We start from the raw sequence: 46,910 nt of genomic DNA on the forward strand, positions 1-46,910 counted from the left end.
TCCCAGGCCCGCGACTACAACTACCTCAACGACCTGTCGAAGCTCCACACGCCCAACGGCGGGTTCGTCTGGATGCTCGGCGTCAACACCGCCGACGCGGACATGCCGTCCCCGCTCGACCTGGCCGCCGGCTCGTACGGCGAGTTCTTCGACTTCGCCGCGCCCGCCGACGCGCAGGCCGCCCGCGACGCGGTGGCCGCGCTCTACGACGGCGTGGACGGGTCCAACGTGTCGGTGGGCACCTTCGAGCTGCCCGGCGGCAAGCAGATGCCCGCCGACGCCGAGCTGACGGCGTGGTGGCTGGGCGGTGAGAACGCCGACCCCAAGGTGGACCCCTCGAAGGTGCGCGCCTTCAGCTGGGACGGCTCGTCGCTGACCGAGCTCGCGGTGACCGTGGGCGAGGAGCCCACCGGCGCGCTCGGCGGCGCGAAGCTGGCGCAGGTGTCGCCGGAGCCGGGGCGGGCCCTGGTGCTGGTGGACACCACCTCGCTGACCGAGAAGTCCCAGGCCAAGGCGGGTGTGTATTCTGTTACTGCAAATCTTTATATTCCTTCATATGCCAATCAGGTTCTTCCTGGCGTGCAGGTATATATGCAGTGCCCGACTATGCCTCCGACCGTACCCGTTTCCCGCAGCGCAACGCTAACTATCGCTGAGGACGGGACGAAAACCGTTCATATCGAGCTTAGCAATGAGCCGGCAGATGTTTTCACCTTGCAACAGATTAGCGGCGCTCCTGGCGAAACCGAAATAGTGAGCGCACCTCGAATCAAGGAAGACCACCTGTTTGGCACGGACAAGAAAACGCAATCTCAGGTGTATGGTCGAATCGGCTCGCTGGATGTCAAGCTGCTCAACGATAGCGGTGATTATTCCTTTACCGGCTATCAAGAGTTCCCGACCATTCTGGGCAACTACATGAACATGGAGGTGCGACTGTCCGTTGACTTCTCCAGCGCGGTGCGTAAATACGTTGCTCCTTCCGATGGATCTCAGGCTGTTACGAAGACGCTTACGGATGTTGGTACCGGGTTGAAAGCAACGGTTTCCACTTCTGAAAAAGACGTTGCTCAGAAGCTGCAATCTGGTGCGCAGCTTGTTGTTGAAAAGCGTTCTGATGGCGAAACGTATGAGAATGCGCTGTCCGATTTCGAAGCCATGCATACGGGCGAAGTGTCCCTGGAGTACTTCACGTACAAAATCATTGACAAGACTGGTGCCGAGATTGCGCTTGACGGTAATACGGAAGTATCCGTTGCGTTGCCAACGTCTAATTCGGGAATTTGCGATGTCTATAAAGTAAATGAAGGCAGCTATGACCAGTTGGTGAGTAATACGGCTGCGGATAACGGGTTCTTCTCGTTGGTCGGCATGCCATCTTCGGGTTCGTTTGCCGTAATCGACAAGACCAAAGCAAGCAAGTGGACTTCGAAGACCGTGGCTAATGCCGAACTTGGCATTAGCTGGACCGAGTCGCTTACCGATGCTCAATCCAAATATGACTCCACGGACGGTGGTCCTTATGCCGCTATGGCAACCAGGTTCGTAAAAGTTGGCGGCAGCAAAGTTTCTGATGCCGCAACGCTCAACAACGCTCTTGCTGCAATTAAAAAGCTGACTGGTACCTTTACCGACGCGGCGGTACTCAGTGGTTTCTATTGCTCTCCGATCTCGATTGAAGAGCAGCAAGTCCAGGATGCTTGGGTCCAGGACGAAAGCAAAGACTCTATTTCCGTGCCGCGCGCGAGCAACGATGGCGTTACTGCGGATACGAAGGCGTTTTTGATTAGCATATCTGGAAAGAACGTGAGTGCGGTTCCTTTGGGAACGGCCATTTCCGATGATGCGGTTTCGATTGATGTGCTTCCGTCTTCAATGACAAAGTCCGAAGCATATGCCCGTTATGTCGCTTTGCACAACGGCGTGATTGAAAACGATTCGTATGCAGATTATCCGACGTCGTTTATCGTTCTTGCTAATGGTGCAGAAGTGGGACAAGAAAGCAAGACGTTTGCTGACGAATCCGTTGCCGACGTTGCGGTTACCGTTGCGTCCAGTAGAGCGGAAGTTGTTGATAAGTTTGATTCTGCTCGTGCAACGTTTACCGAATATGGGGAAAGCGATGCTGCTGCGAAAGCTATTCGCGATGCATTTGATTCCCAGCTTTCGTGCGACCCCGTGTTTCGCGCATACGCCGTTTCGGTGATTGATGCTGACGGCGATGCATTGCCGGTTGCGTCCGATGATACGCTTTCACTGAACATCTCAAACGCTTTCGAACAGTCTGAACTTTACGTTTGGAATGGTGAAAAGCTTAGCAAATTGGATAGCAATTCAAACGGTTCGGCTTTGACGGCTTCCATTCCTTCGTTTGGCACCTATGTGCTTGTTGACAAGTCCACGATGGGCGAACGCGAATATCATGCAACGATTTCCGATTCCGAAACGGGTGCTACGCTTGATATCGTGACGACGCATTCGGCATTTGGCAAAGCGATTACTCAAGATGGCGTGACGTTAAAGGCGTCGAAAGCAGCCGAGGATAGCGACGAGCATTCGTTTGCCGAATCTCACCTTGATAAGGAATATGAGCAGGTTCCCGATTTTGGTGTGTATTCCTTTGGCATCTATGGACCGGATGGCCAGAAAATCAGCTACGAGTCCTGGAAACTCAAGCAATCGCATTTAACGCTGCCTTCCAAGATCGTAAAGCCAGCCCTGTTCTTTATATCGGAAAGCTATGGTGGCGAACTTAGCTGGGTTAGCAACAACGTTGTAAATATGCCTATCGCTACCTCCGATGGCAACAGCGTTGCTATTGATATGGGCTCTACCAGTATGGGCCTCTATCGATTCGTTATTGCCGATGAAGACGGCGTTGCGGCAAGAGAATGGATTACTCGGAATTACGAGGACCCGGCAACGGGGCTAAAGGTTTCCATTAAGTCTCGCGAAGCTTCCGTGTCGCCGTTTTTGAAGGATGAAGGGTCGCACATTGAAGTGACCAAATACTCCGCTGGTGATGCTCAGTACGATGCCTTCTTGGAAATCATGAAGAAGGAGTGCTATAAAACAGTCGACTTCGAGGGCTTTTCGCTTCAGCTGAAGGACTCGCAAGGCAACACGGCTGTTTCAAATGACTCCGAAAATACGGTAATAACGATTAACCATTTGTCTACGCCCTCTACCTGGTGGTGGAATGCTAGCGATTATCCGACTTCGTTTACGGGCGCTAACGATGTGGCTGTTTTCAACGGACCGGATGACATCGAGAGCGTGGCATATTTGAGGAGCCCGCAAACAGGTTCGTTCTCCATGGTTGCGGATGACGTAAGCTCGGATGGAAAACGCCTGCATGGCGTCATTCAAAATTGCGTGCTGTCCGGCTTTGGCGATTTTTATACCGTGAACGAAAACATGCGCTATCTGAAATGGACGGATATCGATGTTCCTACGGTGAATGATTTGGTCTATACGGGCAAGCAGCAGACAGGTGTGCGCAAGGGCTCTCGCATTGACATTACTTACTATGATGTTATCGATGGCGTGTCGCGAGCTACCGATGCCGGAACGTATACGTGCACGGTTTCACTGCAACATCCGAATTTGAGATGGGCTGGTTGCGAGGGTGATGAGGCAACTTCCGACAAGAAGATAACGTGGAAGATCGTGGAGGCTGGCGACGTTAGCACGCTGACCCAGCCTATCGCCGAGGCGCAGGCTCTGCTTGACGGCACCACGGTTTCCGCTGATGGCAAGGATGTTTCGTCCAACGCCCAGTGGGTTTCCCAAGCTGACCACGATGCGCTTGCTTCTGCCATTGCCGATGCTCAGGCGCTTGCCAGCAGCACGAAGGCAGTTAGCAAAACAGCGGTAGAGGACCAGGCAGCAGCCCTGGCCGCTGCCGTGACGGCGTTCAAAGCCGCGCAAAAAGCAGGCCTGAAAGACGCCGGCACCGCGTACACGGTTACGGCTAACTTGAGCATGCCGGGTGAGTACAACCCGGTGCTTGCAAACGTAACGGTGTATGTGAACAACCCGAATAACCCGTTTGCGGACAAGGCGGGTAATAGTCCCGTTTTGGACGGCAATGATCCGGTTGGTGTTGAGGCTTCGGCTCCGACTACGCCGGTTGCGAACAACGCTACTATTACGGTTGCTCCCGACGGCACCAAGACGCTGACGCTGAAACTTCCAAACCCGGTGTTCACGTTGCAAGAGCTTGGTACGTGCGACCAGCTTCCCAATGTGACAGTTGACCGCGTTTCGCCTGTTGACAAGAGCGTGTGGGATTACGGTAAGTACGACACGCGTGTTGGTAGCATAACGGTGCAACTGCCCGAGGGTGCCGATTCCGGCCAGCAGCAGTTCGTGTTCAAAGGCAGCAAGCTGTACGCGGTGCCCATTAACACCGACATTGCTCCTGATGTCAGCAAGGATGCGCTGATTCTGGACATCGATTACTCGTCGGCCAAGGCTGATGCCGTGGTTGATCGTTCGGCGTTGACTTCTGCGGTGACCGATGCCGAGCAGCTTGCTGCTGGCGTGGCTGTTTCCGCAGACGGCTCCGATGTATCGACCGAGGGCACGTGGGTGACTGAGGAAGCTATGGCGGCGTTCAAGGACGCTATTGCTCAGGCTTCTGCGGTGATCGATGCCAACTTGGTGTCCAATCAAATGGTGGCCGATGCTGCTGATGCCTTGCGGGCTGCGGCTGACGCGTTCCGCGCTTCCATGAAGCCGGGCACCAAGGACGAGCGCGTGAAGGTTGAGAAGCCTGTTGCGGCTTCCGGCTTAGAGTACACGGGTGCCGAGCAGGCGGGCGTTGCGGTAGCGAATGCGGAGGCCGAGAAGGGCTTCACGCTTTCCGGCGCCGCGGCTACCAATGCTGGTTCCTACACGGCGGTTGCCACGCTGAAGGCGGGCTTTGTGTGGGACGACGGCTCCACCGACCCGGTGGAGATTCCCTGGTCCATTGCCAAGGCGACTTTGACGGCCACGTATGTGGGAGAAACGGTATCGGTTGGCACTGCGCCGCAGCTGGGCGTGGAGGTTACGGGCTTCGTTGGCGGCGAGACGGCTGTTTCCGCTGCGGGCTATGAAGCCCCGACGGTTTCCGCACCTGCAACGCTTGAGGCTGGCAAAACCTACGACTTGACGCCTGCTGGCGGCAAGGCGGACAACTACAACTTCGTGTACGTGGGCGGCAAGCTTACGGTTGAGGCTGCGTCCACGGGCACGCTGAAGCCGGGCACGTACGCCATCACCGCGAACCTGAGCATGCCGGGCGATTACAACCCGGTTATCCCGGGCGCTACGGTGTACGCCAACAACCCGAACAACCCGTTCGCCGACAAGGCAGGCAATGAGCCTGTTTTGGACGGCAACAACCCGGTGGGCGTGGCGAGCACCACGCCTACCACCCCGCTGACGAAGAACGCCACGTTGGTGGTTGCGGCCGATGGCTCCAAGACGCTTGAGCTTGACGTGCTGAACCCCGTGTTCACCACGCAGGAGCTGGGCACGTGTGCCGAGCTGCCGAAGGTTGACGTGACGCGCAAGGCTCCGGCCGACGCATTGGTGTGGAGCTACGGCAAGTACGATACGCGCATCAGCCACGTGTCGGTGCCGCTGACTGACGACATGGTAACGGGCGTGAAGTCCTATGCCTTCACAGGCAGCAAGCTGTATGCGGTGCCGTTGGATATGGATATTGCGCCTACCGGCGCGGTGGCGCTGCAGCTGACGGTGAACTACTCCAGCTTGCCGGCTTCGGCGCTGCCCGATGGCGTTGACCCGGTGCCCGATCCGGACCCGGAGCCCACGCCCGATCCTGCGCCCACGCCGGACCCGACGCCGACGCCTTCGCCGAGCCCCAGCCCCACGCCGGGCGGCTCCACCACGGTGGGCACCACGACGAGCGGTCACTTCGCTGCTGGTACGTACACGGTTTCGGCTAACCTGTGGTTCGACAAGGCCACCACGGGCCTGCCGTTGAACCCGCACCTGACCAACGGCGGCTTCCCGCCCTCGACGCCGGTGAGCAACAGCGCCACCATGACGGTGGACGCTTCCGGCCATGCGTGGGTGAGCGCCCCGGTGGTTATCCAGGACAAGGTGATGACCGTCAACAACGTGTGGGGCAGCGGTGTGAGCTACGACGGTTCCACGGTGACCATTGACCTGGGCACGCCCACGGCCGATCAGACGCAGTTCGCCGGCACGTGCACTTCCAGCGTGACCATAGGCTGGCTGGCTCGGACCATCGCCGCCGGCATCTTCAACGGCGTGTGGGATCACACGTGGACCACGAACTGGGAGGTCGACCTGGTGGCAGGTTCGCTGCCCGCAAGCGGCGGCGGCGAGCTGCCGGCCGCGGCGCAGGCCATTTTGAATGGCGAGAACGGCGTGGCTGCTTCTGGCGACGCTGCGGCTGCTGCGCTGGCGGCGGCCGAGGACGGTGCGGCCAAGAGCGGTGACGCTGCCAAGAGCGGCAAGACCGCCGACGGCAAGTCGTCCGGGTCCGCGAAGTCCGGCGTGGCCGGCGCGGTCGAGGACCTGGCCGACGCGGCCTCGTCCAATCCCGCGGTCGCGATCGCGCTGGGTTGCATCGCCGTGTTGGCTGTTGCTGGCGCGGCAGGCGGCGCGTACGCCTACCGCCGCAAGAAGCGCGCAGCTGCGGCTGCCGGCGATGCGGCAAGTGACGCCGCAAGCAAGTAACGGCTGCTGCTAAGCAGCGGCTAGCAAGCCCGCCGCCACCGGCGGCGGGCGAGCAACTGGGACAGCGCACGGGGTGCGCTGTCCCAGTTGCCGACGCGCCTCGCAGGTTCGAAAGAGCCCGCGGGGCGCTTTCGCGTTTAGGGGAGCGAGCACGATGAGTCAATGGCTCTGGAAGGTTTTGACTCACTAACACTGAGACCTGTGGCTAAGGGAATGCTGCTGCGGGCCTCTTTGCGTTTTTCGCCCTTCCGCCACTTGCCGAAGCCTTGCTTGCTGGATAATAGCTTTGGAGCAACAAATCATCGCTGGTGTTGAATCGGGACTGTAGGCTGCATCTTAGCCTGAATTTCCCTTTGCAAACTTTTCGTGAAGTTGTCTATAGGTAACATAGGTCACTGACAAATTCGCCTCGTTTAACTAAACTTGTTAGCCGTGTATAAAAGCGGCTTTGACAGGGCATTATGATTAGCGGTAATTAATCCGGGCGCATACATTGGCTGGCTTACTACGTGTTGCTTCCGTCAAAGCCTTTCCGTGTGAAAGGCGGACATATATGGCTAACTTCTTGATGACGCGGCGCAGCTTCACGGCGCTTGCGGGCGTGGCGGCGCTTTCGGCGTTGGGACTGGGCGGATGCTCGTCGGGCGAAGGCGCGAAGGGCGGCGTAGCTGCGGGCGGCAGCGATGCAAACGATGGCGTTACGTTCTCCACGTACATCGAAGCGCGCGAGCTTATGGGCAGCGCCGATGCGTGCGACGTGCGCGTGGGGCTTATCATGGGACCGCCGTCTATGGGCTTGTCGCAGTTCATCGTGGCTGCTCAAGCGGGCAAGACGTTCAACAACTTCACGTTCGAGCCCAACGGCGTGGACTACGTGGGCCTGTCTGCCCTGTTCAATAAGGGCGACTACGACATTTGCACGCTTCCCAGTAACATCGGACCCATCTTGTACAACAACGCCGAGCTGAAAAACCGCTACGAGGTCATCAGCGTGAACAACCTGGGCGTGTTGTACGTCATGACCAACGACGAATCGGTGTCCACGCTCGACGACCTGCGCTGCCGCACCGTATACAGCTACGGCGAGGGTGGCACGCCGGAGTACACCATTGAGGCGCTGTTGGCGAAAAACGGCCTCGAGGGCACGTTCAACCTGGAGTTCAAATCCAGCCCGCTTGAGGTGCTCAACATGATGCAGCAGCAGGAAAACTGCGTGGCTATTTTGCCCCAGCCGTTCGTTTCGCTGGCGAAGATCCTGGTCAACCCGCTGTATATTCCCATCGACCTGACGGTTGAGTGGGACCGCGCCTTCGCCGACACGGGCAGTCAGGCCGTCACCACCACAACCATTGTGAACAAACAGTTCCTGGAAGAGCATGAGCAGGCCGTCGTCGAGTATCTGAACATGGCGGGCCAGTCCGTGAGCTGGACGCTTGAGAACATGGGCGACGCCGCCGCGCTGCAAGAGGAGCTGGGCACGTTCTTGAACAACTCCGTGGCGCTTGACGCCATGCCCTACATTTCCATGGTGAACCTGACGGGCGAGGATATGCGCACGGCGCTGTCGGGCTTTTTGCACGAGTTGTATCTGGCGAATCCCGATTCTATCGGCGGCAAGATGCCCGGTGAGGACTTTTATTACCTGCCGCCTGAAGGTCAGCTGGACGAGCGCTTCCTGCAGGCGGGCTTGGAGCAGGCCACGAAGCATGAAAGCAGCGCCGGCACCGGCAACGGCGGCGTGACCGCTAGCGCGGCCGACGCGCAGGCCGCCGTTGAAGCGCTTGGCGGCAAGTAGCGGAAAAGGGAACCATGTTCGAAAAGTTGAAAGGCCTGGTGGGCGGTATGGGCGCGCGTGGCGCCGTCGCCACCGATGCGCCCGACGAGCTGCCTCGTATGCAGTTCGCCGCCATTGCCGCGAAGGTGGGCATGCCTGAAGAAAAGGTTGCCATGATGGCGCAAATGGTGCGGCAAAACGGCATGGCCGACGCGCAGATGGGCTTCATGATGCAGACGGCCACCGCTAAAGGCGTCACCTGTGAGGAGATCATGAGCATGCTCACCAGCATGGGCGTGGCGAAAAGCCAGGTGGTGCGCGTGATGTCGGCGCAAGGGCTCATGGCCGAGGACGAGGCGCAGCGTATTTTGGACGCCGAACGTGCTGCAGCCGAGCGTCGCGCCGCCGCCAGCAAGACCAGCGCGCGCAAGCAGTTCGCCCGCAAGGCGATCATCATTGCGTTTTGGCTGGTGGTATGGGAGCTGCTGGACCACGTGGTCGACAACCGCCTTGTGCTTGCCGGGCCTATCCGCACGGCTCAGGCGCTGGCCGACCAGGTGGTCATGCCGAACTTCTGGATGATCGTCGGCGCTAGCTTCGGGCGCATCGCGCTGGGCTTTTTACTGTCGTTTGCGGTGGGCTTCCTGCTGGCGCTGGTGGCGTGCCGCGTGCGTCTGTTTCGCGACTTCATCGACCCCATCATCAGCCTGCTACGCACCATCCCCGTGGCGTCGTTCATCATCTTGCTGCTCATCTGGGTAGGCAACCAGGCGCTCACCGTGTTCCTGGCGTTCTTCATCGTGTTGCCGCTCATCTACACGAACATGGTCACCGGCTTCGAAAGCGTGGACAAGCAGATGCTGGAGATGGCGCGCGTATACGGGCTGTCGAAGTGGCGCACGTTTCTGTACGTGTATCGCCCGGCGTTCATGCCGTTTCTACTGTCCAGCACCAAGATTTCGCTGGGCATGACGTGGAAAAGCGGCATCATGGCCGAGGTTCTGGCCACGCCGAAACCCTCTATCGGCAAAGAGATGGCCACGGCGCGCACGTTTTTGGACACGCCCGATTTGCTGGCGTGGACCGTGGTGGTGATGGTGGCATCGGTGCTGTTCGAGAAGGCGTTCATGGCGCTGTTGAAGCGCGCGAACCGTCCGCTTGGCGGATTCATCGGGAAACGAGGCGAGTGACGTGGGGCTATTCGGGAAGAAGAGGGCGGCGGGCTCTGGCGTGGCCGTGGGTGAAGGCGCGTTCGCGGGTGCGGCGCTATTCGGCGCGGCCGACTCGCTTGCCTCTGGCGGCGCGTTGTCGGACGTGGAGTTTCGCCACGTGTACAAGGCGTACGGTGCCAACGAGGTGTTGCGGCGCGTGACGTTCACGTTGCCGGGCGGCGGCGTGCGCTGCCTGATGGCGCCGTCGGGCAGCGGCAAGACCACGCTGTTCCGGGTGCTGTTGGGCCTCGAACACGCCGACTCCGGAGAGATTCGCGGCATTTCCCCTGGTCGCATCAGCATGATGTTCCAAGAAGACCGCTTGTGCGAAACCTTGACGCCGGTGGAGAACGTGGCGCTGGTGCTGCCAGCCGAGACGCGGCGGGCCGACGTCGCCGCGCTGCTGGCAGAGATCTTGCCGACGGATTGCCTGGGGCAGCCAGCCATGGAGCTTTCCGGTGGCATGCGCCGGCGTGTGTCGCTAGCGCGTGCCGTTGCGTTCCCGAGCGACCTCATTGTGCTTGATGAGCCGTTTACCGGTCTTGACCAGGCCACAAAGGAAAAGGCCATCGCGTTCGTGCTGCGCCATCGCGCCGGGCGCACGCTGCTGGTCGCCACACACGGCGAGGATGACGCGCGCCTGCTGGGTGCTGAGCGCGTGAACCTGGCCGACGTGCAAGACGGTGGTGCGGACGCTGCGGCGGGGTTTGCGTGGCCGCAGGCGGCGGTGTGACGAAAGCTAGGTAAGCCGTCCGCGGCGGGCGAGCCGACGGCGCGCCGGCATCGCGGGGCACTTGCGGGCGCAGACCTGATGGGGCGGCAGTTTCGCGAGGCCGATCATGTTCCGAGCCGCCCAGAAACGTTATCGACCCTCTGAAAGGATTTGCATATGGATACAACCAAGACCATGCGCCAGCTGTGCGCGGACGAGCCGAAACTCGAAGCTTTCCTGCAGTCGAAGGGTTTCCCCTTCTCGCTGGACAACCCCATCGTCGACTTGGTCACGTTCGAGGACGTGTGCCAGGTACGCAGCCTTGATCGCGACGAGTTTTTGGGCGAGTTCGAGGCATACAAGGCCGGCGCGTAGGTTTTGCGCGCGAGATAGACGAGAGTAGCTTGAAGGAGCAGAGCGTGTATTACATGGGAATCGATATCGGTGCCTCGTCGGTGAAAGTGGCGGCGGTTGACGCGGGTGGCACCGTGCTGCGCGTGATTCGGCGTGCGCACAAAGGCTCGCCGTTGCCGTGTTTGCGCGCGATGCTGGCCGAGCTGGCGGACGGGAGCGCCGACCGATCCCTGTCGCTGTCCGCTCAGGCGTGCAGCGGTGTGGTCGCTACGGGCAGCGGCGCGGACATGCTGCGTGCGCTGGTTCCGGGTTTGCGTGTGCTGGAAGAGGTTCCGGCCCTGGTCAAAGGCGTGCGGGCGCTTGCGCCTCAGGCGGCGTGCATCATCGGCATGGGTGCACAGTCGGGCGTGTTCGTTACCGGCATCGCCGATGGTGCGGCTCCGGAATTCGCTATGAACGAAAGCTGCGCGGCGGGTACGGGCAGCTTTTTCGAGGATCAGATGCAGCGTTTGGGGTTGCCGCTGGAAAGCTACTCTGATCTGGTGGCACGTGCGCAAAGTGTGCCGCGTTTGTCAGGCCGTTGCAGCGTGTTCGCCAAAACCGACATCATTCACCGCCAGCAGGAGGGCGTGCCTGTTGAGGACATCTTGCAAGGCTTGTGCCATGCGACGGTGAAGGCGTTCAAGGCCACTATTGTGCGTAATCTGCCGGTTGAAAAGCCGGTGGCGCTGGCTGGCGGCGTGCTGGAGAACGCTGGCGTGGTTCGTGCGGTGCGCGAGGTGTTTGACCTGGCGGAAGGCGAATTGCTCGCGGACGAGAAGCTTGTGTGCGCGCAAGCGGTGGGCGCGGCGCTGGCGGCGGCGGAAGGCGCGGGCGGGCGCGATGGCGAACGCATTGCTGCAGGCGCGGGCGCGGCAAGTGGCGCATCCGCGGGGCTTGCGTCGCTTGCCGCCTTGCGCTCTGCGCTTGAAGGAACGCAGGCTGCGCAGGCCGACGACCTGCCGCGACTGTCTCAGCTGCCGCAGGTTGATTGCACGCCGAACTGCGGTTTTGCGTTGGCTCCTAGCCCGTGGAACCCGCAGGGTTCGCCCGCCCGCGAAGGTGGCGCGGTGCCGCGCTCGGCGGTGGTGGATGCGCTGGAACAAGGTGCTCCCGTGCCAGTGGCGCTGGGCGTGGACGTGGGATCTACCAGCACAAACCTTGTGCTTGTCAGCACTGACGGCGTGCTGCTGGACGCGCAGTACCTGCGCACGCGCGGCAACCCCAAGCAGGCTGTGCGCGACGGGCTTGCCTCGTTGGCGCAGCGCGTGGGCGATCGCGCCTGTGTAGTGGCCGCGGGTGTGACGGGCAGCGGGCGCACCATGATCGGCAAGCTCATCGGAGCCGATGCCGTACGCGACGAGATTACCGCACAAGCGCGCGCTGCCGCTGCGGCTGACTCGCAAGTGGACACCGTGTTCGAAATCGGCGGGCAGGATTCTAAGTACATCAGCCTGGTTGCTGGCCAGGTGGCCGATTTCCAAATGAACAAGGTGTGTGCGGCGGGCACGGGCAGTTTCGTGGAAGAGCAAGCGGCGCGCCTGGGCATTGCGCTTCCCGATTACGGTTCGCTGGCGCTTTCGGCGGAACATCCCGTTGAACTGGGCGAACGTTGCACGGTGTTTATGGAAACCGCTATCAATGCCGCTTTGGCGAAAGGCGCGACCAAGTCCGAGGTTGCTGCCGGCCTGTGCCTGTCGGTGGTGCGCAACTACCTGCACAAAGTGGTGAACGCCAAACCAGTGGGGCAGCGCATCGTGCTGCAGGGCGGCGTTGCCTACAACCCCGCCATCGTGGCGGCCTTCCGCGCGTATGCGGGCGAGAGCCTTACGGTCAGCCCGTGGTTCGCCGTTTCGGGTGCCGTGGGTGCAGCGCTGCTGGCTGCGGAGTCCCAGGGCGTGCTAGAACCGGTGCAAAACGGTGAAAGTGCTGGTGTGGCGCATGGTGCAGCCGCAGTGTCGAGCTCGTGCGTTTGCCGACGGGAAAATGTGCTCTCTAACTTCAAGGGCTGGGACCTTTTGGGCGTCTCGCACGAAACCCGCCGCATCGACCCGGCCGAAATTGCCGCAAACCGCGCGTTCTTCCATAAAGTCGACGAGATGTTCCTCGAAGGCTACGACCCCACGCGCGACCCGGCGAAGAAAACGGTGGGCATCCCACGCTGCTTGATGTTGCACAAGCTGTTTCCCATGGCTAACGCTTTCTTCAAGCAGCTCGGCTTCAACGTGGTGCTGACCGACGCATCCGATGAGGAGACGGTACGCCTTGCGCAGGCAAGCGCACAAGGCGAGACATGCTACCCCGTGAAGCTGGTGCACGGTCACATGGCGCAGCTGCTTGATATGGACGTCGACTACGTGTTCATGCCCAGCGTGCACACCATTCGCCATCTGAAGTCGACGGTGCCGCACAACTACGCGTGCACGTACATGCAGTCCATCCCGGCCATCGTGGCGTCCGAACTGGACTATGAAGGCCACGGCATCACGCTGTTGAATCCCCTGATGAACCTTGATTTCGGACAGGGTGCCATGGCGGAGGTCATGCTGCAGGTCGGAGCGCAACTTGGCCGCACGCCGCAGGAAACGGCGCGCGCCATGCTGGCCGGCGGGTTCGCCGTCACGGAGTTCACGCGCAAAACCGAGGAGCTGGGCGATCAGCTGCTGGCCGGTCTGAAACCAGGAGAGCGCGTTATCGTGCTGATCACGCGCAACTACGGCATCGTGGACCCGGCGCTGAACATGGGTATACCCGACATGCTGCTCGATCGAGGCTGGAAAGTTATCACCGTAAGTCACCTGCATGCGCATGACCTGGGCATATCCGCGGATTATCCTGGCGTGGTGTGGCCGTTCGGCCAGCATATCCTTTCAGGTGCGAAGCTCGTTCGCCGCGACCCGCGCCTGTTCGCCGTGTACCTGACCAACCACGGTTGCGGCCCCGACACCATGGTCAGCCATCTGTTCGCCGAGGAAATGGGGAGCAAGCCGTACCTGCACATCGAGATGGACGAGCATTACTCGAAGGTGGGCGTGGAAACGCGTGTGGAGGCGTTTTTGAACGCTATCGAGCATTACGAGGCGGCGGATTTGCGCGGCACGCCTACGTCGCGGCACGTGGTGAACTCGGCGTGCGAGCCGCTGCGCGAAGGCGAGTTAGCGGGCTTGCCATCGTTCGGGCCGTATGGTCCGCTTGCGGCGCAGTGGTTGCGTGACCAGGGCATTCCCGTGCGCGAGCTGGTGCCCACGCCGACAACGCTGGAGCTGGGGCGCAAAGAGTGCACCAGCAAGGAATACTACTCGTTTGCCAGCTTGCTGGGCGTGAGCTTGGCAGCTGTGGGCGAAGGTGGCGATGGGGAGGTTGCTGCCGATGGTTGTACGGCCGTGCGCTCTGAGGGCCCGGCGCAAGCATACGGCGAAGGTGCTGGTGCTGTTGACGGGCCGCATGCCGAACGTGATGTCGCTGCGGCTGCAGTCGCGAGTGCGGAAGGTGGTTGGCGCGTTGGCCAGTTGTTGCTGCCGTCGTCGCAGGGCGGCGAAGCCGATGGGCAGTTCGACCGCGTTATCCGTAGCGTACTGGATGCGAAGGGGCATGGCGACGTGCGTGTTGTGGCACCCGATGTGGAGCTGCTGCCGTGCAATGTGGCTGATCTGGAGGGCTTGTTCGTGCATGTGCTTGCCGGTGATGTGGTGTGGGCGGCCGCGCCTGCTGCGCGTCCCGCGCTGCAGGAAACGTTCGCAAAACCGCATCTGACCTTGGAAGACGTGTTGACGGCGGCGAGCGCTGCCCGGGAAAGCTGGCAGGATGTGCCTGTAGCGCCTCGCAAAACCCTTGCGCTTGTGGGCGAGTGGTCGCTGGTTGTCGGCGACGAGCTCACGGGCGGTTTGTTCTCCCGCTTGGAGGGCGAAGGCTACCGTGCGATGCGCGCTCCGTTCGCCGAATACTTGCTGTTCGTCTGGGAAGACGGCTGCGACGAGGCAAGGCACGGCAAAGTGGTGGGCGGCCTCATGCCCATGTTGGGCGAAACCGGCGCACCGAGGGTGGTGGGCCTGCCGGACGTGCCGGCGTCTCAGCCTGAATCCGACCGTGATCAGACGCTCACGCTTTCGGACGTGCAGGCGCTTGCTGTCGGTTGCGAAGCAGCATGCGCTCACGCGCTTGGCGGCTGTGACGGTTCGCATGAGCACGCGGCGGCGCAGCCGCAGCTGGCAACGGCGCCGCTGGAAGTGAGCGCGGCGGTTGAGGCCGACCCGCTGTTCGGCGCGGAACAGCGCACGCTGCCACAAGACCAGTGGCACGCGGTGCTTGAGCGGCTTGTCGGCATGATGCAGCAAGTGGCTGACGCGTTGGGTGATATGTCCGCCTATGCGTCGGACCATTCGCAGCTTCGCCAGATTGCGACTGACGCGCTGGGTCAGTTTGCAGGCGCGAACGCGCGGTATCGGTACGCGAAGGCAGTGCAGGCGGGCCAGAGGGCCGACGGCGTTGTGGCGGTGGCGTCTATGTACGAGAACGCCGACATCATGCTGCGCTTGAAGAGCGTGCCTTGCCGGGCGCCGCTTTTGCACTTGGCGTTCGACGGCGCGCTTGACCAAAGCGTCGAAGAGCGCCTGCGATCGTTTTTGTACTACGTGTAGCGCCGCCTGCCAATAGGCGGCGCTACACGGCGCCGAGTTGCCATTTTCGCTACATGATGGCATTGACAAGCAAAATTCGCTTATATTCGCAATCGAGGCAACGCAACTCTTAAGGCCACGAACGAACGGAGGCTTTTATGCCGCTTCGCAGCTTACCAACTGATGCCGCAGCGTCGCTGGCTCAGATGATCGATATTCGCCCAGGTCAGGTGTCGAGCATGGCGCTTACGCGCAATGCGGGGTTCGACCTTACGCTGCTGGCGTTTGCACCGGGCGAAAGCGTGAGCGAGGAAGAATACTTCGGCGATGTGCTGTATTACCTGGTGGAGGGCGCGGCATGCGTTGTGCTGCCGGAAAGCCGCATTGTGCTTGAGGTTGGTCAGGCGTTGCGTGTCCCCGCGCATGTTGAACATGCCGTGGAAGACGCGGGCGGCGAAGGCTTCAAGCTGCTGCAGCTGAATGCGCACGAGTAAGCGTTTGCTGGAGCTGGCTTATCCTTAAGCCGGTTTACATCGGTGACTGGAAGGATAGAGGTAGTGAGAAATACAGGCATCGTGGCAGGTCAACGGCATGTCACGATGACGCAGCAAGAAAGGAAATCCCATGGCAGAACTCATTAAAAACGTGGATCACGCAAGCATTTTCGCCTTGAAGGACCTGGTTGAAATCGAACCGGGACGCGTGAACAGCCTTACGTTGTCGCAGATGCCGGGCTGCAAAATGACGGTGTTCGCCATTGACGCCGACGAGGGCATGTCAAGCCATGCAGCGTCGGGCGACGCGCTCATCACGGTGCTCGAGGGCACGGGCGAAATCACCGTCAACGACGTGCCGCATCAGCTTTCCGCAGGTCAATCTATCGTCATGACCTCGGGAAGCCCGCACAGCGTGCGCGGCGTCACCCCGTTCAAAATGCAGCTTACGGTGGTGAAGCCCGCAGAATAGCAAAAGCGGGACAGGCCTGCTTGAAGCTTGCCCGCGCTCTCGGGCTTAAGTTGGGTGCGCTCGGGATGCCGAAGTTCACGACCATGGCCGCGTTCTGTCCGCCGAGCAGCAGGCTGCCGAACGGGCGGGCCAGGAAGCTCACCGCGAAGGTGACGAAGGCCAGCAGCGTGGCGAGCACCGGGTCGGACTTGGCGACATCGGTGAAGAACATGAGTCCGAAATAGCTTGCCGCGGCGCATGGCCGCCAACCGTTCGATGACCGGTTTCGCAGTATCGGAAGTTGTTTGAGAAAAACGGCGCAGCTTGGTATATGGTGAGGTGAGCAGACTGTGTGTGAAGCAGTGTTCGCTAAGGGAAGTACCAACGCCGCCGAGGCGACGTAAAAAAGCCGGAAGCAGCCCGGTCGAGTACAGACTCGGCCGGGCTGCCTAATTCACTTCTTTTGATGTTCAGGAAACGGGGTCCTCTGCAGAAATGGGGGGCAGTTCAGGACGTAGCACCAAGTGTCCGGGGCTTTTTGTTTTGAGGGGGGGACTATGGCCTCGAAGAAGAATCGCTCTTCTTGGGCGAAGGAGAAGGCGCAGTTCAACGCGCAGCTGGGCGGTTTCGATGCGCTCGACGACGTGTTCGCGCGGGAAGATTCGCGCCATGTCCATCTTTCGGAGGAGCGCGAATCCGCGCAGCGATACAAGGCGTGCGAATCGAAGAACCGCTATGCCACGCTGGCGGAGGCCCAGGAAAACCTTGCCTGGTGCGAGCGTCGGGGCAAACGCGGCCTGCAGATCTACGAATGCCCCTATTGCGGCGGCTGGCATCTGGCCTCGCATCCCTGGGAGGACGCGAGGTAGCGGTTTCCCGTTTCGGACAGTTAACGCTACGTCCCCGAGGTGTCAGGCGGGGAGCTATCCTGCAGGAACGTTTTTCGCTAATCGTGGCTCAGATTGCGAGTTTTCCGACTTTTCGCGAGGCTGACTTGCCATGTTCGTGCGACTTTGCCGCATGCGGTGTAATATTCGGGCCGAAAAATGCACCAAACGCAACAAACTCGTGAAATCAAGCCAACAGCTATCGCCGGCGATTCGGAAAACTCGCAATCTGAGTCACGAAACCCGATAAAGCTTCCTTCATGACGCTTCGGGGACGTAGCGTAGCGTAGCGGTTCCCCGGTTTTGCCTGCTGCGTCGTCGGTTGGGTATACTGCGGCGTGGTAAGGGAAGGGGTGCGCGTGTTCAGCGATTTCGCTATCTGGTATTTGTTTCTCGCCGGCACGGCCGGAGGCGCTTTCCTGTGCGCCACGGTGATGGATGTCCGCGCGAACCCCGGCTGGGATGCGCGCCGCGTGCCGCTTTGCACGCGATGTGGCATGTTCGGCGCCTTCGGGTTTTTGGCGCTGGCGGCGCTCATGCTGTTCTGCGATCTTGGGGACCCCTTCGATATATGGTATCTGTTCGAGAATCCGCTGCGCTCCATCGTGTCGATGGGCGCATGGCTGATCGTGCTGGGCTTGGCGCTCTCATTGGCGGTATCGGCCATGATCGCCGCAAGGATAGACATGCCGTATCTGTTCCGCTTCCTGGAAATCGCCGGCTCTGTGGCGGCCATCGGCGTGATGGGCTATACCGGCGTGCTGCTGTCGTCGATGGTCGCCGTCGAGTTCTGGAACACCTGGCTTCTGGTCGCGCTGTTCGTCGTGTCGGCCGTAAGCTGCGGCTGCGCCTTTATCTCGCTTTCCGCTTTCATCCTCTCGGGATCGGCGCAAAGGTCCTTGGCGCTGAAAGGCGCTGCCCGCTTGCTGCGCGCGGCGGAGCTTGTCGTGCTGGTCGCGTTCCTTGCGTCGCGGTGGTTAGCGGGCGGCGCGGCGCAGCGGTCTTGCGAACTGCTGTTTTCGGGGCAGCTTGCAGGGATCTTCTGGGGCGGGCTCGTGCTATGCGGGTTCATCGTTCCGGTCTTCGCGGACTTGATCGCGCGCGTGGCTCCCGTGCCGGTCTTGCGGCAGATAAGCGCGGCATCGACGTTGGCGGGCGGGCTGTGCCTGCGATATTGCGTGGTGCTCGCGGCTTCGCACGCCCCGATTTCGCTGATTGTGACATAATGATAGTTCATTAGGTAAACTACGCTCTGGCGCAAGGTGCTTCAGGTTCGCGCGAAAGCGGGAAACCGGGTCCATAACGGCTCGCAAGCGCCTTAGCGAAACGTATCGATACGAAACGGGGCAGGCCATGACGGCGATCTCCAACACAAGGCAAACCGGCGAATCCGCGTTGGTCGCCGATAAGGATCTCATCACCATCGACGAGGACAGCGGTATCCCCATTTGGATGCAGCTGCGCAACAGGCTGGTGTACTTGGTGGTGTCGGGAACGTTCCCGCCCGGCATGAAGCTGCCGACGGTGCGCGACCTGTCCTCGTCGCTGAAGGTGAACTACAACACGGTCAGCAAGGTGTATCGCGACATCGAGAAGGACGGCTACGTCATCACGCGCCGCGGCAAGGGCACGTTCGTGGCCGAGATCAATTCAAGCGGCTACGAAGCGCAAGACGCGAAAGCTGCGGTGGATATGCTGATCGATAAATTCCTGGAGCAATGCAAGGAGCTGGGGCTGTCCGAGACGGATGCAGCCGCGGCGGTGGCGAAGCGTGCAGGGGGGATGTTCGTATGAGAAGGTTCGGACCGCGGCGCGGGCATCGTGGAAGCGAGCAGGCGGACGTCGCGTTCGCCAACGTGTCGCACGAGTCCCCCGACAACATCATCACCGAAAAGGACGCAAGCCGCGTCGGTGTGTACAGCTTCGCCCTGCTCATGTTCGCGGTGGGCTTTGCCGCCGTTTTCGCCCTCACGTCACCGTGGCTGAGCGTGTTCACCGTGCTCGGCTCGGCGGCGGCGGGGCTGTTGCTCGCGTCGACGGTGCGCGTGGCGGCGCAATGGGAGCATGTGGCGCTGCTGCGCTTCGGCAGGTTCCGCAAGATCGCGGGCCCGGGCGTGTACGTGGTCGTGCCGTTCGTGGACTCCGTGGCGATGCATATCGACCGCCGAACCATCACCACGGCATTCTATGCCGAGCAGGCGCTGACGTCCGACCTGGTCAGCGTGGACGTCGATGCCATCCTGTTCTGGATGGTCTACGACTCCGAGAAGGCGTGTCTCGAGGTGGCGAACTTCCCGCAGGCCGTGCGCCGTGCGGCGCAGACGGCGGTGCGCGACGCCATCGGCCAGGTCACGTTGGCCGAGCTTTCCGTTCGCCGTCGCCAGCTCGATCACGAGTTGCAGGAGTTCATGGCCGAAAAGTGTGAGGAGTGGGGCATCAGCGTCATCTCCGTGGAGATCCGCAACATCAAGATCCCGAAGGAGCTGCAGGACTCGTTGGCGCGAGAGGCCCAAGCCGAGCGCGAGCGCGACGCCCGCGTGCTGCTGGCCGACGTCGAGCGCGACATCTCCGAGATGTATGTGGAGGCGGCGCGCGTGTACAACGAGGAGCCGGGCGCCATGCAGCTGCGCGCCATGAACCTTTCCTATGAAAGCGCCCGCGATGGCAAGGGCGTCCTCCTTGCGCCCAGCAGCCTGGCGGACGGTTTCGTCGACCTGGGCAAGGATATGGCGAAGTAGCCGGGAAGTGCTCCGGGCTGGTGCGTGGTGCGGCAGCTGATTCGACGGGTTCAAAAGGCAAACAAGTCGGAAACCCAAGTGTCACAGCAAGCAGCGCGCAAGCGTTTCCCCAGGTAGAAGATATTCTTTACAAAATATAACCATTGAACTATTGAACTAGTTCAACATAAGAGTAATATACGGCTCGAGAGGTTGGCCATCCATGGTATGCACGAATGGGGGAGCTTGATCTCGGGCCGTTTCTTTCGCGCGGTTGCAAACGGGCGGAGGCGCGCGGCGCGGGGTCGATGCTTTCGGAGAGATAACCGAGGAGGAGAGATGACGGGAACGCAAAGCGCAAGCCGCGGTTTGACCCGTAGGGATTTTCTCAAGGTCGGCGTTGCGGGAGCGACGGGCTTGGCTGCCGCCGGTTCCATGACCGGCTGCGACGCCTGGCTGGGCGCCGCCACGCAGCAGGCTGCCGATGAGAAGACCGTATACACGCTGCACCAGTTCATGTGCACGGGGCGTTGCTCGCTCAAATGCACGGTGCGCGACGGCCGTTTGGCCATGATCCAGCCCAACGACACGGTCGACCCGTACTACCGCCACGTATGCGTGAAGGGCATTTCCGAGATCCAGCACGTCTACAGCGATGAGCGCCTGCAGTCGCCCATGCGCCGCGTCGGCGCGCGCGGCGAAGGTTCGTTCGAGGTGATCAGCTGGGACGAGGCTATCAAGACGGTGGGCGACGAGCTGAGGAAGGCCTGGGGCAAGTACGGCAAGCAGTCCGTGTACATGTCCGCTTCCAACGAGCCGCGCTTCGGCTTCCTGCCGGCGCTTCTGGGCTGCGCCACCGGCGTCGAGCCCGGCATCGACCGCGGCACGGGCAACGGTTCCGCGCCGGCCATCGGCGGCGATGTGTTCGGCGGCGGCACGAACGAGACGCGCGACTGGGTGAACACCAAGACGCTCGTGGTCTCCGGCACCAACCTGCTGGAAAGCTCCATGATGCAGGCCAATACGTTCCTGGATGCGAAGAAGGCCGGTTGCGAGATCATCGTGCTCGACCCGCACTTCTCCACCACGGCCGGCAAGGCCAGCAAGTGGATCCCCGTGATCCCGGGCACCGACGCGGCGTTCTACCTGGGCATGGTCAGCTACATCCTGGACAACAAGCTCTATAACGAAGCTTATATGCGCGAGCACACGTCGTTCCCGTTCCTCATGGACGAGGCCACGGGCAAGCTGCTGCGCACGGGCGCGGCTTGGGGAACCGACGAGGAGACCGGCGAGCCGGTCGACCCCGGCGACTTCATGGTGTGGGACGCCGCCAAGGGCGCGGCGGTCCCGTATGCCGAGGCCGTCGCCACCGCTGCGCTCGAGGGCTCGTTCGACGTGGATGGCAAGAAGGTCATCACCGTGTTCGAAAGCCTCAAGCGCAATCAGCGTCCGTACACGTGCGAGTGGGCCGAGGGCGTTTGCGGCGCGAGCGCTGATACGATCGCCGAAGTGGCGCGCAAGTACGCCACGGGCGGTCCGGCGTACCTGGCGTTCGGCCAGGGCGGCTCCGACAAGTACTCCAACCCCGACATCATCGGCCACGCCGGCATGGTGCTGGTGTCGCTCACGGGCAATATCGGCAAGCCCGGCTGCGGTATCGGCCATGGCATCGGCGGCGGCGGTTACAGCGTGTCGCTGGGCGAATGGGAGCTTCCCGAGCAGTTCAAGCCCGCTGAGCTGGACGTCCGCTCCGACCGCTTCCCCGATCGCGACGGCGGCGTGCATGTGATCATCTCGCTGGGCAACACGTTCCAGCAGTACTGGGCGAATATGAACAAGACGCGCGGATGGATCGATTCGCTGGACTTCATCGTCCACATCGGCATGTACTACGAGGACACGGTGAAGTACGCCGACATCGTGCTGCCGGTGTGCAGCAAGTTCGAGGACACCGTCGAGCACTCGATCGTGCGCAGCGACTACAACCATGTGAACCTGCAGACGAAGTGCATCGACCCGCTGTTCGAGAGCAAGCCCGACTTCGACGTCATGCGCCTGATCGCCGACGAGATGGGCGTGGGCGAGTATCTGCCCAAGACCGCGGAGGAGCTGGTGCGCTACCAGATCGAGCATTCCGAGGACCTTGCCGAGCAGGGCATCACGCTGGCAGAGCTCGAGAAGAACCACGGCAGCATGAAGATGGCCGACGTCGACGAGCCTCGCCGCGCCTACACCGACCTGAAGTTCGAAACCCCCACCACGCGCATGGAGCCGTACTACGAGGCCTGGAAGCCTTGCGAGCAGGCATGGCCGAACTGGGAGGAGAACAACGAGGCGTACGCCGGCAACCCGCTGGCGGAGAAGTATCCGCTGCAGTTCACGCAGACGCGCACCCGTTTCTCCAACCACTCGCACTTCAAGGCGGCGAAGTGGGTGCAGCAGTTCGCCAAACCCACGCTGGAGCTGAACCCGGCCGACATGGCCTCGCGCGGCATCGCCGACAAGGACGTGGTGGAGGCGTTCAACGACCGCGGCTCGTTCAAGTGCGTGGCGCGCGCGAACAACGCCGTGCGTCCCGGCTCCTGCCGCACCTGGGAAGCGGGCTGGAGCAAGTACATCGAGGAGGGGAACACGCAAAACGTCACGAACGACCACGTGAACCCGCGCGATGAGTACCTGCCCACCGGCGCGCCCATCCCGTTCAACGACACCCTTGTCGAAGTGAAGAAAGCGTAGGTGATATGCCATGACGAAACTTGCAATCGGTATCAACCTTGATCGCTGCATCGGCTGTCATACCTGCGCAAACGCTTGCAAAATGCAGAACAACGTGCCCGACGGCATGCTGTGGAACCGTGTGATCACCGAGGGCTGCGACGCCATCGACGGCGCCGTGGGCGAGTACCCCAACCTGAGCCGCACCTATGTGCCTCTGGCGTGTCAGCACTGCGAGAACCCGGCCTGCCTGAAGGTGTGCCCGACGGGCGCCACGTACAAAGACGAGCAGGGCCGCGTGGAGATCGATTACGACCGTTGCATCGGCTGCCGCATGTGCATGGCCGCCTGCCCCTTCAACGCCCGCGTGTTCAACTGGGAAGACCCTCAGCGCGACGGCGATTTCAACTGGGGCGACGCGCGCGTGCCCGTGCGCACCCGCGGCGTGATGGAGAAGTGCACGCTGTGCAAGGAGCGCACCGATGCCGGCGAGGAGCCGATGTGCGTGGTGTGCTGCCCGACGCACGCCCGCGTGTTCGGCGATCTGGACGACCCGAACTCGGAGCTGGCGCAGCTGCGCGCCACGAAGGGCAAGGATGTGCATATTCTGCTGGAAGAGAAGGGCACGAAGCCCCAAGTCTTCTACTTCGACGAGTAAAGGGGTGCCGTTATGAAACTTTCGGCTCAGTCTAAGATCGGCGTCGGCGTTCTGGCGGCGATCATGGTGATCGGCTTCTGCGCCTACGTGTTCCAGCTGACGCAGGGCCTGTGCGTGACGGGCATGTCCAACGGCGTGTCGTGGGGCCTGTACATCACGTGCTTCATGTTCTTCGTCGGCCTGTCCGCCGGCGGCCTGATCGTGGCCAGCTCGGCGCACGTGTTCGGCATCGAGTCGTTCAAGCGCGTGTCCATGCCCGCGGTCATCACCTCCACGGTGTGCATCCTGTGCGCAGGCGCGTTCATCCTGATCGACCTGGGCGGCATCCAGCGCATCTGGAACATGTTCATCCACTTGAACTTCACCAGCCCGCTGGCGTGGGACATGTGCGTCATCACGACGTACCTGGTCATCAACGTGCTGGACATCATCTGGCTGCGTCGCGGCGATGAGCGTAAGGTGAAGATGCTGTCGTATGTGGCGCTGCCGGTCGCCATCCTGGTGCACAGCGTGACGGCGTGGATCTTCGGCCTGGAGATCGCCAAGGAGGGCTGGTACTCGGCCATCATGGCCCCCATCTTCGTGGCGTCCGCCTGCGACTCGGGCTTGGCGCTTCTGATGGTGGTTCTGGCGGCGGTGCGCAAGGCGGGCGTGTTCGATTGCGGCCGCGATCTGTTCGCGAACCTGGCGCGTCTGCTGGCGACGTTCATCGCGGTGGATGCGTTCTTCATTGGCTGCGAGCTTCTGACCACGGCGTATCCGGGCACCGAGGGCGCATCCCATGTGCTCGGCATCATGACCTCGGGCGCGACCGCACCGTTTTTCTGGTTCGAGATCCTGGGCGGCCTGCTGATCCCGTTCGTGCTGCTGGCGTCCGCTAAGCGCCGCGAGCGCACGGGCGTGGTGGTCGCGGCCAGCGCGCTGGTGATGTGCGGCGTGTTCTGCAAGCGCGTGTGGCTGCTGTTCACCAGCTTCACGGTCACGAACGTGTACGGCGCGCCGGGCATCTCGTCCGGATCGACCGCGGCACGCGGTGCCGACGGGTTCGACATGTGGGCGCTTGCCGGGTCGTACATGCCCCAGCCGGTCGAGTTCGCCGTGGTGGCGGCGGTGGTGAGCTTCTGCATCCTGGGCATCGCGCTTCTGTCGAAGAAGCTGGTTGCGAAGGCATAAGGCCATGTTGCGCGGCGCCCTATCCCGGGGCGCCGCGGGCGGTGCCTCTCTGTTGGGCAAAGGGTCGTTTGGTTTGAAAGGACGGGAAATGCGTTCGATGACGTGCGAGGAATGGACGGTCGCGTCCCAGCTGTACGCGTTCTTGGGCAATAGCCTGCTGTCGCCGATGAGCCGTACGGAATCGGTCGGCTTGGATCCGGCGTTCTGGCGCGATCTGGGCGGCTTGCTCGATGGCGCGCTGGCCGATCCGGCCGAGTCGTTGGCATCTTGGGCTGAGCGTGCGTCCGCCGATGCCGGCCGCTCCGAGGTTGTGCAGCGTGTATCCGTCGAGTTCACGAAGCTGTTCGTCGGCCCTCCGAAGCCGGCGGCCGCGCCTTGGGAGTCGGCAAACGGCCCCGTTGAGTCGCATGTCGGTTTCGGCGAGGCGACGTTTGCCATGCGGGAGCGGTTGCGCGCCCTCGGCCTGGAGCTGTGCAACGAGAACAACCAGTACGAAGACCACGCGGGCATCGAGTTGCTGTACCTGTCCGAGCTTTGCCGCCGGGCATCGGAAGAGCCCTCCGGCGCCGCTGCCTGCGATGCGGCCGCACCGGATGCGGAGGAGATCGCGTCGTTCGTTCGCGAGCATCCGCTTGTCTGGGTGCCCCGTCTTCGCGAGAAGGTGGCGGTGTCGCAGCCGGAGGGCTATTTCGTTCGCCTGCTCGACTATGCGTTGGCATTGCTGAGGTGGCAAGCGTGATTGATGGGCCTGCGGCGGGTGTTTTCGCTCAAGGGGTTCGCGGCGCGTGAAGCAGGGACTGCTGGTTAGGCGGTGCGCCCTTCGGGGCGCGCCGCCTTTTGCGTTTTAGCGGGCGGTGGTGAGGGGGAAGCGGCGGTTTGCGTTGCTGCACGGAAGCGGCTGGGTCACGATGACGCTTCGGGGACGTAGCACTAGGTGTCCGAATCGAGCAGGTGCGAAGCGCCCTCGGTCAACGCTTGGTTTCGGCATTTCGCATCTGGGGGATCTGGACAGTTAACGCTACATCCTCAAAGTGCCCGAGGCGTCGGGCGATTGTTAGCGGGCGGTGGTGAGGCGGGCTTGGTAGCCGCAGAGGGTTTCCGCGTAGCAGCCGGCTTCGCGGAGCGCCGCTTCGAGCGTGCGCCTGGCCAGGCTGTAGTCGTTGTTGTTCTGTGACACGTGCATGGCCACCACCGTTTGCGGCAGGCGCAGGCCCGCGGTGCGCGATTCGGCAACCAGCGTGCCGAGTTCGGCGGCTGCCTGGTCGTTGGAAAGGTGCCCGCTGTTCGACGCGATGCGCTGCTTGATGACGTACGGGTAGGGCCCGGCAGCCAGCATCTTCGGGTCGTGGTTGCTCTCGAGCGCCAGGATGCGCACGTCGCGCAGCGCCGCATGTGCCTGCGCCGTGATGATGCCGGAGTCCGTCAGGTAGCCGATTGCATCGCCGTCGGCGGCGTCCTCGATGCGGAAGCCGAACGATGCGGCGGCATCATGGCTGGTGGCGAAGGGGATGATGCGCATGCCCGCGGCCTCGACGGCGCCGGGGCCCGCAGCGCGCGCCGTCAAACCCTGCCCGGCGGGGGCAACCGCCGCATGCGGGGTGGCGTCCTCGAGGGTGGCGTTCGCGATACCTTGGCTGCCCGCCTGGGCGCAAGCCGCCGTCAGCTCGCGGACGTCGAACGCCTCGGCCACCTTCGCCAGCGCGCTGCTGTTCGCCGTGCATGCGCCCGCCGCGAACACCGGCGGCACGTTGCCTATCTTCGCCAGCCCGCGCAGCACCACGCCGAGGCCATTCACGTGGTCGCCGTGCTCGTGCGTCACGAACATGGCCTGGATGCGGCCGGGGTCGAAGCCGGCCTCGTCGCAGCGGTTGAGGAAGTCGCGCTTGCAGATGCCGCAGTCGATCAGCACCCCGGCGCCGGTGGCGGTGTTCTCGATCACCGCGGCGTTTCCCGAGCTTCCGCTGGCCAATACGTGCAATGCGAGCATTCCGATCCTCCGTGATCCGCTATCCAATCAAAACGTTCCCCATACTAGCAGCATCTTACGGCGCATGTGGTCTGCGCTCGCAAAGGGCAGGCAATCCCCTTGCGCGCCGCGTGTGGGAATGCGGGACACGCGGGAGGGAAGGCCGGCTCTGCGTGAACAGGGGACGGAGGTGCGTTCAGGATCGATCCTCGCGCTTTCGGCAACGTATCGTGAACACACCTCCGTCCCCTGTTCATGTGGCGGCTGCTTGGGAAGGCGCCGGCCGTGCTCCCGTGTGCGGGGTCCGAATGCCGCGCTGGCCCTGCCGGGTTCGGGAGGTGTTACGCGCCGATGGCGCGCTGCGCCGCCGCAATGCGAGCTTTCGCTTGCTTTTCGTCAAAAGCCAAGCGGGCGAAACGAAGGCTTCCCATCAGCGCGAACCGTGTCGGAAAGATGGTGCGCGTTTGTCGTTGCGCGCCTTCTGCCGAAGGCCCGGCGTGCGCGCACTAAGATACGAAGGGTAACAACGTCGAAGAAAGGGGTCGCCTTATGGAGAAGGAACTGTTCGATTACGTGGCCGAGCGCGCCGAGGTCCTGGCGACGAACGATGCGAGCACGCAGGTCACCAAAGACGCTGCCGAGGCGTGGAAGGCCGCCGTTGCGGCGGACGCCGGCGATGAGGCCGTCAAGGCTGCCACCGACAAGCTGCTCGACGTGCTCGAGGGCCGTCCCACGACCATCGACGGCGTGATCGCGTTCGCCGAGGGCCCCGCCAAGCAGCTCATGGGCGAAGAGGCCGCCGCGGCGATGCTCGCCGAGCAGCTCAAGCGCAAGGAGGCGGGCGCGAAGTACTGCAACTGCCCGTCGTGCACCGCGGCAAGCGAGCTGCTCGCGAAGTTCGGCCATATCGAGCTGTAAGCCGCTGCCTATATCAGGCGAGAGGGCGCAGCGGGGAATCCGGGCCGCTCCCCCGTTTCTTGTGCATGAGAAACGGGGGAGCGGCCCGGATTCCCGGTTGCGCCCTTCTTCTTTCCGCGGGCAGGTTCTCGATCGCACGCCTTCGGTTCTTGTTCACCTCTGCGCTACTCAAAGGCATGCTTTGGGCGGTGCATTTCGATTTCTCTTCCGAGGGCGGAGCGGCCGAGGCGCGGGATCGAAGGTCGGGTCGCCTGCTCTGGGTGGTCGAGGCGCTTGGGATTGAAAGGCGGGCCGCCGGCTCTGGGCGATCGGCGGATGAGACGGAAGCTTTTCGCCGGATTATGGCCGAGAACGCGAGTTTTCCGAATGTTAGACGACGGTTCTGGGTGCTGGAAGTCGTCGAGACAAACGTATGCAATCGTCTATTACAGAAACGCATGCGTTCATTACAGTCCCAGGAAATGAGCGGTGTCTAACATTCGGAAAACTCGCGTTCCGAGACATGAAAGCCGGAAAACCTTCTTTCCCGAACCGGCGAGAACGCATTCGCCCGGTGAACAGGGGACGGAGGTGTGTTCACGACGCTTTGCCCAAAACGCGAGGATCGACCGTGAACACACCTCCGTCCCCTGTTCAGCCGCCATCGCGCACGCCCGTAGCGCCAGGCATAACCTGGACCGTTATGGTCACCTGAACCCTTTTCATATCCACCTTCTTATCCCATCTTCTGGGCGTCTCCTCCCCGATGGCTGCCCAGAGGTTCGTATAACAAGAAGCCCCTGCCTGCTGTCGCAGGTCAGAGGCTTAAAACAACGAATATAGCTGAATATAGCTTATTCCCCGATGATCTCGGACAGGGTGCGCCAGCCCAGCTCGGCGCACTTCACGCGTGCGGGCATGTGGCTGATGCTCTCCAGCTGGGCGGCCTCGTCGAGGTCTTCCTTCTCCTCGTCGGAAAGCGTCTCGCCCTTGACCATCTTCATGAACAGGCCGCACAGACGGCGCGCCTCCTCGACGGTCTCGCCGGTGACCAGGTCGGCCATCATGTCGGCGGACGCCTGCGAGACGGCGCAGCCGTGGCCGGTGAACGCGGCCTCCTCGATGACGCCGTTCTCGATGCGCAGCTTCAGCACCATCTCGTCGCCGCAGCTAGGGTTCACGCCCTCGTGCTCGTCGGTGGCGCCCTCCATGTCGTACTTGTAGTCGGGATGCGCGTTGTGCTCCATGAGCGCGGCGGTGTAGATGTTAGCCATTGAAGGTCCTCCAAACGTTGCCGAGGCCCGCGATCAAGGCGTCGACGTCCTTCTTGTCGTTGTAGAACGCCAGGCTGGCGCGGCAGCAGGCAAGGTTCTCCACGCCCAGCCACGTGAGCAGCGGCTGCGCGCAGTGATGCCCGGCGCGGATGGCCACCTGGTCCATGTCCAGGATGCTGGCCACGTCGTGCGGGTGGATGCCGTCGACGTTGAAGCTGATGACGCCGTGGTGCATGTCGGGGTCGGGACTGCCGATGATGGTGATGAAGGGCAGCTTCGCCATTTCCTCCATGCAGTAGCGCACGAGCGCCTGCTCGCGCGCGGCGATGACGTCGAGGCCCACCGACTCCACGTAGGCGATGGCCGCCGCGGTGGCGTAGATGCCGGCGGCGTCCTGCGTGCCGGCCTCGAACTTCTCGGGCACGGGCGCCCAGGTGGCGTCCTGCTCGGTGACCGAGTCGATCATCTCGCCGCCCGTGAGGAACGGCGGCATGGCGTTGAGCAGCTCGTCGCGGCCCCACAGCACGCCCATGCCGAACGGGCCGAACAGCTTGTGCGCGGAGAAGGCGAAGAAGTCGGCGCCGATGGCCTGCACGTCCACGTGGATGTGCGGCGTGGACTGCGCGCCGTCGACCACCAGGTAGCCGCCCTGTGCGTGCACGCGGCGGCCCAGCTCCTCGACGGGGTTTTTCACGCCAAGGACGTTGGACACGTGCACCACGGACACGATCTTGGTCTTCGGGCCGATCTTCGCGTCCATCTCCTCGGGCGTGATGACGCCGTTCTCGTCGGGGTAGAGGTAGACGAGCTTCGCCCCGGCCGCGCGGCAGGCCTGCTGCCACGGGATGAGGTTGGAGTGGTGCTCCATGATGGTGATGCACACCTCGTCGCCGGGTTCAAGCACGGTGGGGGCGAAGGCCTTCGCCACGATGTTGAGCGACTCGGAGGCGTTGCGCGTCAGCACGATGTCGTGCGCGTCGGGCGCGCCGATGAACTTCGCCACGCGCTGGCGGGCGATCTCGATGGCCTCGGTGGCCTCGACCGACAGGCGGTACAGGCCGCGCAGGGCGTTGGCGTTCATCTCCTCGTAGAAGCGGCGCTGCGCGTCAAGGACGGCGGCGGGGCGCTGTGCGGTGGCGGCGCTGTCCAAAAACACCAGGTCGGGATGGTTGGCAAGCAGCGGGAAGTCGCGCTTGTAGGGGTTCTCGGCGATGTTTGCGGCGCACACGACGTCGCCGGCCGTGGCCGAGGCCTGGGCGGCATGCGCCGCGTCGGCCACGGCGCATGCCGTGCGATCGAGCTCTGCGTTGTTTGCGGAAGCTGACATAAGCTAGCCTTCCACCTCCTGATAGGGAATGCCCAGGCGGCCGGCCAGGCGGCCGACGCCCGCGCGAACGGTTTCGTCTTCGATGGTAAGCGCCGTTTCCTCCAGGGTTGCCGTGGCGAACAGGCCCTCGGCGGCTTCCTGGGAAAGGCCGCGGCACTTCAGGTAGAACAGCTGGTCGGCGGCAACGTGGCCGATGGTGGCGCCATGGTTGCCGGCCACGTCGTCCTCGTCGCACAGGATGACGGGGATGGTCTTGTTGTCCACGCGCTCGTCCACCAGAAGCACGGTCTCGCGCTCGGTGCCCTCGGCGCCCTTGCAGCCGCGCACCAGGTCGATGGTGCCGCGCAGGACCTTCTTCGACTCGCCCATGAGCGCGCCGTTGGCGTCGATGTTGCAGCGGGTCTTCTTGCCGCGATGACGCACGACGTAGTTGAAGTCGCGCACGTCCTGGCCGGCGGCCAGGTAGCGGGTGTCCACGTCCACGCGCGACAGGTCGCCGCGCAGGTCGGTGGCCAGACCCGTGTAGGACTTGCCGGCGCCCAGCATGCGGTGGCGGACGGTGACGAACGCGCCCTCGTCGCAGATGATGCCCGTGTCGTCGAGCGCCATCCACGTTTCGTCGAGCGTATGGACGGACGTGACGTTGACGTGGGCGTTCTCGCCGGCGAACACGCGCAGCACCACGCCCACCACGCCGCTGCCGGCTGCGGGGGAGTCGAGCGACACGGTCAGGTCGAACGCAGCGCCCGCGGGGGCCACCACGTCGATGGCGGCCACGTTGGCGGCGCCGTCGACGCCGGCGATGCGCACGGTGGCCTGGCCGCGCTTGCCGGCGGCCGGCGCGAACACGGTTGCGGCGGCCTTGCCGGCGGCCTGGGACAGCCACTCGGTGGCCTGCTCGCCCATGCCGCACTCGAACGCCTCGGCCGCGTTGTTCGCCATCTCCTGGCGCACGGCCTTGTGCTCGTAGGTGGAAAGCGCGGGGATGTCCAGGTCGGCGGGGTCCACGTCGGGGTCGACGGCCTTCAGGATGGCGCGCGTGTCGGCGGGGCCGGCGGCGCGGGCCGCATCGACGCGCTCCTGCAGCGCGGCCACGGCCGCGTCGAATGCGCCCGCTTCGCCGATGAGCTCGGCGGCGGCCTCCACTTCCGCCTGGGCTGCGAAGGACAGGCCCTCGGGCAGCTCCACGGCGGTCTCGTTCATATCAAGGCGATGCCAGGTAGGCGCGGGCATCGCGTTCACGTTGCTCAAAACGTCGGCGCCCATTATCCGATCGCCCCTTCCATTTCCAGCTTGATGAGGTTGTTCATTTCCACGGCGTACTCGAGCGGCAGCTCCTTGGAAACGGGGTCGGCGAAGCCGTTCACGATCATCGTGCGGGCCTCTTCCTCCGAGATACCGCGGCTCATCAGGTAGAACACCTTGTCGTCGCCGATGCGGCCGATGGTGGCCTCGTGCCCGATGTCGACGTGCTTGCAGCGGATGTCCATGGCCGGGATGGTGTCGGAGCGGCTGTGGTCGTCAAGCATCAGGCTCTGGCACGACACGCTGCACGCGGAGTTCTCGGCCTTCGGCGTGGCGACCACGCTGCTGCGGAACGTGGACACGCCGCCGCCCTTGGAGATGGACTTCGTCTCGATGGAAGCCGAGGTCTCCGGCGCGGCGAGCACCACCTTGCAGCCGGTGTCGAGGTTCTGGCCCGTGCCGGCGAACGTGATGCCCGTGAACGTGCACGTGGATTTGCGGCCGGCCAGGATGGACATGGGGTAGAGGTAGCCCACATGGCTGCCGAAGCTGCCGGACACCCACTCGATCGAGCCGCCCTCGTCGCACGTGGAGCGCTTGGTGTTGAGGTTGTACATGTTCTTCGACCAGTTCTCGATGGTCGAGTAGCGCAGGTGCGCGTTCTTGCCGACGAACAGCTCCACAGCGCCTGCGTGCAGGTTCGCCACGTTGTACTTCGGCGCGCTGCAGCCCTCGATGAAGTGCAGGTCGGCGCCGTCTTCGACGATGATGAGCGTGTGCTCGAACTGGCCCGCGCCCTTCGCGTTCAGGCGGAAGTAGCTTTGCAGCGGGAAGTCGAGCTTGGTGTCCTTCGGCACGTACACGAAGCTGCCGCCGGACCACACCGCGCCGTGCAGGGCGGCGAACTTGTGGTCGGTGGGCGGGATGAGCGTCATGAACTTCTCGCGGATGAGCGGCTCCCACTGCGGGTCGTGCAGCGCCTCCTCGATGCCGGAGTACACGATGCCCATGCGGGAAGCGGTGTCCTGCATGTTGTGGTAGACCAGCTCGGAGTCGTACTGCGCGCCGACGCCGGCCAGGTAGCTGCGCTCGGCCTCGGGGATGCCCAGGCGGTCGAAGGTGTTCTTCACGTCGTCGGGCAGGCTGTCCCAGTCCGACTTTTGGTCGGTGTTGGGCTTGACGTAGGTGACGATGTTGTCCATGTCAAGGCCGGCGATGGAGGGGCCCCAGTCCGACGTGGGCATGCTCTTATAGATTTCCAGCGACTTCAGGCGGTGCTGGAGCATCCACTCCGGCTCGTCTTTCTTCTCCGAGATCTCGCGGACGATCTCGGGCGTCAGGCCCGCCTCGAGCTTCTCGGTGCTGTCGCCGTATGAAAAGTCGTAGAGGCTGCGGTCGATGTCCGCCACCTCGGTGCGTTGCTTAGCCATGGCTGCCCCTTATTCGGCGGATGCGGCCGCGGCCTGCTCGAACTGCTCGAAGCCGTTCTCGTCGATGTCGGCGATCATGGACGCGTCGCCCTCGGCCGTCATGCGGCCCTTGACCAGGACGTGGACGCGGTTGACGTCCACATGCTCCAGGATGCGGGTGTTGTGCGTGATGATGACGAGCGTGCCGTTGCAGCGCTTGCGATAGACCTCCATGCCGCGCGAGACGACGGACAGCGCGTCCACGTCCAGGCCGGAGTCGGTCTCGTCGAGGAAGGCCAGCTTCGGCTCGAGCAGCAGCAGCTGCAGCATCTCGAGCTTCTTCTTCTCGCCGCCGGAAAAGCCCACGCCCAGCTCGCGGTCCAGGTAGGCCGGGTCCATGTTCAGCTCCTCGGCCAGCTCCTTGACGTGCTTGCGGAACTGCTTGCCCTTCATGTCGCCCACGCCCGGACGGCCTGCGGAGATTGCGCGCAGGAAGCTGCTGACGGGCACGCCGGGGATCTCCACCGGCGCCTGGAAGCTCAGGAAAAGACCCGCGTGCGAGCGTTTATCGGTGGACAGATCTGTGATATCCTGTCCGTTGAACGTGATTTTGCCGCCGGTCACCGTGTACTCGGGATCGCCCATGACCACGTGGCCCAGCGTCGATTTGCCGGCGCCGTTCGGGCCCATCAGCACGTGGGTCTCTCCAGCGCCCACGGTCAGGTCGACGTCGTGAAGAATGACCTTCTCATCCACGGCGGCCGAAAGGCCCGCCACGTTGAGGAGGATGTTCTCGTCTGCCATCTTCTTCTTCCCCTTCTCATTTCCTATAAATAAGGCTATGCTTATTCATATACGTTTGATAGGATTAAGATAACGTGACACGCGGATTTGTCAAGCGAAATGCTTGCTGCGAGGGATCAATCCGCGGAATGAGCGCGAACGCGCATGCTTTACGTCTAGTGTAACCTATATGTTCCAAGGGCGACGCCGGACGATGTGAGCAGCCGACGGATGACCGGGGGTCGTCATGGCGGCGAGCGGGTAGGCGCCGGCATGGCGTGCGGTGTTGGGCGCAGCGCGCGTGCGACGAGCGTCGCGCGTGCGTTCGGCGAGCGCGGGGCATGGCCCACGCGAGGTTCGCCTTGCGAGCCCGCGCGATCGAGGCACCGGTCCGCGTGGTTCGCGGTAAGCGTTTCGGTGGTTTGGCGAAGGTAGTTGGAACGATAAGGGGGAATCGTGCTTATCTCATCGAAGGGACGATATGCGTTGCGCTTGGCGGTGTGCATCGCGCAGGCGGGGCCCGAGGCGAAGGTGTCGCTTCGCGAAGTGTCCGAACACGAGGAGCTGTCCCTGAAATATCTCGAGCAGATCGCCCGCCCCATGGTGTCGGCGGGCCTGTTGGCAAGCGTGCGCGGCAAGGGCGGCGGGTACCGCTTGGCGCGCGATCCGCAAGATATCCTGGCGGGCGACGTGCTGCGCGCGGTCGAGGGCACCACGGTGCCGGTGACCTGCGCGGCGCTCGACGGCCCCGAGCCGTGCCATCGCGCCGGCGTGTGCACCACGGTGCGCTTCTGGGCGGGCCTTGACGAGGTCATCGAGAAGTACGTGGACGGCGTGACCGTCGCCGACCTGGCCGACGCGCCCCAACCCCACATCGGGATCGCGGAGTAGGGGGTAGCTACGTAAGGCGGCACGGCGGTGAACGCGGTGCCTGGCGCGATTTGGCCGGATAGGGCGACTTGTTGGGGCGTGTCCGTATGGGATTCGGTAACGTAAGGGCGGTGATGCCTCCCGTGCCCCGGGCGTCTCGGGGCTGGCCCCGCGCGAAAGCTTGCCGGTTTCGTTTCGCCAGATGACGGGAGGGAAGTCAGCGCCTCTCTTTACGGGATTCCGCGATTGCAAACGGCTTGACGTGAGGCCGGCATCCCCTCGGGGGGTGCCGGCCTCGCTTGGTTTTGCGCGGATTCGGCGTGGTGGGGTCACGTGTTCGGCTCCCTATGAGCCGCCCGGTCTTGTTACAGCGCTATGTTTGCGCGTTGATCTGCGGGTGTTCGGCTTCGCCAAGGTGTCGCCCATGTTCCCTTCGCGTGATTCTTTGATGGGTCGCTCATGGTTCTTCCGGGCGCAAGCAGCCGATCTCTCGATGGCGGCGGCTCAGCCGCGGCCCTGGGGTTCTGGGGGGTTTGGGTGGCGGTCGCCCGGCTTTTGCCGCAGCCCTGGAGATCTGGACGGTTTTGCAGGAAAACGGGCCTGATTTTGACATGGGTCTAGAGTTCTGTGCGGTTTTCGGGGCAGATTTCGGCAGGTGCTCGGAATAACCCCAGGTCAGCTTTTGCGGAAAGGCCGGCATTGCCTACGAAACCGCCCAGAAGTTGCTTTGCGTTTCGCAATTGTCGCCCACGGTGCCAGTAGGAAGTCGGCATCGTGCTTGAAACCGCCCAGAAGTCGGTGTCGTATGCGTAGGGCGTTAAGCTAGGGCGTCTGGTCGGGGATTCGCTCGGTTTGCTTCTGCGGATTCGGCGCTTGTTGTTTGACGGGTCGGTATCGCTTCGGTGAATGTTCGCTGAAAGGGTATCGGGGCGGTGACGAAGCGCGTAGCCTTCAGCTTAATACAAGGTTCGAGCGCGATGATTGCCAGTCGCGCTCAGTAAAAAGCGAGCATGAGGAGGTTGCTCATGGCGCATATGCAGGAAAACCCGCAAACCGCGGGTAAGGATACGAAGGCGGTGCTGGGAGGCGAAACGAGGCAAATGCCCTTGCGCGCCGATAGGCCCGCGCGGGCGGCCCAGGCGCCGTATCCGCTTCAGGGCCGCCCGGCCCCGACGCAGCGGGTGGCGACGCCGTTCGCCGCGCCCGGTGGGAATGGCGCGAACGGCATTCCCGGCGCGAACGCAGCTGCGGCGGTAGAAGTCGCTGAAGCGGATGAGGCTCCCAAGCGCAAGGGGCTGGGCGGGCTGCTCGAGGGGCTGTCCGTGCCGCAGGTGGCCGCCGGCGCGTTGGCGGCGGTGACGTCGATGTTGCTGTCGTCGAAGATCGGCATCGCCGGCTCGGTCATCGGCGTGGCGGTAGGCTCGGTGGTGTCCACCGTCGCATCGCAGGTGTACAAGCAGTTTCTGCAGGCTTCCGCCGACAAGCTGCGCGAGCTGAGCCCGCTCGATGAGGCGGGGTTGTCCGCAGCCGCGGGCGAAACCCGCGTGATGCCGGCGGCAGGCGAAGGATTTTCCGCGACTCGCGTGATGGGTGCCGTGCCGGCGTCCGGCGACCATGCCGCGGCCGACGGCCCGGCTGCTTCCGCAACCCCCACCCGCAGTGTGCGCGACCTGCGCGAAAGCGGCGAGACGGGCGTGCTTCGCGGCCGCGCCGAGCATCTGCGCCGTCGGCGCATGCAGCGCGGCGTGATCGCGGTGTCGGTGGTGTCGGCCCTGGCCGCGGTGGCCATCTCCGCGGGCATCATCAACCTGGTGACGGCGGGCGAAGGCGTGGGCACCAAGACTGAGCCGCTGTTCACCGGCGCTTCCACGTCGCAAACCGACGACGGCTCCACGACGAAGGGCAAGCAGAACAGCAAGTCCCAGCAGTCCGCAACGCAGAGCGAGGACAGCTCCGCGACGAAGGATTCCGCCGCGCCCGTGCATCAGGATGGCACGGCGTCGCCTGATAGCTCGGCTTCCGGGTCCAGCAGCACCGGCGGGTCGTCGACCAGCGGCACAGAATCGGGTAGCGCAAGCGGTACCGGCAGCTCGACGGGTTCCACCACCGGCGGCACCGGCAGCAGCTCCGGCAGCACGTCCGGTTCGCAAACCGGCGGTTCCGGCAGCGGTTCCGGCGGCTCGTCGACGGGCTCATCGACGAGCGGATCCACGGGGACGGAAAGCTCCTCGTCGACCAGCGGATCCACGGGCTCCACGGGCAATTCCTCGTCCGGCTCCTCGACCAGCGGATTCGCAAGCTCCACCACAGCTTCGTAACAGGCAAGCGGGGCGGGCGCGCAACGAACGCGCCCGCCCCGCTTTTGCGCTCGCCCGACTTGCGAGCTTGTGCGAACGTCGGGCTTTTGCGTTCGCTTCCCCTTCTTCCGTGATAATGCCCACTGTTGGAGGGCTGTGCGCGCCCGTGATGCTAGGATGAACGCGAAACACGAAACCGCCGCTTTTGCGGCGCGCGCGAAAGGGGAGGCATGGCCGAGAACGAGAACAGCAAGAATGCAGCCGCTGCAGACGACGCGGCTTTGAACGAGGCGACGGGCGTCGCTTCTGCGGTTGGCGCCCTGGCAGCTGAGGCTTCTTCTCCTGCATCGAGCGCGCGTGCGGATGCTTCGCCAAGGGCTTTTGCCCCCTCCGCCGGTGCTCTGGCACCTACGCCGCGTACGCGCGAGGAGATCGCCGAGTCGTTGCGCGTCCGCACGCGCCGCGGCACGCCCACCGAGAAGCTTGAGGTCATCATGACCAGCGCCGGCCTTGACCGCGTGGAGGCCGCCACCGTCATGGTCATCGGCCTGGGCGGCGTGGGCTCGAACTGCGTGGAGGCGCTGGCGCGCGGCGGCGTCGGGCACCTGATCGTCCTCGATCATGACATCGTCGGCCTGTCCAACATCAATCGCCAGGCCATCGCGTTCCACAGCACGCTCGGGCGCAAAAAGCACGAAGTGGTGCGCGACATGGTCCACGACATCAACCCCGATTGTCAGGTGGAGGCGCTCGACATGTTCCTGCGCGCCGACGACGTGGCGCCGCTGCTCGACCGTTACCTGGGGAAAGTCGACATGCTCATCGACGCCATCGATTCCGTTTCCGCAAAACTGGCCATCGCCGAGTATGCTGACCGCACGGGGATGCCGCTCATCTCCAGCATGGGCGGCGCCAACAAGCTGCATCCCGAGTGCCTGCGTTTCGCCGACGTCTCCGAAACGCGCAACGACCCGCTCGCGCGCGTCATGCGCAAGGAGTGCCGCAAGCGCGGCATCCGTCGCCTGCGCGTGCTGTACTCGTGCGAGGAGCCGGTGAAGCGCCCCGCCGTGGAGGGCGCCGAGCGCCGCGAGCGCACGAACCTGGGCACGGCATCGTTCATGCCGCCCATCTTCGGGCAGATGCTGGCAGGCAAGGTGCTCTGCGAGATCGCCCAAGTGCCGGAAGCGTAGGCCCGGGAAGGCGCCGGCTCTTACGGTAAAGGATGCGGAGAATGTCGCCAGATTTGTTTGATATGCACTGCCACCTGGGGTTTTGCGCGGATTCTGCGCAAGCTGCGCGCGAGCTTGCCGCGCAGGGCGTGGGCGTGTTCTCGAATACGGTGACGCCCGCGGAGTTCGCGGAGCAGCAGGTGGCGCTCGCGGATGCCGCCAACGTGCGCGTGGGCGCAGGCCTGCACCCCTGGTGGGCCGGCGAATTCGACTCGTTCGTTAATTGGGATCGTTTGTATGGTCTTGTTGCGCGCAATCGATTCATCGGCGAAGTGGGATTGGACTTATCGCCGCGTCATGCCGATACGCGCAAGGCGCAGCTTGATGCGCTGGTGTGCATCGCTCATGCGTGCGCCCGTACGGGGAACAAGGTGCTGTCGGTGCATGCGGTTCGTGCGGTTGACCAGGTGCTTGATGAGCTCGAGCGCGCAAGCGTGTTCGGGGGCATGACGGGCAACGCCTGCATCATCCATTGGTTTTCCGGCACGTCCGACCAGCTCACGCGGGCGCGGCGGATGGGCTGCTACTTCAGCGTGAACCCGCGCATGCTGGAATCGAAGCGCGGGCGCGCCTATGCGCAGGCCATCCCGGCCGACCGGTTGCTGCTGGAGACCGACGAACCCGCGTCAGAAGGCGCGCCTTGGGACGCCGCCCGCGTGCGCGAGCTGCTCGAGGATACGCTGGCCCAGCTTGCGGCCTTGCGAGGCGACGATCCCGCCGAACTGCGCGAGCGAATCGCGCAAGCCAGCCGAACCTTGTTGCAGCGATAAACCCGCTGCAACGCTAAAGCCGCCACGATGCCCTTGCTGCAAGCGCTTGGGCGAAGAAAGGACAGCACTATGCTGTATGAGCACCTGACCTGCGCAAACGATGCGCGCTTGGCGCCGTATGCGCGGGTACGCGATGCCGATCTGGCGGTTTGGCCCGACGCGCCCGCAGGCTTGTTCATGGCGGAGTCGCGTGCGGTCATCACGGCGGCGATCGAGGCCGGCGCCCGTCCGCGTTCCTTTCTAGTAAGCGAGTCCTGGGCCGATGACGCCGCGCCGCTCGCTCGCCAGCTGCTCGCGCATAATCCCGGATGCCCGGCGCTGTGCGTGCCCGATGCACTGTTCTCCCAGATCACCGGCTATAAAATCGTGCGTGGTCCCGTGGCCGCCTTCGAGCGCCCCGCGCTGTCCGATCCTGCGCAGCTGCTTGCCGAAGCCCGCCGCGTGGCCGTCCTTGAGGACGTGGGCAACTACGCCAACATCGGCAGCGCATTCCGCGCGGCGCATGCGTTCGGCGTCGACGCCGTGCTGGTCACGCCTTCGTGCCACGATCCGCTGTTCCGCCGCGCCAGCCGCACGAGCCAAGGAACGGTGCTGCAGGTGCCGTGGACGCGCATCGGCACGCAGCGCGACTGGGCTGCCGAGGGCATCCCGCTGCTGCATGCGGCGGGGTTCAAGGTGGCGGCGCTTGCGCTCGAGGACCGGTCGCTTGCGCTGGGCGACCCGCAGCTTGCCGCATGCGAGCGCCTGGCCATGGTGCTCGGCACCGAGGGGGCGGGCCTGCACCCCTCGACCATCGCCGCCAGCGACTACACCGTGAAGATCCCCATGGCACACGGCGTGGACAGCCTCAACGTCGCCGCCGCCAGCGCCGTAGCGTTTTGGGAGCTCCGCGCGCGATAGCGTCGGCAGCGGATCGTCCGGCTGGTTGCGCGCCGGCAGGCAGCCCCTATGAAAAGGCTATGGTTTCGGTCTTGGCGGGTCGCTCGGCCGTCATTTGCGGCCGCATCGACACCCCAACGTTAAATCTTCCCACCCTGCCAGATTTCCCGGACGTTTTCCTTGGCTGTTAGCGTATGATGGAACGCGTGCTCTCGAGGTGAGGGCGAGTGTTGCCGCCATGCAACGCGCAGTGTTACCCCCGTGCGATAGCGCGGGAGAGAAAAGAGGATTTAAAATGGCGGAAGGTACTGTTAAGTGGTTTAACCCCGAGAAGGGTTACGGCTTCATCTCTCAGAACGACGGCGAGGACCTGTTCGTGCACTTCTCTGAGATCAAGATGGACGGCTTCAAGACCCTCGACGAGGGCCAGGCTGTTTCCTTCGACGTGACCACTGGTCAGAACGGCAAGCTCCAGGCAAGCAACGTGGTTCGTCTGTAACCCACCGCTTTCTTAAACAGGTAGCTGAAAGCCCCTGCGTGTGCTGCGCAGGGGCTTTTTTTGATGCCCGATCGTCGTCAGCGCGGTTGTGTCGGTGGGGCGCTGGGGGGTCTTGGCACCGCGACCGTGGCGACCATGGCGAACGTGGTGGATGCGGGTCGTTCGGTTCGACTTTTGGTGGGACTCGCACTCGCGCACTTTTTGGCAGCAACATCGGAAAACCCCAGCCGAAACGAGAAAAGGCGCCGCCTCAATCGAGACGGCGCCTTTGCGAGCTTGAAAACGCGGTTGGAGCGAGACGGCGCACTTGGCGCGCTATCTCGCTTTGCAGCCCGTTACTCCAGGTCGGAGCCCTTCTTCTCGGGCAGGAAGAACATGGCGATGAACGCGACCACGTAGATGCAGGCGACGCAGCCGATGGCGAAGCCGAAGCCGTGGCCGGCGGCGATGATCGGGATGACCACCGGGGCCGACGCGCCGCCGATGAAGCGGCCGGCGTTGTACAGCGCGGTCTGCGCGGTGCCACGCACCTCGGTGGGGAACAGCTCGGCGATCAGCGTGCCGTAGCCGCCGATCATGCCGTTAGCGAACATGCCCATGAAGAAGCCGCCGAACAGCAGCGCCGTGGGGTTGGTCAGCTGGCTGTAGATGATGATCATGACGGCGGCGCCGATCTGGAAGGTCCAGAACGCGGGGCGACGGCCGGCCTTGTCGGCCAGCCAGCCGAACACCGAGATGCCGATCATCATGCCGATGACGGTGACGGCGGTCCACATGCCGGTGGAGGTCAGGCTCAGGCCCAGCTCGCCGTTGAGGTACTTTGGCAGCCAGGTCATGATGCCGAAGTAGCCGGCGTTCTGCACGGTGCACAGGATGATGATGATCACAGAGTACTTGATGCGCGTGGGCGAGTTGAACAGGCTGGCCAGGTTGCCGTGCTTTTTGCCGGAGGCCTTGTGCTCCTCGAAGATGGGCGGCTCGGGAACGAACGCGCGGATGATGATGGCGACGATGGCGGGCACGACGCCGACCACGAACAGGCCGCGCCAGCCGAACGCGGCGATGATGGGCGCGGACGCCAGCGAGGCTACCAGCACGCCGACCTGGAAGCCCAGGCCGACGGCGGAAGTGGCCTTCGCGCGGTTAGCGGGGCTGGAAACCTCGGAGGCGATGGCCATACCCAGGCCGAACTCGGCGCCGATGCCCAGGCCCGCCAGGAAGCGGAACAGCGCCATCAGCTCGAAGTTGGGAGCGAAAGCCGAGCACAGGGTGAACACGCCGAAGAAGATGACGGAGTAGGTGAGCACCCTGATGCGGCCGAGCTTGTCGGCCAGCGTGCCGAAGACCAGGCCGCCTAGGAAGGCGCCCGCCAGCGTGATGGACGTGAGCGAGCCGGCGGTGGCGTTGTCAACGCCGAAGGTGGCGATGATGCCGGAGAGCGCGAAGCTCAAGATCATGAGGTCCAGACCGTCGAGCGCGTGGCCGATGGCCGCGGAGAACACGGCTTTGCCGGCGTAGTGCTTCATCTCGGAAGCTTTTTCTTTGTGTGGCATAGTGATTTCCATCCTATTCCGCAAGTGGTTAAACTTTCAATGAAAATACTCTCCTATTGATTATTTGCAAGGGTTTGTTGCAGATTTTACGTTCCCGAAATACAACAGCGGGGAAAGCGCCCGCTGTGCGTGCCCAATGCGCTCCGCAAATCCCGATTTCGTGCCCGTGACGTGCGGTTTCGGTGGTGGTCGCAGGCTGCCCCGGCGCGTTAGGCTACCATGCCGGTATGAGAAAGGAGAAGCTATGCGGCACGCTATCGAAGACGTTGAGTATGCAGAATACCTTTTCGACCGGTTTTACGGCATCGGCAGCTGCGAGTCGGGCGGCGTGACCCGGCTCGGCTACACCGAGGTGGAGGACGAGATGCACCGGGCCCTGTGCGCGCTCGGCGAGGAGAAGGGCTACGGCCACTTCGCCGACCAGGTGGGCAACACCTACCTGTACCGTCCGCAGTACAGCATGGACGAACCCTATTGGCTGGTCGGCTCGCACCTGGACTCGGTGATCGAAGGCGGGCGCTACGATGGCGTCGCGGGCATCATCACCGGGCTGCTGGTGATGGGGTGGGCCGAACGCGACGGTCTCGACCTGCCCATCCGCGTGGGCGCCATGCGCTGCGAGGAGTCCAGCAACTTCGGCAGGAGCACCATCGGCAGCGGCCTTATCACCAAGGAGATCTACAAGCACGACGTGGGCGAGGCCGTGAACAAGCAGGGCGAGACGCTCCACGAGGTGTTCGATCGCAAGGGCTACAGCCTGACGCCCGACCGCATCCAGGGTATCCGCGAGTACCTTGAGCTGCACATCGAGCAGGGCAAGGTCCTGGAGGAATACGGCGAAGCCGTAGGCATCGTGAGCACCATCGCCGGCCCGCGCCGCTTCAAGGTGCACGTGCACGGCAACGCGGAGCATTCGGGCGCTACGCCCATGGGCATGCGCTCCGACGCGCTCGCGGCGGCGGCCGAGATCATCCTGGAGGTCGAGGAGATCGGCAAATCCGAGGCCATGCACCAGTCCGTGGCCACGGTGGGCGTCATAACGAACCACCCCAACGCGCTCAACGTCATCCCCGGCGAGGTGGAGCTGGGCATCGACATGCGCGGCATCGACGTGGCCAGCCTCGACCGCATGGAGGCGCGCCTGAAGGCCGCGTGCACGCGCATCTGCGAGAAGCGCCGCCTCAAGTACTTCCGCGAGAAAACCTCCGACATCCCGCCTATCGAGATGTCGTCCGAGACGCAGCAGAAGCTGCTCGACGCGGCGAAACGCCTGCGCATCCCGCATCGTCTGATGATCAGCGGCGCAGGTCACGACGCCATGTCGTTCGCGCACATCTGCGACACGGGCATGGTGTTCATCCCGTGCGTGAAGGGCATCAGCCATAACAAGAAGGAGTTCGCCACCATCGAATCGATCCTCGACGGCGCGATGGTGATGTACGAGCATTTGAAGGAAGAGGCGCTATGATCCTGGTGAAAGACGGCCGCGTCATCGACCCTGCGCGCGGCATCGACGATGTGCTCGACCTGGTGATAGACGGCGGCAAGATAGCGAAGATCGGCAAGTACCAGCGCTCGGAGGACTACGAGCGCATCATCGAGGCGAAGGGGTGCGTGGTGGCTCCGGGCCTGGTCGACGTGCACGTGCACTTCCGCGACCCGGGCTTCACGTACAAGGAGGACATCGAAAGCGGCGCCGCGTCAGCCGCGGCCGGCGGGTTCACCAGCGTGGTGTGCATGGCGAACACGAAGCCGCCCGTGGACAACGTGGAGACGCTCGGCTACGTGCTCGAGCGCGGGGCGCGTTGCGGCATCAACGTGTTGACGTGCGCGACCATCAGCCGCGGCATGCAGGGGCGCGAGCTGGTGGACATGGAGGAGCTTGCCGCCCACGGGGCCGCGGGCTTCACCGATGATGGCATCCCGCTGATGGACGAGGCCCTGGTCAAGTGTGCCATGGAGCGCGCGGCGAAGCTCGACCTGCCGCTTTCGTTCCACGAGGAGGACCGCGCGTTCATCGAGTCGCCGGGCGTGAACCAGGGCGCGGTGTCGAAGGCGCTGGGGCTGGGCGGCGCGCCGGCGCTGGCCGAGGACGTGCTGGTGGCGCGCGACTGCATGCTGGCGCTGCACACGGGAGCGCGGGTGAACATCCAGCACATCAGCTCGGCGAACTCCGTGCAGCTGGTGCGCCTGGCGAAGGAGATGGGCGCGCACGTGACGGCCGAGGCCACGCCGCACCATTTCTCGCTGACCGAGGACGCTGTGCTGGAGAAGGGCACGATGGCGAAGATGAACCCGCCGCTGCGAACGCAGGCGGACCGCTACGCCATCATCGAGGGCCTGAAGGACGGAGCGATCGATATCATCGCCACCGACCACGCGCCGCATTCCGCCAAGGAGAAGGCCAAGCTGTTCGCTGAGGCGCCCAGCGGCATCATCGGGCTGGAGACCGCGCTTGCCCTGGGCATCACGAACCTTGTGCGCAAGGGGCATCTGACGGTCATGCAGCTGATCGAGAAGATGAGCCTGAACCCGGCAAAGCTCTACAACCTGGACAAGGGCGCGATCGCGGAAGGCGCCGACGCCGACCTGGTGATCTTCAACGAAGGCGAACGCTGGCACGTGGGCCCGAAGTTCGTCTCGAAGGCGGCGAACACCCCGTTTGCGGACGAGGACCTTTACGGGAAGGTGAAGTTCACCATCTGCGCCGGCAACGTAGTATACGAGGACGGCGAGTAAGGGCGCCCCGGGTTGACGCGGGGTAAGGGTTGCATGCTGTAGGGTTTCCCCCGGCGGTGCCGTGTGGCGCCGCCGGGGGATTTTTTTGTAGGGGAACGTCCAGCGGTGGGGGAACGTGCGCTTCCCGAGCGGTGCCATGCGTCGTCGTCGGGGGAAACCTTTTGGGGCTAGTAGAACAGCGCGAGCGCAAGCTCGTCGCCGTGGTCTTGGTCGGTGGGTAGCCAGCCGATGTTGATGCTTGCGTGATCGTAGGCGCCCGTGTCTTGGCATTTTACGATGGTGAACCATCCCTCGCGCGGGTCGTCCCAGATGATGTGGTAGCCCTTGAGGTCCGGCGAGGGGCCTTTGGGCCACGTGATTTTCTGCTCGTTCGGGTTGAACCCGGAGATGCCGACCGTGATGCCGCTCGCGATCACCTCGTTTAACTGGCCGAACTCGTCGGAGTCCGCGTATGCAAGGTCGGGGCCGTCGAACTCGACCACGTACGCTTCGCCTGCAATCAGCTCGTCAAGGCTGATTCTGAGAGAATAGTACTGCTCGAGCGCGCCCTTATGGAAATCCGGCACGGGACGCCGCGAGACCGTGAAAGGCACGGGCCCGTGCGGCCCTGTGATGCGAAACGCTCCCAACGGGGTACGGAACTCTGTTGCTCCGGTCTGTAGCAATTCAGCGGGCATTAATCCTCCTGGGGTTTGGTTGGCAGGATAGGGTTGGTTGCGGTTGTTGCGCGCGCCGCCCGGGCGCGTGTTGTTTGCGGGCGTCGGTCATGCCGCGCTTCCTGCTGGACGACGGGCCGTGGCTATACACCCGTCTGCTATATAGCGCGTTTTTGTCCTCTGCTGGAATATAATGACATTAATGCATCCGTATTGCATTCCGAATGGTTTTGAGGTGCGCATTCGAGCCGTATCGATCCCTGATTGCGGGATCAAAGTTCGTAATCGCCCCGCGGACGGAAAAGGTTTCGATAACGCTCGGAATACCCGTCATGCTTCGCGATGCGGCATAGGTCGCACCGTCTCTTTATGGGATGATCCGAAGTGCCTCCGTGCACATATATATGATTGAAGAGCTTGCGAAGAAAGGTCAGCAGTTTCATGATCACAGGAGCAACCAAGAGCAAGGTTGACGCTATTTGGCAGAAGATGTGGGAAGGCGGCATCACTAACCCCATCGAAGTCATAAGCCAGCTGACCTATCTTATGTTCATGCGCTCGCTCGACGAAAAAGAACTCGAAGCTGAGAAGATGGAGCAGTTGCTTGGCGTTAATCAGAAGCACATCTTCCCAGAATCGTTCCGAAACGTCTACGGTGCGGAGATACCTGGCGACCAGCTGCGTTGGAGTCGCTTTAAGGATAAGCCCGCGCAGGAAATGTATCGCGTTGTGAACGAGTTCGCTTTCCCCTTTATTAAGCAACTTGGCAACGAGTCCGCCTTCGCCAAGGCGATGGAGAGTGCCACGTTTGGGTTTCCTGCGGGTAAACCGTCGCTGCTTGAGAAGGCGGTTGACGGTATCGAAGGGTTGCTCTCGGAGTTTGACGACCATATCGGCGAGTTGGGCGACCTCTACGAGTATATGTTGTCCAAGCTTTCGACTGCGGGTACCAACGGACAGTTCCGCACGCCGCAGCATATTCGCAATATGATGGTGGCCATGGTGGATCCCAAGCCGAGCGAGCTCATCTGCGATCCGGCTTGCGGCACTGCGGGTTTTCTCATTTCCGTCGCAGAGCATATTCGCAGCAATTACGAGAGCAAGATGACCGGCGAGGACTGGGATTGCTACGCCGGTGCGAATGGGGCCGTGGCGCAATTCTCCGGCTTCGAGATCGATCAGACCATGCTGCGCATATCAACCATGAACCTCATGCTCCACGGCGTCGAGGCGCCCGACATACGCTATTTGGATAGCATTTCCAAGAACAACACCGTCTCGGGCAAGTACGACGTGGTATTGGCCAACCCGCCGTTCACTGGTTCGGTTGACGTGGAGGACATCGATAAGAGCCTGCGGACCATTGTGGACTCCAAGCAGACAGAGCTTCTTTTCGTGGCGCTGTTCCTTCGTATGCTCAAGATGGGTGGTCGTTGCGCCTGCATCGTGCCTAATGGCGTGTTGTTCCGCAGCAACTCTAAGGCGTATGAGCAGCTGCGTCGCGAGCTTGTGGAGAACCAGAAACTCGAGGCCGTGATATACATGCCGAGCGGCGTGTTCAAGCCCTACTCTGGGGTGAGCACCGCCATTCTCGTGTTTACGAAGACCGATGATGGTGGCACTGATGACGTGTGGCTTTACAACATGGAGGGCGATGGCTTCACGCTTGATGATAAGCGTGATCCCGACGAGAAGCACGATGATATTCCCGACATCCTCGCGCGTTGGGCGAACCTCGATGCCGAGCGCGATCGCGATCGCACTGAGAAGAGCTTTCTCGTGCCCAAGAGCGAAATTGTGGAGAACGGCTATGACTTCAGCTTCAACAAGTACGTCGAAACTGTTTACGAGCGCGTTGAGTATCCGCCCACCGAGGAAATTCTGAATGATCTTGATGACCTGAATAGACAGATGGCCGACAGCCTCGCAGAGCTCCGCCGCATGCTCGGTGGTGGTCAGAATGACTAACAAACCCCAATTTGTCGGGGAGAAG

The 46,910-nt window shown here is 63.0% G+C and carries 35 protein-coding genes; 26 read left to right on the forward strand and 9 right to left on the reverse strand.

Annotated features, from left to right (window positions below):
* From Q0D52_RS07750 to Q0D52_RS07785, 8 genes are all read left to right on the forward strand, one after another.
* Positions 1–6,720: MBG domain-containing protein (locus Q0D52_RS07750; protein ID WP_294381645.1), on the forward strand; the 6,720-nt coding region annotated here is incomplete at its 5' end.
* Between the two features lie 553 nt (positions 6,721–7,273).
* Positions 7,274–8,515: a hypothetical protein gene (locus tag Q0D52_RS07755; protein WP_294381648.1), complete on the forward strand. Its 1,242-nt coding sequence runs from the start codon at positions 7,274–7,276 to the stop codon at positions 8,513–8,515.
* 14 nt (positions 8,516–8,529) lie between these two features.
* Positions 8,530–9,684, forward strand: a complete 1,155-nt coding sequence (locus Q0D52_RS07760) for an ABC transporter permease (RefSeq protein WP_114620926.1) — start codon at positions 8,530–8,532, stop codon at positions 9,682–9,684.
* Position 9,685: 1 nt separating this feature from the next.
* Positions 9,686–10,438, forward strand: coding sequence for an ATP-binding cassette domain-containing protein (locus Q0D52_RS07765; protein WP_294381652.1), 753 nt, complete (start codon positions 9,686–9,688; stop codon positions 10,436–10,438).
* A gap of 156 nt (positions 10,439–10,594) precedes the next feature.
* The gene (locus Q0D52_RS07770) at positions 10,595–10,792 is read left to right on the forward strand and encodes a hypothetical protein (protein ID WP_042436513.1); all 198 of its coding nucleotides are present in this window, start codon (positions 10,595–10,597) and stop codon (positions 10,790–10,792) included.
* Between the two features lie 53 nt (positions 10,793–10,845).
* The gene (locus Q0D52_RS07775) at positions 10,846–15,447 is read left to right on the forward strand and encodes an acyl-CoA dehydratase activase (protein WP_294381729.1); all 4,602 of its coding nucleotides are present in this window, start codon (positions 10,846–10,848) and stop codon (positions 15,445–15,447) included.
* Between the two features lie 137 nt (positions 15,448–15,584).
* The gene (locus Q0D52_RS07780) at positions 15,585–15,920 is read left to right on the forward strand and encodes a cupin domain-containing protein (protein ID WP_294381654.1); all 336 of its coding nucleotides are present in this window, start codon (positions 15,585–15,587) and stop codon (positions 15,918–15,920) included.
* A 130-nt stretch (positions 15,921–16,050) separates the two neighbouring features.
* Positions 16,051–16,392, forward strand: a complete 342-nt coding sequence (locus Q0D52_RS07785) for a cupin domain-containing protein (protein ID WP_294381657.1) — start codon at positions 16,051–16,053, stop codon at positions 16,390–16,392.
* Here Q0D52_RS07785 and Q0D52_RS07790 read toward each other — a convergent pair.
* Entirely contained in the window at positions 16,367–16,603 is a 237-nt protein-coding gene (locus Q0D52_RS07790; protein WP_294381660.1) for a hypothetical protein, read from the reverse strand. The two genes, Q0D52_RS07785 and Q0D52_RS07790, sit on opposite strands and share 26 nt — an antisense overlap.
* 325 nt (positions 16,604–16,928) lie before the next feature.
* On the opposite strand from Q0D52_RS07790, the gene Q0D52_RS07795 reads away from it, so the two are divergent.
* From Q0D52_RS07795 to Q0D52_RS07830, 8 genes are all read left to right on the forward strand, one after another.
* A complete protein-coding gene (locus Q0D52_RS07795) occupies positions 16,929–17,240 on the forward strand; it encodes a hypothetical protein (protein ID WP_294381662.1) in 312 nt (103 codons plus the stop codon).
* A gap of 377 nt (positions 17,241–17,617) precedes the next feature.
* Positions 17,618–18,484 (forward strand): NrfD/PsrC family molybdoenzyme membrane anchor subunit, encoded by an 867-nt coding sequence (gene nrfD, locus Q0D52_RS07800; RefSeq protein WP_294381665.1) that lies wholly within the window; start codon positions 17,618–17,620, stop codon positions 18,482–18,484.
* A 127-nt stretch (positions 18,485–18,611) separates the two neighbouring features.
* The gene (locus Q0D52_RS07805; protein WP_294381668.1) at positions 18,612–19,052 is read left to right on the forward strand and encodes a GntR family transcriptional regulator; all 441 of its coding nucleotides are present in this window, start codon (positions 18,612–18,614) and stop codon (positions 19,050–19,052) included.
* Positions 19,049–19,996 (forward strand): slipin family protein, encoded by a 948-nt coding sequence (locus Q0D52_RS07810; RefSeq protein ID WP_294362939.1) that lies wholly within the window; start codon positions 19,049–19,051, stop codon positions 19,994–19,996. The genes Q0D52_RS07805 and Q0D52_RS07810 overlap by 4 nt, the downstream gene beginning before the upstream one ends.
* Before the next feature lie 318 nt (positions 19,997–20,314).
* Entirely contained in the window at positions 20,315–22,714 is a 2,400-nt protein-coding gene (locus Q0D52_RS07815; protein ID WP_294381670.1) for a molybdopterin-dependent oxidoreductase, read from the forward strand.
* Between the two features lie 10 nt (positions 22,715–22,724).
* Entirely contained in the window at positions 22,725–23,351 is a 627-nt protein-coding gene (locus tag Q0D52_RS07820) for a 4Fe-4S dicluster domain-containing protein (RefSeq protein ID WP_294381672.1), read from the forward strand.
* 12 nt (positions 23,352–23,363) lie between these two features.
* Complete coding sequence (gene nrfD, locus Q0D52_RS07825) at positions 23,364–24,524, forward strand: NrfD/PsrC family molybdoenzyme membrane anchor subunit (protein ID WP_294381675.1); 1,161 nt, start codon at positions 23,364–23,366, stop codon at positions 24,522–24,524.
* Between the two features lie 88 nt (positions 24,525–24,612).
* On the forward strand, positions 24,613–25,263 hold the full coding sequence (locus Q0D52_RS07830; protein WP_294381678.1) for a molecular chaperone: 651 nt from the start codon (positions 24,613–24,615) through the stop codon (positions 25,261–25,263).
* 315 nt (positions 25,264–25,578) lie between these two features.
* Here Q0D52_RS07830 and Q0D52_RS07835 read toward each other — a convergent pair whose 3' ends face one another.
* Positions 25,579–26,511, reverse strand: coding sequence for an MBL fold metallo-hydrolase (locus Q0D52_RS07835; RefSeq protein WP_294381681.1), 933 nt, complete (start codon positions 26,509–26,511; stop codon positions 25,579–25,581).
* Between the two features lie 528 nt (positions 26,512–27,039).
* Here Q0D52_RS07835 and Q0D52_RS07840 point away from each other — a divergent pair.
* Entirely contained in the window at positions 27,040–27,408 is a 369-nt protein-coding gene (locus Q0D52_RS07840) for a 3-hydroxyisobutyrate dehydrogenase (RefSeq protein WP_294381684.1), read from the forward strand.
* An 833-nt stretch (positions 27,409–28,241) separates the two neighbouring features.
* On the opposite strand, the gene sufU is transcribed toward Q0D52_RS07840, so the two are convergent.
* The 5 genes from sufU to sufC are packed head-to-tail and all read right to left on the reverse strand — an operon-like array spanning position 28,242 to position 33,446.
* Entirely contained in the window at positions 28,242–28,661 is a 420-nt protein-coding gene (sufU, locus tag Q0D52_RS07845; protein ID WP_294381687.1) for a Fe-S cluster assembly sulfur transfer protein SufU, read from the reverse strand.
* Positions 28,654–29,988, reverse strand: a complete 1,335-nt coding sequence (locus Q0D52_RS07850; RefSeq protein ID WP_294381690.1) for a SufS family cysteine desulfurase — start codon at positions 29,986–29,988, stop codon at positions 28,654–28,656. Before Q0D52_RS07850 ends, sufU begins: the two co-directional genes overlap by 8 nt.
* A gap of 3 nt (positions 29,989–29,991) precedes the next feature.
* A complete protein-coding gene (locus Q0D52_RS07855) occupies positions 29,992–31,254 on the reverse strand; it encodes a SufD family Fe-S cluster assembly protein (RefSeq protein WP_294381695.1) in 1,263 nt (420 codons plus the stop codon).
* A complete protein-coding gene (gene sufB / locus Q0D52_RS07860) occupies positions 31,254–32,663 on the reverse strand; it encodes a Fe-S cluster assembly protein SufB (protein ID WP_294381698.1) in 1,410 nt (469 codons plus the stop codon). Before sufB ends, Q0D52_RS07855 begins: the two co-directional genes overlap by 1 nt.
* Before the next feature lie 9 nt (positions 32,664–32,672).
* Positions 32,673–33,446 carry a Fe-S cluster assembly ATPase SufC gene (gene sufC / locus Q0D52_RS07865; RefSeq protein WP_294381701.1) on the reverse strand — a complete coding sequence of 258 codons (774 nt, stop codon included), beginning with the start codon at positions 33,444–33,446 and terminating at the stop codon, positions 32,673–32,675.
* A gap of 435 nt (positions 33,447–33,881) precedes the next feature.
* Here sufC and Q0D52_RS07870 point away from each other — a divergent pair, with 435 nt between their 5' ends.
* From Q0D52_RS07870 to Q0D52_RS07895, 6 genes are all read left to right on the forward strand, one after another.
* Complete coding sequence (locus tag Q0D52_RS07870) at positions 33,882–34,316, forward strand: Rrf2 family transcriptional regulator (protein WP_294381703.1); 435 nt, start codon at positions 33,882–33,884, stop codon at positions 34,314–34,316.
* A gap of 1,004 nt (positions 34,317–35,320) precedes the next feature.
* Entirely contained in the window at positions 35,321–36,613 is a 1,293-nt protein-coding gene (locus Q0D52_RS07875) for a hypothetical protein (RefSeq protein WP_294381706.1), read from the forward strand.
* A gap of 209 nt (positions 36,614–36,822) precedes the next feature.
* Positions 36,823–37,782 carry a tRNA threonylcarbamoyladenosine dehydratase gene (locus Q0D52_RS07880; RefSeq protein WP_294381709.1) on the forward strand — a complete coding sequence of 320 codons (960 nt, stop codon included), beginning with the start codon at positions 36,823–36,825 and terminating at the stop codon, positions 37,780–37,782.
* A 41-nt stretch (positions 37,783–37,823) separates the two neighbouring features.
* On the forward strand, positions 37,824–38,591 hold the full coding sequence (locus tag Q0D52_RS07885) for a TatD family hydrolase (protein WP_294381712.1): 768 nt from the start codon (positions 37,824–37,826) through the stop codon (positions 38,589–38,591).
* A gap of 69 nt (positions 38,592–38,660) precedes the next feature.
* On the forward strand, positions 38,661–39,491 hold the full coding sequence (locus tag Q0D52_RS07890) for an RNA methyltransferase (protein WP_294381714.1): 831 nt from the start codon (positions 38,661–38,663) through the stop codon (positions 39,489–39,491).
* 274 nt (positions 39,492–39,765) lie between these two features.
* Positions 39,766–39,969 carry a cold-shock protein gene (locus Q0D52_RS07895; RefSeq protein ID WP_042436473.1) on the forward strand — a complete coding sequence of 68 codons (204 nt, stop codon included), beginning with the start codon at positions 39,766–39,768 and terminating at the stop codon, positions 39,967–39,969.
* Positions 39,970–40,304: 335 nt separating this feature from the next.
* On the opposite strand, the gene Q0D52_RS07900 is transcribed toward Q0D52_RS07895, so the two are convergent.
* Positions 40,305–41,522 (reverse strand): MFS transporter, encoded by a 1,218-nt coding sequence (locus Q0D52_RS07900; protein WP_294381715.1) that lies wholly within the window; start codon positions 41,520–41,522, stop codon positions 40,305–40,307.
* 244 nt (positions 41,523–41,766) lie between these two features.
* On the opposite strand from Q0D52_RS07900, the gene Q0D52_RS07905 reads away from it, so the two are divergent.
* Together Q0D52_RS07905 and Q0D52_RS07910 are read left to right on the forward strand one after the other, a co-directional pair.
* Positions 41,767–42,990 carry a hydantoinase/carbamoylase family amidase gene (locus tag Q0D52_RS07905; protein ID WP_294381718.1) on the forward strand — a complete coding sequence of 408 codons (1,224 nt, stop codon included), beginning with the start codon at positions 41,767–41,769 and terminating at the stop codon, positions 42,988–42,990.
* Entirely contained in the window at positions 42,987–44,261 is a 1,275-nt protein-coding gene (locus Q0D52_RS07910; RefSeq protein ID WP_294381721.1) for a dihydroorotase, read from the forward strand. Before Q0D52_RS07905 ends, Q0D52_RS07910 begins: the two co-directional genes overlap by 4 nt.
* Before the next feature lie 167 nt (positions 44,262–44,428).
* On the opposite strand, the gene Q0D52_RS07915 is transcribed toward Q0D52_RS07910, so the two are convergent.
* Positions 44,429–44,827, reverse strand: a complete 399-nt coding sequence (locus Q0D52_RS07915) for a hypothetical protein (protein WP_294381723.1) — start codon at positions 44,825–44,827, stop codon at positions 44,429–44,431.
* A gap of 531 nt (positions 44,828–45,358) precedes the next feature.
* Here Q0D52_RS07915 and Q0D52_RS07920 point away from each other — a divergent pair.
* Positions 45,359–46,885 carry a class I SAM-dependent DNA methyltransferase gene (locus Q0D52_RS07920; protein ID WP_294381727.1) on the forward strand — a complete coding sequence of 509 codons (1,527 nt, stop codon included), beginning with the start codon at positions 45,359–45,361 and terminating at the stop codon, positions 46,883–46,885.
* Positions 46,886–46,910: the final 25 nt, after the last annotated feature.

The organism is uncultured Senegalimassilia sp. (assembly GCF_934630535.1).
Taxonomy (GTDB): Bacteria; Actinomycetota; Coriobacteriia; order Coriobacteriales; family Eggerthellaceae; genus Senegalimassilia.

What these genes read in the sequence shown, in the direction of transcription:
- Q0D52_RS07755 (WP_294381648.1), top strand. Translation starts at nt 7,274, where the DNA reads ATGGCTAACTTCTTGATGACGCGGCGCAGCTTCACGGCGCTTGCGGGC.
- Q0D52_RS07760 (WP_114620926.1), top strand. Translation starts at nt 8,530, where the DNA reads ATGTTCGAAAAGTTGAAAGGCCTGGTGGGCGGTATGGGCGCGCGTGGC.
- Q0D52_RS07770 (WP_042436513.1), top strand. Translation starts at nt 10,595, where the DNA reads ATGGATACAACCAAGACCATGCGCCAGCTGTGCGCGGACGAGCCGAAA.
- Q0D52_RS07775 (WP_294381729.1), top strand. Translation starts at nt 10,846, where the DNA reads ATGGGAATCGATATCGGTGCCTCGTCGGTGAAAGTGGCGGCGGTTGAC.
- Q0D52_RS07780 (WP_294381654.1), top strand. Translation starts at nt 15,585, where the DNA reads ATGCCGCTTCGCAGCTTACCAACTGATGCCGCAGCGTCGCTGGCTCAG.
- Q0D52_RS07785 (WP_294381657.1), top strand. Translation starts at nt 16,051, where the DNA reads ATGGCAGAACTCATTAAAAACGTGGATCACGCAAGCATTTTCGCCTTG.
- Q0D52_RS07790 (WP_294381660.1), bottom strand. Translation starts at nt 16,603, where the DNA reads ATGTTCTTCACCGATGTCGCCAAGTCCGACCCGGTGCTCGCCACGCTG.
- Q0D52_RS07795 (WP_294381662.1), top strand. Translation starts at nt 16,929, where the DNA reads ATGGCCTCGAAGAAGAATCGCTCTTCTTGGGCGAAGGAGAAGGCGCAG.
- Q0D52_RS07805 (WP_294381668.1), top strand. Translation starts at nt 18,612, where the DNA reads ATGACGGCGATCTCCAACACAAGGCAAACCGGCGAATCCGCGTTGGTC.
- Q0D52_RS07810 (WP_294362939.1), top strand. Translation starts at nt 19,049, where the DNA reads ATGAGAAGGTTCGGACCGCGGCGCGGGCATCGTGGAAGCGAGCAGGCG.
- Q0D52_RS07815 (WP_294381670.1), top strand. Translation starts at nt 20,315, where the DNA reads ATGACGGGAACGCAAAGCGCAAGCCGCGGTTTGACCCGTAGGGATTTT.
- Q0D52_RS07820 (WP_294381672.1), top strand. Translation starts at nt 22,725, where the DNA reads ATGACGAAACTTGCAATCGGTATCAACCTTGATCGCTGCATCGGCTGT.
- nrfD (WP_294381675.1), top strand. Translation starts at nt 23,364, where the DNA reads ATGAAACTTTCGGCTCAGTCTAAGATCGGCGTCGGCGTTCTGGCGGCG.
- Q0D52_RS07830 (WP_294381678.1), top strand. Translation starts at nt 24,613, where the DNA reads ATGCGTTCGATGACGTGCGAGGAATGGACGGTCGCGTCCCAGCTGTAC.
- Q0D52_RS07835 (WP_294381681.1), bottom strand. Translation starts at nt 26,511, where the DNA reads ATGCTCGCATTGCACGTATTGGCCAGCGGAAGCTCGGGAAACGCCGCG.
- Q0D52_RS07840 (WP_294381684.1), top strand. Translation starts at nt 27,040, where the DNA reads ATGGAGAAGGAACTGTTCGATTACGTGGCCGAGCGCGCCGAGGTCCTG.
- sufU (WP_294381687.1), bottom strand. Translation starts at nt 28,661, where the DNA reads ATGGCTAACATCTACACCGCCGCGCTCATGGAGCACAACGCGCATCCC.
- Q0D52_RS07850 (WP_294381690.1), bottom strand. Translation starts at nt 29,988, where the DNA reads ATGTCAGCTTCCGCAAACAACGCAGAGCTCGATCGCACGGCATGCGCC.
- Q0D52_RS07855 (WP_294381695.1), bottom strand. Translation starts at nt 31,254, where the DNA reads ATGGGCGCCGACGTTTTGAGCAACGTGAACGCGATGCCCGCGCCTACC.
- sufB (WP_294381698.1), bottom strand. Translation starts at nt 32,663, where the DNA reads ATGGCTAAGCAACGCACCGAGGTGGCGGACATCGACCGCAGCCTCTAC.
- sufC (WP_294381701.1), bottom strand. Translation starts at nt 33,446, where the DNA reads ATGGCAGACGAGAACATCCTCCTCAACGTGGCGGGCCTTTCGGCCGCC.
- Q0D52_RS07875 (WP_294381706.1), top strand. Translation starts at nt 35,321, where the DNA reads ATGGCGCATATGCAGGAAAACCCGCAAACCGCGGGTAAGGATACGAAG.
- Q0D52_RS07880 (WP_294381709.1), top strand. Translation starts at nt 36,823, where the DNA reads ATGGCCGAGAACGAGAACAGCAAGAATGCAGCCGCTGCAGACGACGCG.
- Q0D52_RS07885 (WP_294381712.1), top strand. Translation starts at nt 37,824, where the DNA reads ATGTCGCCAGATTTGTTTGATATGCACTGCCACCTGGGGTTTTGCGCG.
- Q0D52_RS07890 (WP_294381714.1), top strand. Translation starts at nt 38,661, where the DNA reads ATGCTGTATGAGCACCTGACCTGCGCAAACGATGCGCGCTTGGCGCCG.
- Q0D52_RS07895 (WP_042436473.1), top strand. Translation starts at nt 39,766, where the DNA reads ATGGCGGAAGGTACTGTTAAGTGGTTTAACCCCGAGAAGGGTTACGGC.
- Q0D52_RS07900 (WP_294381715.1), bottom strand. Translation starts at nt 41,522, where the DNA reads ATGCCACACAAAGAAAAAGCTTCCGAGATGAAGCACTACGCCGGCAAA.
- Q0D52_RS07905 (WP_294381718.1), top strand. Translation starts at nt 41,767, where the DNA reads ATGCGGCACGCTATCGAAGACGTTGAGTATGCAGAATACCTTTTCGAC.
- Q0D52_RS07910 (WP_294381721.1), top strand. Translation starts at nt 42,987, where the DNA reads ATGATCCTGGTGAAAGACGGCCGCGTCATCGACCCTGCGCGCGGCATC.
- Q0D52_RS07920 (WP_294381727.1), top strand. Translation starts at nt 45,359, where the DNA reads ATGATCACAGGAGCAACCAAGAGCAAGGTTGACGCTATTTGGCAGAAG.